Raw genomic sequence first — 57671 nt, 5'->3', positions numbered from 1 at the left:
ATATAATAATTCATTATCTTTTATGATTTTCATATAATTTTATACTATTTTATACATTATTGCACTAGTTTATTAGCATCTCTAACGAATTTGTCAATACTTTTAGCTTTAATAAGTTTGTCTAATGTTTTGTTTATAGCATCTAAAAGATCCTTGTTACCCTTTTTAATAGCTACAGATGCACCTTTATCTGCATTTTCAAATTTTGCTAGTGACATTGCAAATCCTTTAGCATTATTAGCATATGTAATTGCTACAGGTTTTTCAAGTACTAATCCATCTACTTTTTTATTTTGTAATTCTAGTGCTAAATCAGTAACTTTAGATAAAGATTTAATATCTGAACTTGTCATTTGTTTCTTTGCTACTTCCTCTTGAGTTGTACTCTTTTGAACTCCTATTTTTTCACCTTTAAAATCATCCAATGTTTTAAATTTATCTTTGTCCTCTGCTCTAACTAATACAGTTTGTATAGCTTCATAGTATACAGTAGAAAAGTCTACACTCTTTTTTCTCTCCTCTGTTGGATTCATTCCTGCAATAACCATATCCACATTTCCAGATTGTAGGGCTGCTAATAAACCGTCAAACTTCATATCCTTAATTTCCAACTTAACCCCTAGGTCCTTTGCTATTTCTTTTGCTATTGTAATATCAAATCCTACTATTTCATCTTTTCCATTTACAGTTTTATGAAATTCATAAGGTGGATAATCTGCACAAGTACCTATAACTAATTTTCCACTTTCTTTAATTTTATCTACCTTCCCATTTTCAGATTTACTTGCAGTGCTTTTACCACAGGCACTCAGTCCTATAACCATAGTTAATGAAAGTATAATAGCTCCTAATTTACTAATTATTTTTTTACTCAAATTCATTCACTCCTCATAACTTTATTTATGTATAATTATTCAATTTTTCTATTTTTTATAATTACTTTATATTTTTTACTAATAAGAATCATTACAACATATAGGCAGTAAACTACTACCATCTAGCATTAAGCACAGATGTTTATTTTCACTTAAAATTTTATTAATTTCATTTTCATCTTTAATAACTTTAATATTTGCTTTACTAACTAATTCCTCTTTTATATCAGATATAAGAGTAACCTTATATTCCTCTGCAATCTTGCATATTAAATATCCAGCAAATTTAGAAATAGTAAATTTTTTTCTTAAATCCGCCTCTCTTTCTTTATTATTATCAAAATTATTTATAATTTCTTCTACTTCTTCATTTCCCATACCCTCTATACACTGTGTAAAAAGAATTATCTTCCCACCTTTTTTTACTGCTTCCTTTGCATTACTTAATGCTTTAGAAGATTGATATAGATTAATATCCTTAGGAAATCCTCCTGCAGAAACAATTATGCCATCCTTTAATTTTTCAATTTCTAAACCATAATTATTTTTTAGAATATTACAACCTTTTAAAAATGCTTTTTCATAATGTCCCGCCACAGCTGAAGTAATATTACCTTTAGAATCTGTTATTACATTTAGCAAAAATGAAGGTTTTATCATATGGCAGGCTTCCATCATATCTAAATGTATAGGATTATTTTCTAAATTTCCACATGTACAATTAGGGTTTATTCCACTTTTATTACTATTTAAAACTAATGCATGATTTGCCATTATTGTTTCATAAGAACTTATACCAGGAAGAATAGACTTTCTTCCTCCTCCAAAACCGGCCATATCATGAAATGTTATACCACCTGTAATAATTAACTTCGTACATTCTTTTACTAGTTTATTAATAAATACAGGTGTGTTAAAAGATGTCTTACCTACATATACCATATTAGTTTTATCTTTAGAATAATGATCTATAATCTTAAACCTTTTAACCAAACTTTCTCCAAATATTTGTATATACTCTTTTTCAGTTTGTTTTCTATGCGAACCTAATGCACATAAAAAAATTATGTTTTCATCATCTATTCCACTTTTCTTTATTTCTTCAATAAGTATAGGTAAAAATACTTTAGGACGTTGCCATAATCTTGTTATATCAGATACCACAATGCAAACTTTATCTTCTGAAGTAATAATTTCATCTACTCTTTTAGATGAAATGGGATTCAAAAGAGCTTCTTTTATAACTTCATCTTCTTCTTTTTTACCCTCCGATAAAAATTTCTTACTTAAAAGTTGAAGGTCATAGTTATTGTCAAATGATATTTTTTTATAACCATTACCATATTTTATAGTGTGTCCTTTCAAAATTAGCCCCCCCCGTTTTCCAAAAATAGTATGGATGCATATATATTGTTTTGTTTTTCCACTTATTAAGTTTTTTAAATTATATACTGTATATTTATACATGTCAAGCGTAATTTTATTCATTTACTTAAAAGATTATAAATAAAATAGATTTAATTTTAATACAACAAAACAAAACCTCTCAAATAAGTAAATTTATCCACTTATTTGAGAAGCTTTAATATTTTCCTATAAAATTAAAACCTTTTTTCCAATTATATTATTAACAATTTATGCAATTGGTAATTTCATAAGTTCCTGAATATGAAAAGAGATCTTATAAAAATTTATATCTTTATAAGTTCTCTAATTTTTTATACTATTTTACTATTAACCACTGATCACAATTATTGGCCATAGACTGCAATTCATTTAAATATTTAGTTACATGGTATCCATCACAAACTGCATGGTGCATCTGAAGAGAAATAGGTATTAATATCTTACCATCCTGTTCAAAATATTTACCATATGTAGTTATTGGTAAAAGATAAGTTCCATCTGAATAGACATTAAGATTAAATCCCGTAAAGCTAAACCAAGGGACACAAGAAATAGGAAATGTATTTTTAGGTTCATTTTCTTTTGCTGATATACCTTTTACATCACCATATTTTTTCATATCTTTAGTACAATTATTATAAAATGGTCTAAAATCCTCATCATATTCTGTCCAAATATTACTGAAAGTTTCATCATCTTTATGGAATATAGTAAAAGAAGGACTCATACTATCCCAGTAACCAACATTCCCTTTGTCATCAAAATTAGTTCTAAATTCTTCATGGCTATTTACTATTTTTGAATTCATATAAATTAGTGTGGGATATAATTTTATATTATTTCCCTTTACTTTCTTTAGCAAATTTGTTATATCAATATTAGCAGTCATACTATATTGACATCTTAAATTATTCATATAATGATCAAAGTATGGTTTTCTACTCCAATTTTCTTTATCTATTATATTAAACTTTATAAGATCAACTCCTAATCATGTATTTAACTTTGTTAAACTATATAAATATTAATTTCTCAAACTATTGAAATATAATAATTTCACAAAAAATAATTCTCTCCAACAAAATTTACAAAAATCAATGTGAAAATATAGTAAAATTAATTATCATAAATTCCACAGTAATAATCTCTATAAATTTATAAAGAACAAAATCAGTTCATCACTTTAATAGTAACATATTAACAAATTTAAGTCATTATTATTATTTTTATAGCAAAAATCAAGGTATAAAAACGAACCTAATAATGTTAAACTTATCATACAAATTTATTCTTACTATTTAATATATTAACTTATTGTGTTAGTTAAATTAAGATTACAGAATCATATTTTGCACATTAAACCAATCCTAAATTAACTTTCAGTAAGATTAGATTATATTAATATTTTAATATGTCATAATATTTTAAAGGCATATAGGTTAGTCTTATTACCTATATGCCTCAAAATTTTAGATTTTTTAAATGTTTTTACTACTATGTTCTAAATGTTTATATTCTTAGTTATATTTTGTCCGTTTATTTGAAGGTTTAATGAATCATAACCTGCATTAGCCCATTCTTTTATTGTTATAGAGTTATTTCCGCTGCTTATAACTAACGCTTCATTCTGGGCAGTTCCCCATGTATTAGAAATCATTTTCTTTGTGAATTGTAGATCATCAACTGAAGATACTCCACTTTCGTTGTCAAACACTAATATATCTTGTTTTTCAAATCCTTGATAAGTAGCATACATTATATCATTTCCAAAACCTTTACCAAATATAAAGGTATCTATTCCATTTCCTCCATTTAATTCGTCATTGCCTATTCCACCACTTAAAATATCATTTCCATCTTCTCCTTCTATACGGTCATCTCCTTCTTCTCCAAATAAACGATCATCTCCATTAGCACCGGTTAAACTATCCCTGTCAGCACCTCCATATATACTATCATCTCCCTCTTCTCCATAAAGATTATCATCTCCATCTCCACCATATATTTCATCATTTCCACCTACAGCAAAAATGATATCTCCATCACCTAATCCATATATAGAATTGTCTGAATCATCTCCATGAAGCTCATTAGAGCCATCATCACCTTTTATAGCATTAGCTGGTATTCCTCCAGTTAGAGAATTTATAACTCCAGTAATGGCTTCTTTATCCATTTTGGTATTCCTTATACTAATATTTAGATCTTTATTTTGTGATTTGAAGAAATCTTCCAAAACTATTTTATTTAAGGCTGATTGTTTTAAGACTAAAGAATCATTTTCTTTTTCAAAGTTAATATTATTTAAGGACATTATTCCTGTTGTGGTATCAAATAATATAGTATCATCTGAGGAATACTGCTTTATTGTATCTATCCCAAAATCTTTAGTTAACACAAAAGAATCTTGTCCATTTCCACCTTCTAATATATCAGAACCAATTCCTCCAAATAAAGTATCATTCCCTTCATCACCTTTTAATGTGTCATTTCCTGCTCCACCTTTTAAAACATCATTTCCTATTCCACCATTAAGTATGTCTAAACCACTACCACCTTGTAATATGTCATCTCCATCTTCTCCAAATAAATTATCTTCTCCAGCCTCTCCTAGTATGAAGTCTTTTCCACCTTTGCCATGTAAGGTATCATTACCAACTCTACCTTCTAAGTTATTGCTTCCATCATTCCCCATTATAGTGTCAGCTGCGTTTGTGCCAATAATATTTTCCATATTTACTATGCTATTATCAGTACCCTTAAAGCTTAGTTTATTTTGAAGTAAATCTATATTAATGGCTCCATCTTTATCTGAAGCCTGAGAAAAATCTGCTGTATCAAAGCCGTCGCCTCCATCTATTACAGCATTATTTGAGGCTACAATTATCTTATCATTTCCTTCTTCTCCATATAATTTATTTAAGCCACTTAAATCCTCAAGTGTATCATCACCTGAACCACCATGTAATTCATCATCACCAGCTCTACCATTTACATAGTCATTATCTGCTCCACCGTCTATTATATCTACTCCACTATCACCATATACTACATCGTCTCCTTCTTCTCCGTACATAGTATTTTTCCCATAGTTCTCTGATTTGTATGTGGAGTATAATCCTCCAAATATGTTATCATTGCCACTTCCACCATGAATAGTGTCAACGCCTACTCCTCCTATTATATTATCGTTACCACCTTTTCCATTTATATTATCATCACCATTTCCACCTAACAAATACCCATTATGATCATTATCATTTATACTATCATTTCCATCTTCACCAGCTAAGTTAGAATCAGAATCCGCAAAAGCATTTATTACATCATTAAATCTTGTTCCAACTACTCCTTCAAATCCTATTGCATCAAATCCTATTGCATCCTTTAATGTAGAAGTTAAGTTTAATGCTTTGTCAAACTCAGTTAAATTTAATATGTCTTTTCCTTCTCCACCATCAATTTTTATCATTGCTTTATCATAATATATTGTGTCGTCACCTTTTCCACCTTCTACAGTATCAGCTCCGCCATTTCCATAAATAACATCATTTCCATCATCCCCATAAAGGAAGTCCACTCCTTTACTACCAACTAAAAGATCATCGCCACCCCAACCATGTAATGTTGAAGTACCATAAGATATTGAATCTTCTTGCTTTAGTGTAGAATATAACTCATCATTTGATTCAGTTGCATCAACTACATTTTCATTGGTTGTTCCTATAAATCTAAGTCTAGTTCCCTTTAAACCTTTAAAGTTTACTTCATTTCTTTTAGCATCTTCTCCTTGTAGGCTAATAACCCCAGGATAACTATATTGACTATTGGATTGCTCCAAACTTATCCTATTTGTAGCATTATAACCGGGTAAAATTATATTTTCAAAATTACTCAATGTAATATCCACATCACCTGTGAATTTTAGTGTATGAAAATCTCCAGAATATTTGGCTTCATAAACTTTATTGTCAGCTCCTCCAATATCCTTCAATGATACAATATCTACTCCATCTCCTCCATCAGCTATTCCAATAACTGATCTATTGTCAACTCTAACTCTTATTATTTCATCAAAGGATAATATATCGTTTCCTGATCCAAATTCAACTTTGGTTCTCATTACATCATTTAAAGGAGCATAAATCTTACTATCTATTCCTTTATAATAATCTACTGCTTTTATATTTAAATCTATATTTGTTTCTCTTCCAGCTAAATCCGAAAGCTCTTCTTTTCCATAATCTACAACTAATATTCTATTATTTACATAATCTAATCCAAATACACTTAAGTCAATACTGGATCCAAACCCTTCCGCTATAACTGTTCTATTATTTTGTTGATCCAAAACATATTTAGTGTCAGCAAGCTGCTGTGGTTGGGTATCGTCTCCTCCATCTTTGATCTCATAAGTTACATTATATAGTCTACCAGGTGGAAGTTCCTTATCTTCAAATATCTCAGACAAAGCACCATTATCAGTTTTAGCAAGAGTTACCACTTGAACCACATCTACATTATTATCGTTAAGCAGTTTCTGAGAAAAACTTTCTAGAGGATTTTTATAATTTTCAAGTATCATGTCTCTTACTGCCATACTTAAAGCAATTCTTTTTTGTTCATCAGAATCATACTCTATATCACTATACTCATCTAATATTTCATCTCTAATATCGTCTTTATCTATTGAAGTATATATAGCTGAAAACCAGTTCACCACAGGAATAGCATCTAATGTTTTTATATCTGCTAATGCTTCATATATCCTTCTATCTATACTATTAGTTGCATTATCTGCTGCTTTATTGTATTCAGCAGCTGCTGCCGCTGAACTAGCTATTGATCCTAATCCAAATGAATTTGTTACAGCATCAACAGGAGCATAAGGATTGTCTGGATCTAAGTTAGTAAGGTTATAAAGTAAAGATGCCGCAGCTGTAACAAACCCCATAACATTTCCTGCCATTGATGCTCCCCTAGCAAGAGATAATAAACTAGAACTCAGTCCTGATAAACTAAGGCCTATTCCCATAACATGTTGAGGTTTAATATCATCCTTTTCATCAGCCTTTATAAAATCATATATTGATATTCCCAATCCCATAAAATCCAGACCTAAACTTCCATAAGTTAATATACTCTTTAAAACTGGTTTAATATTTGTCATATATGTGCTTGAAGGAAGTGACACACTATCTCCACCAGTTCCTATTGGATTATATCCTAGTAATATAATATCATCATCTATTCCAGCAACTTCAGAACTTGGATTTCCATCAACTATAGGTTTTAAATTACCTGTATCTGGAACATTAGGACCATCTGGATCAATTGGTTTATATGATGTTAATTCTACATTACCATCTAATCCTGCTACTTCAGAATTTGGATTTCCATTAACTATTGATTTTAATTGTTTAGGAAGATCAATTTCTGGATTTTCTAACGGAGATAACTTAGAAACAATTATATCATCAGTTGGTATTTCAGTAGCACCTTCTATTTTTGTAGCATATCTAGTTAAAGTGTTTTTTTCTAAATCATAAGCATAATGTGGATAATACGCTACTATATCATCAACTGTAGTATAATAAGTTTTAAGCCTCTCAAACCAAGTAGCCCCATTAATATTCATATCATATTTTGCTGTTAATATACCATCTACAAACTTACCTATATTGAAAACACAGCATAGTCCATCTTTAATTAATCCTACAGCAAGTCTTCCTATGTCATCATTTTCACCATTTAATGCTGCATCTATAGCTTTATAAATAGTATTAGCAAGAATTATGAATGATGATGGTTGTGATATAAATTTATCCATTATAGATTTTATGCTTCCATGCTCTACAGTATTAGCCCCTGATGATGTATCATCTTTAAGATAAGCTTTAATTGTAACAGCTCCGTTTATAAAATTAGCATAGGCTCCAATTAATCCTACTTGTAGTTTAAAATCCATTTGATTTATTTTTTCTAAAGTTACTGGATCTAAATCCAATTGTGCTTTAGCTTCTTCCACAAATTCTTTTAAAAGATTATTTATATTTTCATCTTTAAATAATTCTTCCGAAGTTTGTTCTAAGTTTGATGCATCAAATTTATCTAATTCATAAAATCCATTTTGTTCCATTAAATTATCCATATATACTCTCCTTATTCATATAAATTTTATCTTTAGATTTTTTACAAATAAATGGTTAATTTCTTTTAATCACTGACTCCTCTCTTAACTTTTGTATGAATTTATTAGTTTTTAATAATATTTTTTGATTTAGTATTTCTTTCTTTAATTTTTCTTTCACTTCGTCAAACTCAATTTTTACATGGGATTTTTTATCTTCTAATTTAACCAAATGATATCCCATATCAGTTTTAAAATACTGACTTACCTCTCCAACACTTAATTTGTCTACTATTTTTCTGAATTCATTTGGAATTCTCTCTAATTCAAAAGTACCTAATAAGCCACCTCTATTTTTAGTTTGACAAATAGAATATTTCTCTACTGCTTCATTAAAATCTAAGCCTTTACTAATTTGATTTTCTATATCTCTTATTTCTTCTTCTTTTTTTACTAAAATATGTTTTAATGTTACTACTGGTTGAGATGTAATTTTTTCTTTATTAGATTCATATATGCTTTTTATCTCATCTTCTGTAACATTAATATCACCAACCACCTTTTGCAGCACTAATTTTCTTATTAATTCTTTTTTAAAAAGTTCTAATGCCTGTAAATACTTTTCATCATTTTCTATATTTATTTTTTTACCATATTCATAAATTAACTCTGAATTTATCATACTTTCTAAAAGTTTTTCTTTATATTCCTTATTATCTACTTTTTTTCTAGCATCATCTGTTAACGATTCAAGTATACTTTGTAAGTCTATTTCTGTTATTGTTTTTTCATTTACTGTAACTAATATCTTATCTTCCATTACCTGTCTCCTTATAGATTTATTCTTAGTTAATTAATTTTTTATTTGTATATAGGATTATATTAATTTTTGAAATCTATAGACTTTAATTAATAAAATCATCACCTCCTTTATGTAATGTTAAGAACTCATATGTATAAAGTATCACCACTTATGTAAAATTATTTTATATAATATAAATACTTTGACAGTCAAAATATTTATGTTTACAATGCTTTCATTATCAAATCATTGGCTAATCTATACCCAATAACCTAACAATATAACAATAATATTAATATAAAGTAAAATGTATTAATATAATGATACATTATTCTTAATTGTGAAAAAATTAGTTTTATTGCTAATATTTTATCACATTTTTTATTAAATTTAAATTATTTTTTTAATTTAATAAAAAACCTAACTAAAATTAGTTAGGTTTTTTGTTAATTTCAAATATTATATTTAATTACTATAAAAATATATCAGTATTATGTTTCGAAAAAATACAAATATATCTTCTACTAATACACATCTAATATATATTTAACATTTATTATCTACAACTCATATCCCAAAAATTCATTTCATGCTTACAAGCTTCAAGAAATATTTCAATTAATTTTTCCTCTTCTTCCTTAGCAATATTTTCACATATTTTATCTAAAAGTTTACATGAATCCACACTAAATTGTTCAAATTCTTTTCCTGCATAAGCTTGTATCCAAGGTTTATAATAATTATTTTCTAATTGTTTTCCACTTTCTTTCTTTAAAGCTTTTCCAATATACTCGTATGTTAATGTGCATGGTAAAGCGGATATAAATATTTCTTTTATATCTCCATCCTTTAGAAAACTCAACATGTAATCTGTATAATTTTTATTTTCAATTTCTGGTTTCATATTATCTACTTTATATACATCCAATCCATAATCCTTAAGATATTGAGTATGCATATTTGTTTCATCTGATGTGACCACACCTATACAAGTATATAAAAATTGTAAATCCTCTATAGTATCAGCCAGTAAAAATGCACCAGCATATACTTTACCATATTCTTTAAGATATAAAGAATCTTGAATTAAATAATTTTTAAACTTATTTCTATCTAGTGTTCCATCTTTTAGTCCTTGTATAAAAGGATGTTTCATATAATCCTCATAATATTTTTTAACTCTTACATCTTCTTTTATTTTTTTTGAAAAACTCATACACTCACCCCATTTTTAATTATAGCTCTTTTCAAATTTTTTAGTGGTAATATTGATAATACAATAATACTTAAAAGTAGCTCTACACCGTATCCTGAAAAATTATATATAATAGAATAGACCCATACATTCATTCCTTTAGGTGCAAATTGCCCAAAGAAAATAATACCTGATAATACATTAAAAGAAACAGATAATAATGAAGCTACTACTGCTCCAAATATTAATTTTGATTTTTTATCAATTCCAAACATAGTTATAAACGCTATAGACATCATTGAACCAAAATAATCTAAAGGTATTTGCATAGGATAATATGGTGGCTGAAGAATTATCTCTATAAAAGACACAACAATAGTACAAATCAATGTTTCTTCAGAACTAAATAAAACTGCAAGTATCATCAATGGAAGAACTGATAATAAACTGCATCCTCCTCCCTGTGGAAAGGGCACTATTTTAATCATATCTAATACAACAGTAATAGCCGCTACAACCCCAATTCTTACAATTACCCTTAAATTGAATTTAAATTTTCTTAATTTTTGTACACTTAAAACTAAAATTGCTAATGTTACAATTATTGCTATGATAGTTGCTAAGTTCACTTTTTTCCCTCCTTTTTTAATAACGTTGTTCTGTTAGATTATGCACATTAATTTCTCTGAAATTATTGGCACATAATGATTTTACTTTCAAAAACATTATCTTTCATATAAAATATAAAAATCAATGTACAAAACTCAACAAAAATAACTTTATAAAATTTTTATTTTAATTTATACAAACAAAAAAAGCCTGTTCCTAAATGGATAACACGCTTAAAAAAGTTACTACGCTGGCATTACCCAGATCAGTTTTAAAGGTTTTCCTCATACTAGATTCCTCTCAGCCTAATTTCATAAGCTCCCCTTTGTATTATTAAATTACAACTAAATTATATGTTTTTTTATAGACATAGTCAACCTATCTAAGTAAATCAGTGAAATGACTATTCTAAGCATATTTATAGATCAAATTATTTTTTTTAATATAACTTTCCCATTTGTTATAATGTAATTCATAATAATCCTCTTATTATTTTGTTAAACCTTTCATTAAACCGCCAATTAAATATTTGTTCAAAAAAATCGCCACTAAAACTGGAGGAATAACAGAGAGCATACCTCCTGCAGACATCAATCCATAATGAATAGAAGTTTTGCCAACCATTGTACTTAAAAAAACTGTAAGTGGCTGAGCTCTTGAAGAAGCAAATACAAGAGGTATAGAATATTGGCTCCATGCACTTAAAAAAGTTATAATAGCTACAGCAATAATACCAGGTAGTGCAATGGGTAAAAGAATAAACATTGCCCGAAAGCGTCCTGCTCCATCAACCCAAGCAGCTTCCTCAATTTCTTTTGGGATAGAAGTAAAAAAACTGTACATTAGCCATACTGCTAAAGGCATAAATGCAGAAATGTAGATAAGTATGATACCTACGCGAGTATCCATTAATCCTAAAGTAGTCATGATGCGATAAAGTGGTATCATTACACTATAAGCTGGTAGAACCATTGTAGTCATTAAAATCCAGAAAATAAAATTGCTGCCCTTAAATTTCCAGCGAGCAAAAACATACCCTGATAATATGGCAATGACGCACACCAATAATGTACAAACCAAACAAACAACTAATGAATTAGCAAAGGCGTCTATAAATTGATTGTTTAGTATTGAATCGGTGCTAGATAGTCCAAACAACTGTTGATAGTTATCAAAAGTAAGTGGTTTTGGAAGCCAGCTAGGAGGTGCTTTTAGTAAATCTGATTTTGCCATCAAACTGGTACGCAAACACCAATATAACGGAACAAGACTATATAAGCAAATGATTACAGTTAAAAAAATCAGGAAAATACGACGATATAATTTTGTCATGATTGGTTCTTACCTCCTAGCTTAATGTAAATAGACATTATGAGTAGGGAAAATAGAGAGATCAACATGGACAAAGCCATGCCACTTCCTAGATTCATTTCCCGAAAGGCAACTAAATAATTTTCAATGAGTAATGAGCGTGTATCCAAGGCGGTACCAGTCATTATATAGGCCTCATCAAATAAATGAAAAGCAGAAATTGTACCTTCTGCTAAAGTAATAACTAATACAGATTTTATAAAAGGAAAAATAATGTAGCGAAATCGCTGCCAGTAATTAGCTCCATCTATAGAAGCTGCTTCTATTCTATCTTCAGGCAGAGTTTGTAGTTTTGCCAAAAAGATTATAACTATTAAGGGTAACATCTTCCATACATGTACTAAAGTTACCAGCCATTTAGACCATGCAGGGTTATTAAGCCAAACTTTATACTCATGAATAAATCCAATTTTAAATAAGAAATCATTCCAAAGTCCACATGTAGGATCAAGAATAAGTCGCCAAATTATACCATTTACTAGGGGAGGTAATGCCCATGGTATGATCAAAACAGCCAAAATTATACCTCTTCCAATAAATTTATCTTTTAATGCCAACGCCAGTACTATACCCAAAATTGTTTCAGCTATCAAAGAAATTATAAGATAAAAAAGACTGTTGCCAAAAGAGTTTATAGCAAACTTATCTTGAAATAGTGTAATATAATTTCCCCAGCCAACAAAAATGCGCTGATCCAAATGACGCAAATTTACTTCATAAAGGCTGTCCACTATAGTAATGCATAAAGGTAATGCTACAAAAATCACTAAAATAAACAGTAGTGGTAGCAAACATACATACGGAGCTTTTGATCTTTTCATCTATTCACCTCTGAGAAAGATATCAATATTTAAAAATATGCTACTAAAAATCCTTAAATATAGTATAATCTTAATAATTATTTTATTTGTATATTCACATGCTTTGGCATTTTAAATTTATGGTGGGCACAATAGTCTTAAACTAACAGTTGTTACTATTATACCCTTATTTGATCTTTGCCCACCAGATCACGCCCATGCCCGGCGCCATTATATAATTTCTATAACTTTTTAATTTTTACTGAATTACTGTATTATTTAGATTTAGCTTTTAACTTAGCAGCAGAGCCAGCTATGCTTTTTAAGCCTTGATCCATAGTAAGTTGGCCTTTAGCAATCTGATTCATATAGGTTGCTACATCACTTTCCCATGCAGCATACCATTTAGGTGCACCTTGTGGGAAAAGTGGTTGTATAGTGCTCATAGCCTCTTTTATAGTATTCCCTTGAGGCATTTTATTGGCTTTTGTCAGAGCAGTTATAGTACTTGCATGATTAGGGAAAATACCATCTTCAGTAAATAAGTTTTCCATAAATTTTTCCTTATTGATCCATTTAATAAACTTCGCAGCAGCTTCTTTATGCTTAGATGCAGTTGGTATACCTACACCCTCTTGTAAACCGTATGTACGACTACCATCTTTAGTACCAGGAACTTGGATTACTTTAACAGTACTTGCTATAGCGCTATCTTTCTTAGTATATTCAGTAATGTTCCCTGCCCAACCTGCTATATCTATGGAACTGTCACCTTTTTTAAAGTGGTCTACAACGTCGGTGCCTTTATAATCTAAAACAGCAGGATTGATTAATCCATCTTTATAAGCATTCATAACCCATGACATAGCTTTATATCCAGCGGAATCTTTCTTAGCAAAAAGAGGATTCCAATTATTATCAAAAAGTTCTCCACCATATGCTTTAGTCAACATAAACCATGGTGTGGTTGTAGCTGATGTAGCTGATAATGGCAGCAGGATTGGATAATTGCATACACCAGCTGCTTTAATTTTCTTTGCTGCTTCATACATACTATCTGCTGTAGTTGGGATATCTTTAATTCCAGCAGAAGTAAAATCAGCTGTATCAACATATGTAAGACGAAAATCGTTATAAATTGGAACTGCCATGTATTTACCCTTATGACTGAAAACATCCTTTGTAGCAATATCTTTCCACATATCATCACTAAAATATTTATTTAGAGGTTCATACCAGCCAGCTTCTCCGTAGGTATTTGTCCAATCCCAACTAAATTCAGTAACATCTGCTGGTGCAACACCAGTAGAGCAACTAGTTACAATTCTGTCCTGCAGAGGTTCCCAGTCAAGAATTTCTAGTTTAACCTTAATACCTGTATCGGCTTCAAAATCAGGAATAGTTTTTTCTAAACCTTTTTGATACCACGGTGGCAATAAAACTGTAATTGCTTCACCTGAATTAGATTTTTTATTGGCATCCTTTTTATTATTTTCACACCCAACAAAACTAATCATAAATATTGTAATCAAAGTAATACTAATAAAAATTTTACATATACCTTTTTTCAATACAAACACTCCTCTTTAGTATATAGTTTTTTAGCTATTTTCGTAAACAGTCTTAATAAAAATCTTAACGTTTTCTTCAGGTGAACCCATTACACAATCACAACCAAAAGACGGCATAAAATTAGGATATAGTTTCATATCAAGTAACAGCTTTTTAGTAGCTTTCTCTACCTCATAAGAACTTCCATTATACATTATTTGCAGTGGATCAATGTTACCAGCAAGGATTATATTCTCAGGTACAATTTTGGCAACAGTAGCCATGTCCATGATCTGATCTAAACTTAGAACTTCAGCACCACAACTTGACATTTCCTTTAAATACACTGAAGTATTACCACAAATATGTAGTACACCCCAAGCTCCCAATTGTTCAGCCGTTGCAAAAATCTTTTGTAACCTATGAGTAATAAATCTTGAAAAACAAACAGGTGAGATAATACTTGCAGTTGGTTCCGATATTTGAATAACCTTGGCACCATTTTTAACTGCTGTTCGCAAAAAATTAATGATGGCTTCTGTAGCAAAGTCTAGTATAGCTTCAACGAAATCAGGTTTACGAATAACACAGCGAGCTAAATTTTCTACCCCTGCCATTTCTGCTGCTAAAGTAAACGGGCCAACCAAAGCAACCATTTCTGGTTTATCTATATTTTCAGCAATTAATCGGATGGCTTCTAAGTAAGATGACATTAAACAATTTTTTTCTGGACAAGGTTGATCTAATAAGAGCAAATCAGACAAATCTTTAATTGGATTATCATTTGATGAAGGAAAATCATAATCTGGACGCAATAAAGGGACACCTAAAGCTTCCGCAAAAACCACTCCGTAATCAAGGGGATAAGAAAAATCAAGGGGAATTTTATCTTCTAATAATAATGCTATTTCTAACTGTTTTTGAGGGTCCTTGTAAACCTCATACATAGTATAATTTGTGTAAGCAATACCTATTGCTCCCATTTGTGGGTAAATCAAACGATGCCTTTTTTTAGACATATATTCAAGTAAATTCATATTTCTCATTAACCTCCATACCATTACAGTAAATATAGTTTATAATACATTACCAATATCTTGATTTTTTTCATTTGATAATACAATTGTACAGAAAAAATTATTATATTTTATTTTAACTAACAAAATCACCTAAATCAAATAATAAAATATGATACAATTGCCCTCTTCTATAATTTTTTAGAATAGTATAAGGTTATTTTTTTGTTTATTTACTGCTAAATCTATCATTAACTAATTTGCACATGAACTAATTTTATTAATATCACAAAAACCTAACTAAGTTTAGCTAGGTTTTAAATCCATTATTATCAAAGCAAAAGAAGCCATTGTTAAACAGTGGCTTCTTTTTTAATATTCTATTATTTGTTCTCTTTTATTACTTCTTTATATGCATTTGTATCCACATATATTTCATCTTTAAATGGATTAAGCTTCTTATTAAATATCTTCTTAATTTGATATGCTGCTACAGCGGCATTTACAACTAAAGAAAGTAAACTTACAATAAAAAATGCTGTTGGATTATGTGTAGTAGGTATTGGTGATATACGATCTGCAAAAGAAGGCACTGTCATAATAAACATAATCCATAAAGCTAGTGTTTGTGCACGATGCTGCAACCATGCTCCTCTTTTTATAAAGAATGTTGGTATAGTACATGATAAAAGTAATGCTAATCCACAATAAATTGAATGATCAGCTATACAATTATATGTGTATGCAAAATTCCATAAATCATAAGCTAGCACATAAACCCAAATCATATCAGGCCAAATCATATCTTTTGTTTTATCCTTAGATACAAAAATTCCAACCCAACCACAGATAATAATAATATTAAGTAACCCCGCAATACCATTCATAATATTCCAAGGTCCTGACATTAACCATAGATTATTTACGTAAGCTCCATTCCATGCACCATAGCCAAAGCACTGAAAATCACGAATTGCAGCTTCAAATATGTTAATTGCCAAAATAAGTGGCGGAAAACATAACGCCCACTTCTTTTTTGACAATGATGGAATGTAGCGAATTGCCATAAACCCAAGACATCCTGCAAGGGCGGAGTAAGTTTTTGCCCAGTTGAACCAATTACCTGTACCATATTCATTATCCGCAGCTGCAGTTGTTGGCCAAACAAAAATAGTTAATACTATAGGAACAATTAAAAAAAGTACAATTCCTCCCCATTTGGTTGAACGTCCAAACTCATTAAAAGCCATTAAAGCAAATAGAATAAAAAGCCAAATAGCCAAGCCATTAAAATTAGTTGCCTCATACAAAATACCCATATTAAATTTTCCTTTCTGAAAAAAATATTTCTGTCTATCTATCATAAATCTCTTCATTATTCATGGAAATTAATTCTCTACCATTCTTGTCTTATGTATATGCTATATAAACCTTGATCAAGATTTTTTAATAAAAAATTTTTTAACCTTTCTAGCTGCAATTTTTCCTTTACGTTTTATAGCTGTCTTAACAACTATAGGTTTCAATTTTTCTAGTGATACGCTTTCATTGTCATACTTTCTAACAAGTGAAATTGCATCAAATTTACACTTAGTTGTACATTGTCCACATCCTACACACATAAATTCATCAACAATTGTGGCACCGCATCCAAGACAACGATTGGTTTCCTTTTTTACTTGCTGCTCTGTGAATGTAGTACGTACATCTTTAAATGCCTCATTTACTTTCTCCTGATTTATATGCCCTGCTTTTTGTCTTGGAGTACGATCATATCCACCAACTTCAATGCTGCTCTTATCTAATTCATGATACTCTCTTCTATCACGACCAATAACTAAACTTTGTCCATTTTGAACAAAACGATGAATTGAAATTGCGCCCTCTTTACCTGAAGCTATAGCATCTATTGCAAACTTTGGACCAGTATATGAATCACCACCAACAAATATATCCTCTTCTCCAGTTTGATAAGTAAATTCATTGGCTTTTATTGTTTTATTAGGATTTAATTCTACTTTGCTATGCTGAAGTATACTACCCCAATCAATTGATTGACCTATTGAGGTTAACACATAATCTGCATTAACGATTTTCACATCTTTTTCATCATAAGTAGGATTGAATCTTTTATTTTCATCAAACACAGAAATACATTTTTTAAGTTCTATGCCAGTAACTTTACCGTTTTCTGTAATAATTTTTTTAGGAGCCCAAGAATTATTAATAACTATATTTTCTGACATAGCCTCATTTATTTCTTCATGAAGAGCTGGCATTTCCTCATGACTTTCTAAACAAAACATGTGAACTTTTGAAACATCCATACGTGTAGCTGTTCTTGCAACATCAATGGCAACATTGCCACCGCCAATTACAACTACATTTCCTTTAATATTCACATCTTTTCCCAAGTTCACATTTCGTAGGAAATCAACACCTGACATGACCCCTTCAGCCTCTTCTCCTTCTATGCCAATTTTTCTACCTACCTGGGCACCAATTGACATATAAAAAGCTTTGTATCCTTGTTTTCTCAACTCACTAAGAGTAACATCTTTTCCAACCTGAATACCTTTTTTAAACTCAACACCTAATTTTTCTAAAATATCAATTTCTGCATTTACTACTTCTTTTTCAAGTCTAAAGGATGGGATTCCTAGTGTTAACATTCCACCAAGAACCTTTTGTTTTTCAAATACTGTTACTTTGTATCCATCAATAGCTAAATAAAAAGCACATGAAAGGCCTGCTGGTCCTCCTCCAACAATAGCAATCTTCTTTCCGTATTGGTGTCTCTTTTTAGGAACATAACGATTTTCTACATTTAAATCCTGTTCTGCAATAAATTTCTTAATTTCGTCTATAGCAATTGGATCATCAATATCTCCTCTAGTACAGGCAGATTCACATTTTCTAGGGCAAATACGACCACATACTGCTGGAAAAGGATTTTCATGTTTTATAAGTTCAAGTGCTTCTTTATATCTTCCTTGAGAAGCTAATTTAATATAACCTTGAACAGCAATATGAGCAGGACATGATGTTTTACAGGGACTTGTACCTGTATCAACAACATTTTTTCTGTTAATCCTATAGTCTACATTCCATTTATCAGGACCCCACTGTGCATTACGTGGTGTTTCTTCTCTTACTATTTCTTTAACAACTGGTTTGGTTGAACAAAGCCTTTGACCTAATTTCAGTGCATTTACTGGGCAATTGACAACGCATTCGCCGCAACCAACACATTTATCTTTGTCCACATGAGAAACATAGTTAGACCGAACCATGTCAGCATTTGTAAACATGGAAGCTCCTCTTAATGAAAGACATGAACAGCCACAACAGTTACAAATAGCATGAGTTTTTCCTGACCCATCTAAGTTTGGTATCTGGTGCATTAAACCATTCTCTTCAGCTCTTTTTATAATTTCAAAAGCCTCTTCACGAGTAATCTCTCTACCTCTTCCTGTACGAATATAATATTCAGCAGCATGGCCTAACTGAATACACATATCCTCCTTTAGATGTCCGCAACCTTCACCCATGACTTCTCTTGCAGTACGACAAGCACAATCAGAAACTGAGAAAATTTCATTTTCATTAAGATATTTTGATATTTCCTCATAAGATGCTCTTCTTGTTTCTCCATCTATAGAAGTTTCTATTGGAATAACACGCATAAGACCAACTCCTGGTGGAAAATTTCCTGTTGATCTAGGTCCATTTTCTATTCCGTACGCACTAAAACATTCTGCAATTTGAGGATATTTATCAACATATTTTTTTTTATTAACCATCATTTCCATAATACCAGGTACCCATGTTTCATACCAAAATTTATCTTCTCCATTAATAGTATTAACAAAGCATACACCTATATCTGCTAATTCTAATAAAAGTTCTCTTGTTCTTTCAACACTTTTTTTACATAAAGATGCAACCTCTTTAGCTGTTACCTTTTCTCGTATTTTCATACAAAGCAAAACTTCTGCCATTTCATCTGTAACAGCAGGCTCAAGAATTCTATAACGTGCATCCTTCTCTGTGAACCAGCTTCTAGAACCAGGCTTATTGCCACTAACTTGATTGGCAAATTGAAGCACTTTCTGTTTCAATTCCATATTCATTACCCCCAAAACTTAATATCATTGGATTTTTATGATCTAATATCAAATTATGCAAGACAAAAAGATTTTATTATATTTTATAAAAATGTAACATTAATTTTATGTTACCTATTTATTTCAATATTATTATCTTTTCTTAACTTGACCATTACACCAAATCTTTTAAAAACGTTTTCTTAGACTTTATTTTTCATAAATCTTGTTTAATTTTAACATTTAATGTATTTAAAATCAATATTTAACACATGTTTTACAATTATATTTTTTCCCATCTATTGTTTATTGAAAATTTATAATATCTTCCTTTTCCATACAGATTATAATTATAAGATTTTAAGATAACATGAGAATTGAATAAGTTACATGATTAAGACTTTAACGAGAATTTACAACTAATATATTTAAAAAAGACTTAAGTGTAACCTTAAAAGTAAATATTATTAATACATTTTTTCAACTTTTATTAAAAATTACATAGCACAGCTATGTAATTTTGCACCTATGGCTAAATTTTTTAAATATATTAATATGTGAAACTTATATAATGAAGAGTCAAGAAAAGATTTATTAATCATATAAAATAAAGTTTCTACTCAAACAATAGACATGCTATATGTTAGAATGTAGAAACTTTATTATAAATTATGTATGATTTTGTTGTGTGTATTTTTATAAAGGCTTATTATTTCCCTTTTTCTTCAATTACGGCAGTTGCTGTATCACCTTTTTTAGCCTTTTCTATAGCAGCATTAGCAAGCTCTGTAAAGTTCTTATAAGATGAAGTTGCTCCAGTTACAGCATCAACTTTTGCTGGATCTTGTTTTTCAACTAATTGCTTTTCTAGCTGATCAGTATATTTTATTGGGTTTGTCTTTGATTTTGCTTACATTTTTTTGTTATAATCTTCATCTTGAGTCTTTAATTTTCCATCCTTGTTTACGTAATCGTAGTTTGAACTTATAATTTTTCCATCTTTTACTTCAATTGATAACTGAGCCTTCCAGCCTTTGCTATCCAATTTACTAAACTCTGATTTATATACCCCGTCTTTTAAAGCATTTTTGTTTCCACATCCACTAAGTAAACCTAATGATAATACCATTGCGGCAGCAATACTAATTACAAGAAAAAACCTAACTAAATTTAGCTAGGTTTTAAATTCATTTTCAAAAGTTAATAACAATCTATAATCATCTAATGTATTAACTTCTTTAACTGATAAATACATATTATCACCCCTTACTTTAAAGGATCTATTTTAATCTTATAGTTAACTATTTACCACTAACCAAGTTCCTCCAAAGCTTCTTTAAAGTAATCTTTACTTCCCCATAATTTTTTATTTCCTACTATAATAACTTTGTTTTTAGATCTTGTTACTGCTACATTTAATATATTTGGTGAATTTGAAGCCCAATTTGCAGCTCCTTCATGATCTTCATCTACTCCTAAACAAATTATAACAATAGGAGTTTCTTTGCCTTGGAAGGTATGAACTGTTCCTATTGAATTTTTTATCCATTCCTCTAATAACTTGCTATCTATAAAATCTAATTCATCTTTAAGCTTTCTTATCCTTTTTTTAAGTCCGCTAACTACTGTAGTAAATGGCGAAATAACATATAAATCTGGAAGTTTATTTCCATCAATGCACTCTTTTATAATTTTATATATAACTTCCCCTTGCTCTTTTATATAATGAGATTTTCCTCCGATGCTAGTTCCTCTACAGTCAATCCATGTGCTGTTTTCAATAGGCAACTTTTTATCTTTTTTTATGGTTCCATATATCATTTTATTATCATAAGCTATTTTATTACTTATGCTAAACATAGGATTTTCACATCTTCTATGAACTCTCAAAGGACATCCTATCCATAATCCTTCACGATTTGTTCCATATTTATTTATTTTATCTGCCATACCTTGTACTGAAAGAGTTTTTGAAGCTATATCCTCTACATTCCATGCCTTCCCTATTACTTCTATTAAAGATAATGGAAGTGTAGATACTGGCTCTACTTGTAATGGATCTCCAACAACCACAACCCTTTTTGAACGCCAAATAGATCCAATTGCAGTTTGAGGAAGAGCTTGTCCCGCTTCATCTATGAGTAGCCATCCGATTTCTTCTTTTCCTAAATGTCTATACATCCTTTGTATGGATGCAAATGGGCTTGATATTACTGGGACTACTAAAAATAAACTGTTCCAAAATTCACTCATATATTTTAAATAATCCCCTTGTATCTCATTTCCTGATAAGTAATTCATAAATAGCCCTAAGTTATTTTTCATTGGCTCTTTTGCATTAAGTATAAATACTTTATCTAGTTGTAATGCTAACAAAAATAGTTTACACCTGTTATTATTTAATTCTTTATTAATCCATAGACAATCTATTTGCTGCTTATCTCTTGATTTTTTACAATACTCCTTAGGATATAAGTCTTCTAACTTCTTTGAGTATTTTTCTTTTACTTTATTTATTTTTTCTAATTTATCCTTATTTTTATTTAGGGTGTGTCTGAAAACTAACTAGTGCAAAAGACTTAAATTTTAGCTATAATAATATAAAAAACTATGAGGTTAAAACAATGACACAAAAACGCTACGAAATATCAGATGAACAATGGAATCAAATAAAAAACTTATTTCCCGTTGCAAAAACAGGAAGACCACCCAAAGATAATAGAATTATGTTCAATGCCATACTATGGATTGCAAGAAGCGGTGCTGCATGGCGTGATTTACCTGAACGCTTTGGGTCATGGAAAACAGTATATAGTCGTTTTTGTAAGTGGCGTGATGACGGTACTTTAGTAGTAATTTTTAAAGAGCTAACCTCAGAAGCAGATTATGAAAATTTAAGTATCGATTCAACATGCATTAAAGCCCACCAACATAGTGCAGGTGCTAAAAAGGGGCTGTAAACAACGAAACGAAACAACATATTGGATTAAGCCACGGAGGACATACGACAAAAATTCATGCAGTTGTGGATACCCTTGGCAATCCGGTATACTTCCAATTGTCATCTGGTAATTTACATGACAGTACACAAGCCATAGATATCCTTTCAAACATTGATATACAAAGTAGTAATATTTTAGCTGATAAAGCATATGGTACAAATGAAATTAGAGAATATATAACGTCACAGGGAGCCTCATATACTATTCCACCAAAATCTAATTCAAAGAATCCTTGGCCTTGTGATTGGTGGATATATAAGGAGCGTCATCTAGTTGAATGCTTTTTTAATAAAGTGAAGCATTTTAGAAGAATTGCTACTAGATATGATAAGCTTTCTTCTTCTTTTCTTGCATTTGTTTATATTTCTGCCATTTTTGTTTTATCTAAATAAGCTCTTGATATATTGTTTTCAGACACGCCCTAATAAATTTCTCAAAAAATTATAACTTTCAATAAAAATAATTGCACCAACTAAAATCAATGCAATTATATTATAATTCTAATTATTTGAAATTTCTATAAAATTATGCAAAATTAATGTTTCTCAACATTGCATTTAAAGAAATTCCTACAGCTAATTCAATTATCCCACATCTTGTATTATTAATTCATCTCATAAGCCCTATCAATATATTCCTTAGCTTTTTCAAAATCCTGAGTATCCTTTATTGTAACTTCTAAATCACCAGTTCCCCAATGACCAATTTCACTTACATCCCTTGTGAAACCATTTTCAAGAGTAATCTCTTGGGGATTCAATCTTAAATATAGCATTATGCTTTTCATCCTAACTTCTACACATACAATATTCTTTATCTTTTTAAATGCACTATACAATTTAAGCTTATTCTCCGTTACATCATCACCAAGTGCTAACATATAATTCCTAATGGAAGCATACAATTCTCTTAGTTTTTCACTTGTAGTTTCTAGTTGATCATCAAATGTCTTATCCGTACTTTGTTTTGATACTTTTTCTTCATTTACATTATTAATTGGTGTGGCTACATTTGAGTTAATTAAATCAAACATTAACAATTCTTCTCCAAATTTTTTATATCTGATAAGATCTATATTTCTATTAATTTGCTTTACAGCATATTCATCATATTTCGTAAAATCTCCTGCTATGCAAATAAGACGTGGCATGCTCCAATCTAATTTATCAGAGTATTCTTTTCCTAATGTTTTCATAACTAGAAGTTCAAAATCTGCTTTATGGTCTAACAGCCAATCTAAATAAAATAATCCCTGATTTATTACATTTTCATTGCTAGCTCTTTTATATTCAAAAATTACAGGACAATTATTTTCATCAATGCCTAAACTATCCATACGACCACCATTAGATGTTACATATTCACTTTTAAGAAAAGTAACTCCAAAAAATATAGGCATATTTTTTTCAACCAATGTCTGTAATTCTCGTTCTAGCGATGCCCATGTAGCTGGTAGTTCTTCTACTCCATTATGTATTTTAAACAGCTTAATATCTGACATATTATCCCTTCCATCTATAAAACTTTTTTAATCTCCTTAATTATATCATAACCATCTACTACCACAAGAAGCATAATCCATTTTGCTGTAGCCAAACAAATACGCAAATTAAATATCTTAACGCAAAATCCTCTATTCTGCGTATTTGTACAACCCCCTAGCCCAAAAATTCCCTCAAACCGTAGTCTGAGGGAACATAAAACACACTTCAATATTTAGTTAAAATCCTTCAAAGCCTTTGATATTAGCCTATCTGCGTACTATCTTCACCACAGTCTCCACATGCCCTGTATGCGGGAACATATTCCTCTTACAAAACAAATCTCTCCGTTTATTAGAATACCAACCTACATTTTTACTACCTTAGAAATATACTCTACTTCATCATTAATTACTGTATATGGAAAATACTCTTTAAAGCTTTCCAAATCATTAAGGGTTACTATTTGTACACCTTTTTCAAGTGTTGTTAATGTTAAGTATTTGGATAATGATTCCAAACTTTGGCCTTGTTCTAATTCTAATACCAAACTACCCTCTTTATCAAATTTCTTAGCTACTAGATAACACATTTTTCAACACCTTCTTCTTTTATAGTGATTACTATTATTATAATTGTATCTATTAGTACTATCAAAACTTTTTTTAATGTTGTTATCGCTAAAAGTGCACACCCCCACCTAATGAAAAATCTATAGATGCGTGCATATATTTCAATTGGATGTCATAAAGTTCTATTCTTACACTGCATTTTAATTGAAAAAACACAAAAAGTAGCTGAAATAAGTGACTTTCTATTGTATCAATATTATAGTTTATGTATGGTAGGGCGAGGGATTTTATACCTTAGTAAAAATATCTCCTGTTTCCTAACCCTGTATTAAGAAACATATATAATTTTTCCTACTAATTTAATTCCATTAATTTCTAAAAACACCATCATTGCCAGCATTCCTATTCTTTTGTTTCCATCTAAGAAAGGATGTTTCTTAATAATACTAAATCCTAATCTTGCTGCTTTAGCTTGAATAGATGGATATAGTTCTTCACCTGCAAATGACTGAAATGGAGAATTTAAAGCTGAATCTAATAATCCCTCATCTCTTATTCCATCTAATCCACCTGTCTTTTTAACCGCCATAGAATGCAAATACATCATTTGTTCCTTACTTAGGTGTTTCATTTAGCCAACTCCTCAAATGCTTTTAGATGTTTACTTAAAATATTATTTGCAGCTTCTTCTACTGTAGCATCATCTGCAATAGTATCTTGCTCTAATTTACTGTAATCTATTAAAACATATCTTGGTGCATTATTCTTCAATATAATTGCCGCACCATTTTCATCTACCATTCTTGCAACTCTAGAAAAATTTTGATTAGCCTCTGATATAGATACTAAATTATTAATATTTACTTGCATAAAAACACCTCCTCTATAGTTATATTATACACAATTCTAGGATAGATTAAACCTAATTTTTTTTAATATTATATTAAACTCCATAACTTAATTATGTCCAATTCTCACTCATGTTGTTGTTATCTATATGGAATTCATAACATTACATAGGTTCAAATCTATGGATGATCTATAATTCTATGACTTTAATCAATAAATAATGCATTTTTCCGTTCTAATACATTGTCTATGAACTGTTCTTCCTCATAAACACTTCTTCTAAACTCTCCTGCTGCAAAGGTTAAAAAATCTGATTCTCCTCCTATAATATTAAGATAATTTATTAATTTTTTAGCATCTTTCCTATTTGCTTTTCTAATTATTATTTTTTTATCTTTAACATTCATTTCTTTCATTAAATATAACTCCCCCATATCTTATTTAATTTTCAATAATAATATTTAAATAAAAAAGATTTTACTCCTAGCTTATAAGCTCTGTAAAAAATGATTTCTTAAACTAGTATCTAATATAACCTATCTAGCACCTCAAATCCTTGATTCTCTGCTATTTGATAAAGTGGTGCAATGCATTGCTTTAATTTTTTATAAAAATCCTCTTTAGGCTTGTACTTTAAATATTCTTGAAAACTCTCTATTTTTAACACATCTATATAGCTTTCTAAATCTTTATTTCTTCCCTTTTCTGAAATATATGTGACTACCTTATATTGAGCATCACAAAAATTATCAATATATCTATTATAATTAAGTAACTTATCACTTTTACAACTATTTATATTTTTAAATGTTGGTACAAGATTCCACATTTCATCATGGAGTACAAAACTCCAAGGAATAAAATGATCTATACTAAGACCTCCATGAATTGCATAGTTTTCTTCTATAAAATCTTTTCCTGTATAAATATCTTTAACTTTTTTTGAACTAATAACTTCTTTCCAAATATTTGTTGGAATAGCTAATTTCCTGCTTTTTGGCGGATCAAGCTTAAATGCTATAGCTGGCACATTTGGGTTTCTTTTTTGCAGAAAACATACAAGTTTATAATATATCCAAGATTTTATTATTTTATAATTTTGTATAAGATATTCAGCCCAAAGTTCACTTACTAAAATTTTATTTTTATCTTCTTTTATTATTTTATAAAAACAATTATTATTTTCTAAAGATAGTTCTTGAATTATTTTGTTCTTTTCTTGTTTATTCTTACCCTTAGTTTCTTCCGTAAAAAATGGTGATATTAATCTATAAGGAACCATATGAGTTAAATCTTTCATGATTTTTTTTAATTCTTTATCTTTTGTTTCACACAAAAAGTCTAATAACTTTTTTTCATCACAATTAGAGTCAAATCCATATTTTAATGCAACATAATTTATAGGCTTTTTTAAATTATCAGAAGCTCCAAAATTCAATCTATATTGAATTATAGGATACCAAGCTCCTACTATCATTCTTGCTACTATTTTATGAAATTCTATTTCTGTATTTCCTAATGTTACTTCATCTAATATTCCTAGAAGCCAGTACATTTTATAACTGGCTGACATTTTATCATCATCCATTAATCTAGAAAAAGTTCTTGAATCTACTTTATTACTTTGTGGTATATATTCTATTTGTTTAGTTAATAAATCACCGATTGAATTATTTACAATATTATTCATATGTTTTTTTGAATCACTTCTTTAGTAATTCTTTCTCCCATCTTTTCATGCTTATGATTTATATATATTTAAAATAACCTATTTTATATGCTACAAAAATAATTTTTTCTTTTGTCTTTAATTCCACAATTAACCTATATATCTATATTATCAATATATTTTACAGAATTCTACATAAAATTAATTATTCCTTCCTATTATTAAATTCTTATACATATACTATTAAATTATATAATTCTAAACTATATTTATGATTTAATAAAACCACATTTTTTATATACAAGAAAAGGTAATCTATCACTTGTAACATATATACAAAAAAGATTCTGTTATGTTACAAGATGTAGTTTACCTTTTGAAGATTTTAACCCGTACTCTTAATTATTTAATTGTTTTTTAATTTTTGTTAACAATTTCAAATATAGTTCATATAAAGCATATTGTTTTATAAAAAAATACTTAAAAATAATTATATTAAATAAGTGATAATTTACTTAGAAGGCTTTAATGGTATTCCAGTATTTTGTGTTATATCATCAGAAATAATAGCTACTCCTTCTACCTTTGTACCTGGTTGCACTTTAGGTTGAGTGGATGGATTGCTTGGATATTTTGTACCATTATATTTAAGCAATGCAAAAAAGCTTTCTACACCACCACCATAAACATTCATTATAATATCTTTATATCCGTTTGTTTTATTATTGCTTATGATAATAGGATTATTTACAAGAGTAAATTTTGTTAATAACTTATATTCTCCATTTTCATCCTTAAATATGGCAGCACTGCAACCTCCAGTACCACATACTATCGGTCCTACAAGATATGCAAATACTTCTTTAGTTCCATCTCCATTAAGATCTATTTTATTATAGTAATATCTTATATTGTCTTCATATTGTTCTAAACCAAATTCTTTTATTAATGCCCTTTCAAGTTTTACATCTCTTTCTTTTTCCGAACAAATATATTTTAAAGATGAGAAGTCTATTCCATTTTGATTAGAAATTGGGTTATACTGGCATATTTGTGATTTTAGCTTCATTAATTCTTCTCTAGATGGATATGGATCTTTAAATGATAGTGCTTTATTAATAGCTTCCAATGCTTCTTTATTGTTACCTGCCTTTAGATTAGCATCTGCTAAGTAATACCAATATACTGGTGAATCCATTTGTTTTAAAAGTATCTTATAATAATCTGCTACTTTTTTAAAATAATCTGGATACATATCTGCTACACGCCAAGTTCCAAAATAATATTTTAGTACAATAATATAATTTTCTCCTTGCCAATTATAGGCACCTACTAATTCTAATATACCGTCTCCGTCTAGATCTACCATTCCTACTGCTGGTGTTTTATATGATTTATCTAATATGATAATTTCTGCCATAGGTGGTAAAAACATTTTTATTATACCCATTAGATATGCACTATTCCACATACTATAACTCCTTTTTTCATTTTTGTTCTAGAATTAGTATATGTATGTATTTTTCAATATGTGTTTTCTATACACTACAGATTTTATCCACTAATTTATAGATTATATTATTAAAATTAGTTGAATTATTGGTTTGCAAAATAAAAAAGCCAGTAAATCTTAATTATATTTATTTTACTGACTTTTGTTTTTTATTTAATTAAGCTTTTATTATTTGATACTTATTTTACACAATGCATATATTGTTCTGCTTCATCCCATTTAACTTTTGTATATCTGATAAAACTCTTCCCATACAATCTAATGACACTTCTATTTTAAAAGAATAATAAGGTTCTAATAAAATATTTTTAGTTTTTTCTAATGCCTGTCTTAAAGCTCTAAAGGTAGCTTCTCTAAAATCCCCTCCACTGGTATGTTTATTATGAGTTCTTCCAGTTAAAAGAGTTATTTTTAGATCTGTTATGGGAGACCCTGTTAATATTTCATGATGGTCTCTTTCAAAAATATGAGTTTTTACTAGATTTTGATTTCCTATAGTTAAATCATCTGTATGGCAACAGGTTTCAAAGATAATACCACTATTTCTCTTACCTGGTTCCAATTTAAGATGAACTTCACAATAATGACGTAAAGGTTCAAAATGACCGTATCCTATAGATTCTTCTAAAATAGTTTCCTTATACAATATCTCACAGGGCCCAAAATCTATTGCTATACCAAATCTTTCTTCTACCAGTTTTTTTAAAACTTCTAATTGTATAATACCCATTATGTACAATCTTTATAATTAAATATTCCTTGCTGTGAGAATACTGTTATTCCTCTTTGTTTTTCAATTTCATGATTATCTAAAAAGGAATCCTTATGATCTACTCTTCTTCTTTTTCTTATGCTTTTTGTGTGATATAATACTTGTTCTGGAAACGTAGTTTTACCTGCATCTACATGGGCTAATATTCCTATTGTCTTATTCATAATTTATCTCATTCTATTTTTAATAATATATGTAATAAATTTTAATAATCACTTTAAATAACTTTTTATTTAAAATACTCTTGCCTTAAATATTCTACTAAAGGCTTCATTATTATAGTAGATTTTTATTAAAGTTCATATAATACTAATATACTACCATATTGGGAAATTTCCTATATATAAATTTAGACCTTATAGTAATATTTTTTTATAAAAATATTTTTACCATTGGTATAACATATTACAAAGTGGTCATTTTAGTATAAAAAAAGAAGCCCTTATAAATAATGGCTTCTTTTTTTAATATCTAATTATTAATATTTTTATGAATTTATTTTAGAATAACAATTTATTATTAATGATTTTACAACAGATAATTCCCCTATACTATAAATACTTTTGTATAAAAATATCTATACATTCAGTAAAATTTTAATTTAAACTTACACCATCATCTGAAACAGTTTTTTCTTCTATAACTAAGCTGTTTAATTTTCCATCTAATGACCAAAGAATTATACCACATACAATGGCAATGGCTGCAATTGTGAAGTACACAGGTGCAAATTTAAATTTTAATGTAAATTCATATATCCATCCGTAAGCTTTTGCTGCAACAAAACTTGAAAATACCCAAACGCTCATCATAATTGTTAACAATTTAGCAGGAGAAAATTTACTTACAAACGAATTTCCTAGTGGTGAGAACACCATTTCTCCAAGAGATAATACTACACCAAATACAACAAGCCATCCAAGTGATATAAGTTGTCCTCCTCTTGTAACATCTGCCATTGCAAATATTATATAAGATAAGCCAAGAAGTAACATACCTAAAGCAGTTTTCTTAAACATGCTCATATCTCCTTGAGGTCTCTTATCTAATCTTGTCCAAACTTTACCAAGGATTGGTCCTAATGTTATACAGCATATAGCATTTAAAGAGTCAAACCAAGCTGTAGGAACCTTAAAGCTACCTATCATCCAATTGGCAGCTGCATTGTCTCCACCCCAATAAAAATATACAGGCATGTATGCTAAGAACCAGAATATCCAAAATACTATAGAAAATAAAGATATTAAAACAATAGCTGCAACTCTTTTCTTTTCTATTCCTGTAATAGGCTTCTTTTCTTCTTGTTGTTTTTCTGCTTTTACTTCTTTATGTTCATCAACCTTAAATGGCTTTTTACCAGCTTCTCCTAAGAATCTCCATCCAAAGATAAACCAAGCAGCATCAAGGAACATCATTATTGCACAGATTAAAAAACAGAAAGAGTATCCCATGCTTCCTGCAAGCACCCCTAGAATTGTTGTTCCTATGAAAGAACCAATATTAACAAAAGAATACTGAATAGAAAATGCATTATCTAAATCTTTTTGATTATCAAAAAGTCTACCTGTAATAGCACTGTTTTGTGATTTAAATAGTCCTGTACCAATGGAAACCAATGTAATCATTACATTGATCATTCCAGCACTATTAGCCTTCCAGCCTACTAAATAACCTAATCCCATTAAAACCATTCCAATTGGAATAAGGTATCTAGCACCTACTTTACGGTCAGATATATATGAACCAGCTATTGGTGCAAGATAAGTAAATGCAACTAAATTTGCAGACATTTTTGCAGCATCTGCGGCTGTAAGTCCAAGTCCTCCAGCAGCTATTTTTGTAGCTACAAATACTGTGATTAGCCATTTTGCTGAGTAAAATGCAAATCTTTCAAATGAGAAAGCAATTGAGCATATATAAAACCCAAATGGCATTTTCTTTTTTTGTTCCATTTTTATTCCCCCTTTATAAAAATTAATATTGCATTTGTATTTGAAAAACCATGTGACATCTTATCTTTCATGTACAATTCACAGGGCCTTAAATACCTTATGGTAATATTCATTAGAAATAGGCATTGTAATGGCAGTAGTTATTATTAAAATATTCATTTAATAATGTTACTAATTATTAAAGCATAACCCCAATTCCACTCCATTTTTACCATATTTCTAAAAAATATATTATATAATCCATCTATAACATATAATAACACAAATTTTCTGCTAATAAAAGAAAATTTTCAATAATTTCACATAAATGCAAAATCAATATTTAAATTATTCTTATTTTCTATTTTTTAATATATATACCATCATGCTTAGGCTATATTAAAACACCTTATAGTCTAGAGTTTTTAAAGCACAAAAAGAAGCCATTGAAAACAATGACTTCTTTCTTATATTACATTATTAATTCATTATAAACTTAAATAGATATAATAATTTACTATTAATTTTAAACAGCATCTTCTAATGTATCTTCCTCTTTTACAACTAAACTGCTCAAATTTTTGTCTAATAACCAAAGAATAATTCCTGCTCCAATAGCAATAGCTGCAATTACAAAGTATACAGTGGCGAATTTGAATTTTAATGTGAATTCATATACCCATCCATAGGATTTTCCTGCAAAGAAAACTGCAAGTATCCAAACACTCATCATAGCTGTCAATAATCTAGCTGGAGCAAATTTAGCTATAAATGAATTTCCAAGTGGTGAGAATACCATTTCTCCTAAAGATAATACAATACCAAATGCAATGATCCAAACAAGTGATGCAAGATTCCCACCTCTTGTAACATCTGCCATTGCAAATATAACATAAGATAAGCCTAATAATATCATACCTAAAGCAGTCTTCTTAAACATACTCATATCACCTTGAGGTCTATTAGCTAATTTTGTCCATAATTTACCAAGTACTGGTCCTAATGCTATACAGCAGAATGCATTTAATGAATCAAACCAAGCTGTTGGAACTGTAAAACCACCAATAACCCAGTTAGCCGCTGCATTGTCTCCACCCCAGTAGAAATATACTGGCATATATGCTAAGTACCACAATACCCAAAAGATTACAGAAAAGCAAGATACCAAAACAATAGCTGCAATTCTTTTCTTTTCTATTGTTGTAAGAGGTTTCTTTTCCTCTTTAGTTGCTTTAATTTCTTTTGTACCTTTTACTTCTTTGTGTTCGTCAATTTTAAATGGTCTTTTACCTGTTTCCCCTAGGAATCTCCATCCAAAGACAAACCAAGCTGCATCAATAAACATCATGATTCCACAAACTAGGAAACAAAAAGCATAACCTTTTATTCCTACAAGTGCTCCTATAATTGTTGTACCTACAAAAGATCCAATATTAACAAAGGAGTATTGAGTAGAAAATGCACTATCTAATTGGCTTGGGTCATCAAAAAGTCTACCTGTAATAGCATTTGTCTGAGGTTTAAATAAGCCTGTACCTATAGAAACCAATACGATCATTAAGTTAACCATACCGGCACTTGAAGCCTGCCATCCTACTAAATAACCTGCTCCCATTAAAATCATTCCAATAGGAATAAGATATCTAGCACCTACAAATCGGTCAGATATAGTTGAGCCAATCAATGGTGCAAGATAAGTAAATGCAACTAAATTTGCAGACATTTTTGCTGCATCTGCAGCTGTAAGTCCAAGACCCCCATCTGCTATTTTAGCAACTACAAATACTGCTATTAACCATTTTGCTGAGTAAAATGCAAATCTTTCTAAGGTGAAAGCAAATGAGCATATATAGAACCCAAATGGCCTTCTAGTTGTGTTTTCCATTTTTTATTCCCCCTATAAAAGAAATTAGTATTACGTGTGTATTTGAAAAATCATCTTCCATGTTCTTTTTAAGATGAAAGAAAATGATTTTAAATACCATATGGTATTGTTTTCTGCTTATTTTGTAAGCAAAGAAAATTTTAAGTTAATAAAATCTTAAATTATATTAAATATAAAATATATATATAGTTTTTTAGTATTACTATATATTTTTTCATTATATCGATATTTATAATTTAAGTAAATTTATGCTGTTAAGCCCTATATTTTCTAGCTTAAAGCATCATCTTATTATGATATTTATTATTATTTTATTACACTTATATTAAAAAAATATCATTTTTCATCATTATATCATATAATAATACAAAAATCTCTATTATTTTTAAATAAAATTGAAAATTTTTAAAAGTCAAAAAAATTCTTTTGAATGCCAATATGTACATTGACATTTTAGGACAAGCATATTATGATATTAGTGTTTAATGACTATTATAGGAGGGATTAGCTATGGACATAAACAAATTAAACAGAGTACTAGAATCAATGAAAGAACATGATATTCCACAAATGATTATCTCTGATCCAACAGCCATTTTTTATTTAACAGGAAAATGGATTCTTCCAGGAGAAAGATTGTTAGCATTATACTTAAACGTTAATGGAAATCACAAAATCATTATTAATGAATTGTTCCCTCAAGAAGAAGATCTTGGTGTAGAAATCGTATGGTATAACGATATTGAAGATGGAGTTGAAATTTTATCCAAATTTGTAGAAAAAAATAAAGTTATAGGTATTGATAAAGTATGGCCATCTAAATTCTTATTAAGACTACAAGAACTTGGGGCAGGAAGCAAATTTGTAAACGGTTCCTTGATTGTTGATTATGTAAGAATGGTTAAAGATGAAGAAGAAATAGCTATTTTAAAAGAATCTTCAAGATTAAATGATCTTGTAATGGATGAATTGATTCCATGGGTAGCAAAAGGTTTAACTGAAAAAGAATTAAATACTAAAGTTCGAGAAATCTATAAAAAACATGGTATTAATGAAGTATCTTTTGATCCAATCACTGCATATGCTAAAGGGGCAGCAGATCCACACCATGTAACTGATGATTCAAAAGGGAAACATGGAGATTGCGTTGTACTTGATATAGGTGGATTCTATAAAAACTATGCATCTGATATGACAAGAACTGTATTTATCGGTGAGGTTTCTGAAAGACAAAAAGAAATATATAACATAGTTTTAGAGGCAAATTTAAGAGGTATTGCTGCTGCAAAACCTGGAAACAGAATGTGTGATGTAGATTTAGCTGCAAGAAACTATATTGAAGAAAAAGGATATGGAAAATATTTCACACATAGAACTGGACATTCTTGTGGTCTAGAAGATCATGAATTTGGTGATGTTTCTTCTGTAAATGAAGATATAATCAAACCAGGACAATGTTTCTCTGTTGAACCTGGAATATATCTTCCTGAAGAAGGAATAGGTATTCGTATAGAAGATCTTGTTATTACAACTGAAGATGGTTGCGAAGTATTAAACAAATATACAAAGGACATAATTGTTGTTTCTGAATCTAAATAATAATAAAATTGGTTATGAATTTCCATGAAAGTCATAACCAATTAATCTATTTATAAAACAAAGATAAGGAGATTGATTATGAAAATTACTGAAGGTTATATGCCATATCTAGAATATAAAACTTATTATCGTATAGTTGGTGAATGTACAGGAAATAAAAAACCATTAGTGTTATTACATGGTGGACCAGGATCTACACATAACTACTTTGAAGTGCTTGACAAAATTGCAGAAGATGGACGTGCAGTTATTATGTATGATCAATTAGGATGTGGACTATCTCAAACACCTTCTCGTCCTGATTTATGGAATGCAGATACATGGATTGAAGAATTAATTCAATTACGTAAACATTTAAACTTAAATGAAATTCACCTATTAGGTCAATCTTGGGGAGGAATGCAAGCAATTGAATATGCTTGTAAGTACAAACCTGAAGGAATAAAAAGCTATATTTTATCAAGTACCTTACCATCTGCTACATTATGGGAAAAGGAACAACGTAGAAGAGTTTCATATCTTCCTAAAGAAATGCAAGATGCTATTGCAAAGGCAGAAGAAACTGGAGATTATTCTTCAGAAGAATATAAAAAAGCAGAAGCAGAATTCATGCTTCGTCACTGCGCAGGAGAAGTTACTAAGGATTCTCCTGAATGCTTAAGACGTTCAAAAGTGGCTGGAACAGAAGCTTATGTAACTGCATGGGGTCAAAATGAATTTAGCCCATCTGGTACATTAAAAAACTTTGATTTTATGAAAGAAATTGAAGATATTAAAGAACCTTGTTTAATTATAAGTGGTTTACTTGATCTTTGCTCACCGCTTGTTGCAAAAACAATGTATGATAAAATCCCTAATTCAGAATGGGAATTATTCGAATTTAGCCGCCATATGCCATTTGTAGAAGAAAATGAAAAGTATATAGAAGTGCTTAATAAATGGTTAAATAAAAACGACTGATATATAGAATAACAACCATAAACCTTACTTTTTTATAAACTTTTATGGATTTTATTCAAAGGGCTGTGGCATTAAAGAATTTAATCACAATGTATTGTTTTACAGTTTAAATTTAACACAATATATTGTAGAATTTATTCTTAGTGCCACAGCTCCTATTATTTTCAATCAAGCTAAATTAATAACTAACACATAAAATTTCTTATACCTAAATATTAAATTAAGCACAATACTATAATTTTACTTTTAACACCAAATAAAAAGACTGGTTATTAATAACCTTTATTTATCTAAAAAATCAAATTTCCCGCCTTATAGCCTTCAGGCAATTCTTCTTCACTTAAAAATTTAAAATTGTCATCACGTAGTATTGGTAAAAATGATTCATATGGAATCCTAGGAAATTCACAGCCATAATTACTTGCTCCAAACCACTTACCTTCTTTACTACTCAAATTCAAATCCCTAGCAAATTTTGTATGGTTTGAGCAATCATGAACTACTAGATCCCAATTTTCTTCATCAGCTATTTTCATGAATTTTAAAGTTAATTCTCTGCTCCAAATTGGAGATATGTAGCCATGTCTGGAAATATACATATTTTCCCCATAATAATTATCTATGTTATTTTCATTTAAATGCAGTTCTGCACAATTTATAAAATCAAGGTTTGTCCCTAAGATTGCTTGCTTTTTCTTAAAAAAGGCTTCAAAAAACTCTGGAGTCATTGGAGTTTCAATACCTACATTTTTAATATATTTTTGCTATTTTAATATTTTCAATAACTTTGTCTGAACAATTAGATGCCCCCAAATTGAAACGTATCTCATCAAGACCAGATTCACCTAATGCTTTCAATGTCTCTGACCTAGCTAAAGTACCATTTGTATATAGATGTTGATAAACTTAGCATCACTAAATTTCTTTATAACTGAATAATATTTTTCAATTTCCATAAATGGCTCTAAATAAACGTAGGAAACCCCAGTAGGTTTCTTATGGATAGAAAGAAGTAAGTCAATATCCTTTTCATAAAATTTTGTACCTCCGATTTCCCACATACCTTCGCCAATAGGAAACATATCATCTAATTCTCCATAATTATAACAAAACTTACACTCTGCATTACATTTATTCGTTTTTCTAATTGCACTCAAACCAGTTCCCAACAGACAAGAACGACATCCTTTTGGGAATTTCCTTTCATTTCCTACAAAAAGAGTTCTATTTTCTAAGGTTTTTAAATTTTTAATTTCTGACATCAACATATCATTTCTATGATCAATTGCTGCCTCAATTTGTGCAAAGGTAGCATAAATGATTTCTTGTTGTTTTGGCATAACTTCTTCTTCTTCTGGCAACATGGCAAAAAATTCAAACCATATCAACGCATCTTTCTTCGAAATTTTCATAATGTATCCTCCTCTAATTACAATCTTAATCTTCTTGTTGTATTTTTTTACATATTCTTTTTCTAAAGACGAACTCACTCCACATGTTACCTTTTGGGATATATTGCCCAGAACATTTTGCTCTATTTATATGTTTCCACACAGGAAAGCCCTGGAATATGTGTACATACACCCAAGGGCCCCAAATCATTGATATTACTAACAACCTAAAACTTGATATTGTTAATAAATTTGAATCTATTATGTATAATAAAATAGTTTGCCATCACCTATAAAAAATCAATAGCAAATACATGATTTTTATACTTTTAAATTATGTGCATCCTTGATATTACTTGCTTAGTTTCACTACAGTTTCCACATGTGTCTGAACAAACTTTTCCGGCATTTTTGTCCACGTATAATTCTACCACATCTTCACCTTTTAGTGAATCACTCATATTAGAATTAAATATGAAAGTTATTATACCCTGAAATTCTTTCATTTTAATATACTAATTTAGAAATCAATAATACTAAAAAAGATAATTCCTACTTAATATAGAAATCATCTTTTAATTTAATAATGCATTATACAATTTTATTTATTATTTAATAGTATCTTTAACTATGTTTATTTATATACAGGTGTGCAGTAGTGTTTATATTTTGGATTTTTTGCTACTGTTAATCCAAAAAAGCATTCTTTTCTATGGTTTCTGGATTTTTTCTTACAAACTCCATTATCTCATCTAAGTCATTTTCCTCTTCTATAACCTTAAGGTAAATATTTCTTTGCTGCCATTCCCTAAAGTTTTTTAGTTCTTGTTTTAATTTGTTATAAAATACTTCTTTACCTTCTGTGGTTAATTTTTTTAATTCTCTATAATACAGAAAATTTCCATGCAACAAAAGTTCCTTTGCTAATTTTTGCTGTTCTTCCTTCATTGAAAGTTCTTTATAAGCTGTATATCTTATTTCTTTCCATTTAGTTACTAATCCACCTATATCACCGTTAGAATCATCTGCATATTGAAATGCTTCAATAGCCTCATTAAGAAGTAATAATGCAATATCTATGGCTAATATTATGTTATCTGTGTCAGTAGCCTTTTCTAATAGAATTTCCATCTCCTCTACAAAATAATAAGGTTTTCTTTGGAAAGATCACTTAACACTTCTCTTATATCCGGTAGAATTACTACTTCTTTTATTACACTTTTTTCATTATCCTTACTATTTAAAATCTCAAATAATTTGAAATAAGCTGCAACTTCATGCTTATATATAGGTCCAAAATCATAAGGGCAATCACAGCTAGAATATAGTATTTCTCCCTTTTCATCTATCTTTACTGTAACCTGATAGTCTTCACTTCCTTGAACTTCAAAAACGTATTCATTATCTCCATGATTATATATGTCCATTATATTTCCATCAATATAGTAAAAATATCCTCTATCTAAAATTATGTTATTTATATGCCTTTGAAAATCATTTATATTCATGTACATCTCTTTAAAATTCATCTTTAAAATGTAACTAATTTTAATTATATCCTTTTATTTATCAAAGGAACATATGGGGTTTCATCTGATTTTTCCCCATAATATCCACATACACCATCTCTAGGAGAATTCCAGTAATCTATCTTATCAATCATTTCACTATCTTCTCTATTACTCTTATTGTAACATTCTTCACATAAGAATTCATCATATTCACCGTCATAATATGATGCCTTATTATCACAGTTACAACATTTTATTTCAGGTTCGTTGTTTCTAGCCATTATTTCTATTTGTTTTTCTGTTTTTAAACTAGACAGCTCCCCCTCAACTTTTATAGTTAAATAAGTAGTGGAACCAAAATCATATTCATAATTTATTTTATCATTTACTGTAACCACATCTTTAAGCTTTACATTCATGTCTTTTGCTTCTGATCCAAAAATAGAATCTATTTCACTTTCATATGTATTATTATTTATTTTAAAACTACTTAAATGTCCACAACATTCTACCCATACATCTCTTAAAAATTTATCTAAATCCTTTAATGTAGCAGTTTTATTTATAGCTATATATAACCAGTATATACTTGGATTATATTTAGAAGCTATATTCAATATAAATTTATCCTTTTTAACTTTAGAAGATTTTATATTTTCCCCCATATATTCTCTCATATCTGAACAACTTTTTATATGTCTTAAAACACCTGATTTACTAAATTCTTTATTACAAAAATAACATTTTCCTTTCAAACAAAACATCCTTTCTATATTTATTTTCTGTATATTATTTTAGCCTTAATTAAATAATAATACTCCTTATATGTGATATATTTTAATCTATTATTCTATTTTTATTTTATACATAATTATATTACCATAGAATAACCTTGTATAAGTAACATTATTATTTTGATCTAAGATCTCAAATTTAGCATACTGCTCATTTGATTTAAATAAAAACGCCGCTAAATTATCTTTAGCGACGTTTTCTTATTTTAAATATTATTTTGCAGCTTCTTTAGAAGATGGAAGTATTACTTCAACTTCAGAATGTGGACGTGGGATAACATGTACTGATACTAATTCTCCAACACGTTGTGCAGCAGCAGCTCCAGCATCTGTAGCAGCTTTAACAGCTCCAACATCACCTCTAACCATAACAGTTACAAGTCCGCCTCCAACATATTCTTTACCTATTAAATATACATTTGCAGCCTTAACCATAGCATCTGCTGCCTCTATTGATCCTACTAATCCTTTAGTTTCTATCATTCCTAATGCATCATATTTCATTTTAAAATCCTCCTAAATATTTTTATTTATATTTAAATTTTTATTTATAAACATTTATTTTTTATTAATTTTTATTTTACTATTGTTATTTTTGATTTTGAGTTAATACCCATTGCGTTAGCTTCTTCAATATCAAGATGACATTCAAGGCATGAAGCATCATTAGCTCTAATAGCTACATTATTATATACTCCACCTCTTAAATTATCAAATTTTATTGATACTATTTCTCCATCATGTACTCCTAAATTTTTAGCATCTTCAGGTGTCATGTGAATATGTCTTTGTGCAACTATTAAACCTTCTTCTAGTTGAAGTGAACCTTTTGGTCCAACAACTGTAATTGAAGATGTTTGACTCAAATCACCAGATAATTTTACATGTGGTACTGCTCCAAGTTTTATGCAGTCTCCTATTAATACTTCTACTTGAGTCTTGCTTCTTACAGGTCCTAAGATTCTAACTTTTTCAATTGCACCTTTTGCTCCACAAATTGTTACAACTTCTTTGCAAGCATATTGTCCAGGTTGAGATAAGTCTTTAATCTTAGTTAACTTATAATCTTTACCAAAAAGGATTTCTAAATCCTGTTGTGAAAGATGTATATGTCTATTAGAAATTCCTACTGGAACCTCAGATGAATTTTTATCACATGTTTTTTTTGAATCACTGCTTTTAACAGCTTCTAATAAAAGCTTTAATACTTCTTCGCAATTATCCATTAGTTTGCCCCCTTCATAGCGGCAACTATTTGGTTAACTAAATCTAAAAGTTCTTCATTTTTTGTGCTTTCACTAGAGCATTCAGTTGAACTATTAGTATTGCTAGAACAATCACTAGCAGTAGCTTTATTTAAAACTTCTGCTGCTGCAGCAATTTGAGCTGGGCTCATATTCATAAATTGATTTTGAGCTCCTCCATGACAATTTTCAGCAGTTTTTATACAATTGAAAGTTGGATCATTAGATGCTAATGTTGCGCAGTCTTTTATACCATAAGCAACTCTTTTGATGTTAATTAGGTGTTCTGGAGTAACATTTTCAGATACTGAACTTCCACCCCATGTACCACAACCTAGAGTAAATGAAGGATTAAGACCTGTGCTTGCACCTGTTCCACCTTGAGTTCCACCAGTGTTAACAAGGATACGAGAAGCTGGTTTTCTAGCAAACTTAAGAACCATCTCTCTATCTTCGGTATGAAGACTCATTGTGTGACCAATTCCATTTTGAAGTAATGCAATACTTAATTCACATGCTTCATTCCAATTTTTTACTGTATAGAATGCAAGAACTGTTGTAAGTTTTTCATATGACAATGGATTGCCTTCTCCTACTCCATTTTGCTTTCCTATAAGTACTTTTGTTCCTGCTGGAACTGTGAATCCTGCAGCACTTGCAATAACTTGTGGATTTCTTCCAACAAATTTAGCATTCATAGCGTGTCCATTTTTGAATAACAACTTGCAAACTTTATCAGTTTCTTCTGTTGTCATAAAATATCCACCTTGTTTTTTCAACTCTTCAACAACTAAATCATGGTTGCATTCTTCACAAATTATTGATTGTTCTGAAGCGCAAATTGTACCATTATCAAATGTTTTACTTGCAATAATATTTCTAACGGCTTTAGAAACATTTGCAGTTCTTTCAATATATGCTGGAGAGTTTCCTGCACCAACACCAATAGCTGGTTTTCCTGAGCTATAAGCAGCTTTAACCATTCCTGGACCACCTGTAGCTATGATTATAGCAACCTCTTTGCTCTTCATTAATTCATTTGTAGCTCCAATTGTTGGTATAGTTACAGAGCTTATAATATTTTCTGGTGCACCAGCTTCAATAGCTGCATCTCTCATTAATTCAACTGCTTTAATTGTACATTTTGCAGCAGCTGGATGTGGTGCAAAAACTATAGCATTACGAGATTTAATTGAAATCATAGATTTAAATATTGCAGTAGAGGTTGGATTTGTTGAAGGTACTATACCCATAACTAGACCAACTGGTTCAGCAAGTTCTATAAGTTTCTTTTCTGTATCTTCTTTAATTATACCTATAGTTTTCATATCTTTTATTGAATCATATAATACTGTAGCTGCTAAATGGTTTTTGAAAGTTTTATCTTCAGCTATACCAAAACCTGTTTCTTCAACTGCCATTTGTGCTAAACAAGCAGCATGTTCTTCTGCAACTCTAACCATATTACGTAAAATTTTATCAATTTGCTCTTCAGTGTAGTCAGCAATTTTATCGGCTGCTACTTTTCCAAGTCTAGCAAGATCTCTTGCTTGTTGTATTGAACGCAAATCCTTATCAAAGTTTTCCATTATCCCTTACTTCCTTTCATAGACCTTAAAATAACTAATTCTTCTCGTAATATAACTTAAATTTAGTAATCAATACATTCTTTCCTGCTTTTGAAATTGTTCTACCTGTAATTACAAAATCTTTATATTCACGAGCTAAATTTCTAAGCTTAACAACTTTTAACTTAGCTAATATCAAAAGGGTTTTCTCTATACCATTTTTACTTACTAAATTGTCTACATCATCTTTGTGCAGATTATCTAGATTTAACTTATGTAGTTTATCTAAATCCATATCCAAATCATCTTCATTATCTTTAATATTTTCTTCAGCTTTTGCTATATTATTTTCAATCTTTCTTTCAGCTTCCTCTAATATTTCTTTAGGTTCTTCTACTACTATTTGTTTTGCTTCTTCTACTATTTCTTCAGTTTCCTCTAAATCTTCATTAGATGATGAAACTTCTAAATGTTCTGGTAGAGTATTAGGTCCAATTATGCTGTTAAGTTCCTCGTGAGGACGTGGAATTACATGCTCTGAAACTAAAAATTCTTCATCAAGCTTTTTAACAGCTGCTACTCCAGCTTCTATAGATGCTTTTACTGCGCCTACATCACCTGTAACTGAAATTGTAACAAGCCCTCCACCTACATAAGTTTTTTCAATAATACTTACATCTGCAGATTTCACCATTGTATCAGCTGCTTCAACAGCTGCAAGTAATCCTTTTGTTTCTATTAAACCAAGCGCTTGCATAGACTAATCCTCCTAATCTTCTATAAAAGATCCGCCCAATTTGCTGGATATGTTGTATAAAATACCCTAGCTTTATCTGGTGAACCCCAAACCACCTTAGAACCTGATGGTACAAATAGTACATCTCCAGCATGAGCTGTATATGTTTTTCCATCAATTTCAATTGTTAATGTTCCTTCAATAACATAATCAATCTCTTCGTAAGTTAATTCCCAATCAAATTTTGAGTTTTCGATTATTAAAAATCCAGCGCTCATTTTTGATTCGTCCTTATTTATTAGTTCCTGAAAATATACTTTTGCATCTGGATTACCAGTATCAAATACTTCCATTTTTACTGAATTTCCTCTAACAACTTTAAGTCCATTAGGAGCACACTCCGCTTCAAATGGAAGATTCTTTTGCTTTAAACAACTAAGCATTTCTTCTAAAAGACCTTTGTCCATCATTGATTTGAAGAAATTAAGCATCATTTCACTATCAATACCATCTATGCTTGGAGTTTTTTCAACCTTTAAAGGTTCTACTTTAGCTACTGGAACTGCTATAGCTTCTGTAGTAAATATTATTCCATTGTTTTTTGCTATATCTTTTGCTGATGGTGTAATTATTTCACTGCCATCTACATGAAATGTTTTTTCTCCATTTAATATCAATGCTTCAACATCTTTTGCACAGATTAATTTTTTCATATCTTCACATCCTTTCAAATAATATTTGGTATCTATAAAAATCCTAAAATATTATGATTATTTTAAGAAAGATTGTGTTTTAACCAAAATTGCAATCTTCATCAATTATTCCAATAACAACTGCATCTACAGGAATATTATCGTCCCCTAACATTCTGCGAGCAGATGATCCAGTACTAACAATAACTCTATCGCCAATTCCTGCACTTATAATATCAACAACAATAAATCTGCGTCCTTCATCTACTCCACCAATTTCCTCAGCAAGCATGAATTTAAGTCCGCTAAGTGATTCTGCTTTTCTAGTGGCCCATACATTATCAATAAGTCTTGCTGCTATCATATTGTTTTACCCTCTTTCATTTTCAGTTTAATCTCATTTAATGCGGCTTCAACTGATGATGTGTCTCCAAAAATCCCTAGTAAAACCATGTGTTGAGGACATGTACCTCTAATATCTTCCACAGTAACTCCCACAGCCTTTTCTGCAATATCTGCAGCATAAATCATATCTATAAGTTTACCTTGAATAAGTCCTATGGCATCAACACTATTTAAATCAGTTTTACAATTTGTTCCCATGCGCCTTTTAAGAATATCTTTAGTGCACTCTGAAGGTGATTTTATAATTCTAAAATCCACTTTTAAACACTCCCCTTATTCTTCTATAATATCTTGTGTACAACTTAGCGCTATTCCAAGTGGTGTAACAAACATAGGATTATTTGGTTTATGAGTATAAACTTTTGTTTGTTTTTGGATAATTTCTTCAATTCCTGTTAAGCAACAAGTACCACCTACTAGAGAAATTTCATCAACATCATAATTTTTAATATTATTATTAATAATTGATGATACTTTTTCCACTACTGGTTTTAGTACTGGTAAAATTTCTTTGTGATTTTTGTTATCTCTTTTAAATTTATCTGCCTTATCAAAAGGCATTCCATATGCACCTGAAATAACTAATGAAAAATGAGTACCACCTGTAGGTTCATCAACAACATAAACAACTTTTCCGTTTTTTAAAACAGATATTCCAGTTGTTCCACCACCAATGTCTACAACAGCTCCATTTTCAATTTTAAGTAGAGCATTTGCAGCAGTAGGTTCATCTAAAAGACATGTTAATTCAAATCCTGCCGCTTGTACTACGTTTTTAATTGCTCCAGAATCTAAATCATCTGTTCCAGGTGGGATTGCAGCAGCTGCATAAACAAGTTCTGTATTAAGTTTTTCCTCAATTTCTTCTTTCAGTTCTCTAACAATTCTTACTGCTCCAATATAATCAACAACCATACCGTCACGAACTACATCTGCATATCTGTATGCCCCAGCGACTGGTTCATAATTTTCATCTAATACAGCTACCACTACACAAGCAGTTCCTAAATCTACTCCGGTGTAATAAACAGAAGATCCGTTAACAATTGGTTTTTCTATAACTTCTTCAAACTTTTGAACCATTTTATCACAATATTCAAAAGTTAAATTTCCCTCTGACATTCTTTTCCTCCTACTGCTAAACAAATTAATTGAGACAATGAATTAATTATTGCGTTAACATTGCTCATAATTTTGTTTTTCAAACTCTCATCATCACTGTTATACAGTTCAATTATTTCAAACTGTAATTCTCTTAGCTCACAACGAAGTGTGTGCATTTTTAAAATCGCATTACTTTTTTTCAGCTGCATATGAAATTCTGTTATTTCAAAACAATCATCAAGTTCAGTTGTGAAATTTAATGAGTTCATTTTGGTACATTCTTTTAAGTAAATTTGCTCAAGGATTCCTTTACCATCCACAACATTTCTGATATTTGATATTTTTCTGCCCAAACTTATAATATTTTGTGCTAAAATAATGTCTTCCTTTAATATTTCACTACTAGTAACAAGAAATAGTGCCTCCATAGATTTTAATTTACAAGCCAGCTTTCTATTTGAATTCAAATTTGAATTACTATTTAAATTGCTGCTTGTTGCTTCTTTTACTGTTTCTGCCTGGATATTTTTAGAAACATTCTTTTTTGCTTTGGAAGCATCATTATTCATTTTTATTTTTTTATCAGATAAATACTGAGCTGCTCCAGGGGTAAGGCGTTGTCCATCTTGTAACTGGTAGGTATCAAAAGGTTCTTTTCTGTATAGATCTCTTAAATACTCTTCGGTAATAAATTTCATCATTGACCTTTACTCCTCACCTTTTTTTCAAATAAATACTTCTTTAAAGCATCAATTCCTGTTCCCATTTCAAAGCTAATATGAAAATATGGTTCTGATACTGCTATGCTCTTTAATTGTTTTAAGGATTTTTCTTCATTTTCAGGTACCAAATCACATTTTGTTATAACTCCAATAACCGGGCATCTAAAAGATTTTGCAAATCCATGGGAGTATATTTCAGTGCAATTAGATTGGTCAACCAATATAAGCACATGTGATGCATCCTGAGCTGCTGCAATTATATGTTTGTACATCCATGCATTTTCTATATATGAGCCTGGAACATCAATGGTATTTTTGCCATAAATCATATCTGGTGTTCGCCTTAATGGACCATCATAATTGTTTAACGCATTAACTAATGTAGTTTTGCCACATCTTGAAGGACCAATCACCATTATGCGCTTTTTTTTCATGTTCTTGTAATGGGAGCTTTGGTAAATCCAAGCATATCCTCTAGCGTATCATTGACTGCAGTAAGTGCTGTTTCAACACTTTGAACATCACCACTTATTACAACAGATCCTGTAAAACGATCAAGAAATCCAATCTCAACGTCTGCAACTTTTGTGGCAATGTCTGCCGCAATAATAGCAGTTTCGTATGGCGAAAGAGTTAAAATACCTATTGCTCCTTTTTCATCTATTCCAAGACGTTCATATATATCAGGCATTGGCGATGCAATAACATGAGCTATAGTAATCTGTTTTCCTGGAACTGATTCTTGTATAACACGCTGTATATTTTTATCAAAAAAATCTCCCATAAACCTTACCTTCTATCTTATTATCTATTTGAAAATTATTTAATGGCGGATTACTTTTACAGGTAAATCGTATTTTTTAATCCAACCTTCTATTCTATCTAAATCATCACTTTTCAAACTTGGGTCACCTTCTATAGGATATTCAATTCCTAATTGGTTATATTTATTTACACCCATTTTATGATATGGAAGTAAATCTATTCCCTTAAAGTTTTTGTAATCTTTGTATGGTGTTAAGAACTCCATAACTCTTTCTATTTCATCTTGAGATTCATTTATTCCTTTAAGTAAAGGCATACGAATCTTTACATTGTATTTACCACGAAGTAACTCTTGAAGATTTTCTAAAATCTGTTCATTTCTCACACCGGTTAATTGAAAGTGTCTGTCAGAATCAATATGCTTAATATCAAATAGGAATAAGTCTGTGAACTCTGCAACCTTAAGGATTATTTCCATTTTTGTATAACCACAAGTTTCAATTGCAGTATTTATTCCTGCTTGCTTACATGCCATTAATAAACTGCAAGCTGCTTCAGGCTGCATCAAAACTTCTCCACCGCCTAATGTAACTCCACCACCAGACATTTCGTAGAAAGTTCTATCTTCTTCTACTATCTCTAAAAGTTCAGAAATAGTTTTTGTTTCTCCAACTATTGATATAGCAGATTTAAGACAAGCTTCCTTGCACTTACCGCATCCAATACAATCAATTTCCCTATTAACTTCATGTTTTAAAGTTTCATTAGATATACTGTGTATTCCTACAGGACAAACAGGTACACAAGCCCCACAATTAATGCACAAATTACTTTTAAACATAACTCTAGGTTTTTTAATCATTCCTTCAGGATTTGCACACCATTTGCAGCGTAGTGGACATCCTTGAAAAAATACTAAAGTTCTTACTCCATCTCCGTCATACATGTTGTATTTTTGTATGTTAAAAATCCTGGCCTTTCGTTCAATTATACCTAAATTTCCATTACTCATATTATTTATTCTCCAATTTCATTTGCCTTAGTTTTTAATATATATCTTAAGTATGGCTGCAACCTACAAAAATTCATGTAGATTGCAGTCTTTATATAAATTATTTTAAAGGGACTTAAGTTATATATTTTCTATGAAATTTTTATTAAAAATGTGTAAGCATAGTTCTACTTATGATTTCATCTTGAACATCTTTACATAACTCAACAAAGAATGCACTGTATCCAGCAACACGAACTATTAAGTCACGGTATTGCTCTGGGTGTTTTTGAGCTTCTATTAAAGTCTTGTTATCTAAGTAGTTAAATTGTACTTCTCCAAGTTGAAGGGCACAAGCACTACGTAATAATGTAATGATTCCTTGTTCACCTTCTGGTGTATCAAGAAGACCAGATATTAACTTAAAGTTGTGAACCATACCTATATTCATGTTTTCACAAGCCATTTTTGAAACAGATTTTATTATAGCAGTTGGTCCTTTATAGTCAGATCCTTGTGATGGACTTATACCATCTGATAAAGGTAACCATGCTTTACGTCCGTTTGCTGTAGCTCCAGTTAATTGTCCAAATGGAGTGTTGTTTGAGATTGATAGAGTACCATGGCTAAGTACTGAATATAATGTTTTATATTTACGATGTTCATGTTCTGTAAAGTTGATTAAATCAGCAGCAATATAATCTGCATAATCATCATCGTTACCATACTTAGGTGCATCTAAACAATCTTTTCTTAATTGCTCATATCCAACAAAATCAGCTTTTAAAGCTTCATTGATTTGTTCTAATGTATATTTTTTGTCTTCAAATACTAATTTCTTTATAGCTGCCATAGAATCTGTATAAGTAGCTAGACCACTCCATACAACTCCAGGTCCGAAGTTATACATAGCTCCACCAGCTTCTACACCTTTACCATTTTCCATACAACCTTCATACATCATAGACATAAGTGGTTTTGGTGCAAGTTCTCTGTGAACACGTTGAGAAATTACTGTAGCAACGCTTGTCCATTTAGTGATGTATTTGATTTGTTCTTTAACAGCTTCTTCAAATTGTTCATAAGTTTTGTATTGACTTAATCCTCCCATATCTGGGCATACTTGCTTACCATACCATAATGGTACACCATGGTTAAGAGTAAGCTCTATACATATAGGCCATTGTGTATAGCCTGTAGAAGTCCATTGGTATAATCTTCCTGATTTTTGAGGTTCAACACAACCCATTAAGCAATAATCTCTTGCGTCTTCTATAGAAACACCTTTTGCAAGCATGATCTTTATATGAACATCATCAAAATGGCATGCTGGGAATCCCATACCTGCACGAATAACGTCAACTATCTTTTTAAGATATTTTTGTGGTGATGCTTTGTGTATACGACAAGCTAAAGATGGTTGGTATATTTTAACGTGACGAACTGCATCCATTAATAAGTATGTCAATTCATTTGTAGCATCACGACCGTCTCTAGTAACCCCGCCTAGGCACATGTTTACAAATGGTTGATAACCTGCAAAGAATTTAGAACCACCTTCGCTTGTTATCCACATCATTTCAGACATTTTTATAAGCATACAACCTGATAATTCAAATGCTTCAAAATCAGTCATACGTCCTGATTCAATATCAGCTTTGTAGAATGGGTACATGTATTGGTCAACACGTCCTATAGACATACCTGTTTGATTTTCTTCAACTACAAGTAATGATTCTATAGTCCAAACTGATTGAATTGCTTCCCAATAAGTACTTGGTTTATGCGCTGGAACTCTAGCGTTTATTTCAGAAATCTTTTGAAGTTCAGCTTTACGCTTAGGGTTAGTTTCTTTTGATGCTAATTCCGCAGCATAATCTGACATACGTTTAGCATATATCATAACACCTTCAGCAGTGTCAATTAATGATTTGTAGAAATATATTTTATCTATATCTCCTGGATTTTCATAGTTAAGTGAAGCTAATTTTTCTTCTGATTCTCTCTTTATATCAAGCATACCTTTTTGCATTAATATAACATCATATCCAGGGTTAGAGTCTCCTCCACCATTTACTGCATGGTATGAACAATCAGAAACAAAAGATTCTCCTGAAAGTTCCCATACTCCAGCTTCACGATACTGATCTTCGCAGTATTCATCAACTGATTTACCTTTCCAGAATGGGAATAACTCTTCACGCATAATTTTCTTATCTTCTTCTGATATATAGAATGGATCTTGTGGACGATTTCCTATTGTATCAATTTCATCAACCATCCATCTCCATGCTATATCAGGAGAAAATGCACCTGCACGAGGTTGTCCATTTGGAGCTCCAACTATAAGTTCGTTATCTTGAATTACAAGTGGTGCAGTTTCGCAACAATGTTTAAAACATTTACCACGTAAAACTGATTTAGGAGTACCGGGATTTTCTTTTGCTATTTTAGTAATAGCTCTTGCTCTATGAGTTGTTATTGTTGGAACATGTTTTAGGTAAGTTTCCTTTAACTTAACTAAACGTTCTGTTATTCCATCTGGAATTTCACCATTATTGTCACCTGCAACAGTGCAAGTAGCTGATTCTTCTTTTGTTATTTCATTAGAAACACTAGAAAACATCTTCATTAAACTAGCACGTTCTTCATCAGACATATTTTTAGTAGCTTCCATAAATTTATTTGAAAATTCACGAATATCCAATTTTTTCCCCCACATTCTCTAATGTATTTCATATGTTAAATATGATTTTTTTATTTTAAGTCCGCTAGGACTTTCTTTAAAACACTTTCTAATAACTTATAGTTATCTATTTCTTTTCCATTTGATTTGTCATTTGAAACTCTACAATCAGAATCATCTTTAGATTTTACTATTTCAATAATTTCATCTACACTTCTGACTCCATATCCAACTTTACGAATATATATCAAATTCTCAGGTGAAACATTATCTGAAGTCATTCCTTGACCTGCAGACCCGCTACCTAAAGTCATTGAAGGAAACAAATTTGTAGTTGCTCCCATACTTCCAAAAGTTCCTGGAGTATTAACAAGTATTCTTCCAACTGGTTTCTTTAATGCAAATTGCTTGATAACTTCTTCGTCCTTGGAATGTATGATAAGGGTATGTCCTAATCGTTCACTAAGTAACAATTCTATACACTTTTCACAAGCATGCATCCAATCCTCTTCTATATAAAATGCTAAAACAGGACAAAGTTTTTCTCTTGAATAAGGGTTATCTTTAGAAACATATTTTTGCTCTGAAATAAGAACTTTTATATCCTCTGGAATACTAAAGCCAGCTCTTTTAGCTAAAGATTGTGCTGATGCACCAATAATCTCTAAATCAAGACTTCCATCTTTATTAAAAAATATTGCTCCCAACTTTATAGCTTCTTCTTTTGTCATAAAGTATCCACCATTTTTTATAAGCTCTTGTTTTGCTTCAGCAGCTATACAGCTATCAACAACAACTGATTGTTCTGCTGCAGATACAACTCCATAATCAAAGCTCTTGCTATAAATAATATCTTTAGCCGCCTTAGGTATATCAGCTGTACGCTCTATGAAGGCTGGGCCATTTCCATTACCACCATAAATTACTGGTTTCCCAGATTTGTAAGCTGAATCAAGCATTTCTGCAACCCCTGTATTCATTATAAGAGAAGTATCCTTATGATTCATAAGTTCTAATGAACCGCTTTTGGTTACTATGTGTAGATATGCAAGAGCCCCTTCTGGAAGTCCTACACCTTCTGCAGCTTTAATCAAAATATCAAGTGTTTTGCAAATGGCTTCTTTAGCTTTTGGATGAGGTGAAAACACAATTGCATTTCCTGATTTAATTGCAATTAATGCCTTATATATAGTTATAGATACTGGACTAGTGGATGGACAGAATGCTATAACAACACCCATTGGTACTCCAACATCCATTGTCTTTTTATCTTTATCTTCATTAATAATACCTACACACTTCATACCTTTAAGTCTATTTTTTAAATATTTGCATACAAATTGATTTTTAATGTATTTATCTTGCCATTTTCCATATTCTGTTTCTTCATTAGATATCTTTGCAAGTTCCTTCAGATGTTTTTCAACTTCCTCAGTCATACGTGCAACTATCTCATCAAGTTTTTCTTGTGGGAATGCTGCTAATTGCTTTTGGGCCTCACGAGCATTTTCAACAAGAATTCTGGCTTCCTGCATGGAGAGTAAATCATTATCTATAATATTCATTTTTCTCTCTCCTTTTTCTTAGAAAAAATTTTATTTTCCTATTCTGTTATAGGAGGTTCAATAGCATATCTTTTTATTATTTTTTCAAGATCTTGATGTGGTCTTGGTATAACTATTGAACTATAAAGGTTTCCACCTTCCATTGCATTAACTGCTGCAACACCAGCATCTACTGCTGTTTTACAAGCACCAACATCACCACGAACTAATACAGATATATAACCTGATGCAACATTTTCATATCCTATTAGTTCAACGTCTGCTGATTTGCACATAGCGTCTGCTGCTTCTAAAGCAAAAACTAGACCAAAAGTTTCAATTAATCCTATAGCTTCATATCTTGACATATGTACCAATTCCTTTCTTTTTATGAGTCGATATCGTGTACTGACACAATATCTCCAACTTCTCTAATAGGACGTGGCATAACATTGTGTGCTGTTAATTTACCAATAGCAGCTGCTGCTTCAGCACCTGCTTCTACAGCAGATCTTACTGCACCAACATCACCTTTTACCATAATTGTTACAAGTGTTGAACCAATGTTTTCATATGAAATCAATTCAACATTAGCTGCTTTAAGCATTTTATCTGCAGCCTCAAGTGCAGGAACTAATCCAATTGTTTCTACAAGACCTAAGGCCTCATCTCCATAATATCTCACTTTTAATTCCTCCTCCCTTATTTTAGCTCAGTATATTTTTTTATTTAATTACATAATTTTTTATCATTATGTATATGTTTGCATACATTTTTCATTTGCTATTATATGCCCATTATACGCCTTACCCTTTGGGGTAAAGTCAATATATTTATTACAATAAAGTTCATTAAATAATTTCATTGTAAACTATGTCATTTAGATTAAAACTAAGCTCCAACATTTGTTTAGAATAATGATTTTATATAAATATACCACATTTATTTTTGTATAAATGTTACCCCATGGGTAATGTTAAAAATTAATCAATATATTTATTTATTGTAGCAGCTCCTTCTTCATGTGCATGATAGTAAACTACTAACTCTTTATTTTTATCTAGTTCAAATCTTGTTTCTTCAATAAGACCATTTGCTTCTGCTGTCATTAATGCGTTAATTACAGCATGTTTTCTTAAGGCTTTGAAATTTCCATATTTCCCTTTTAATGCTTCTATAACATCATCTGCACAAGCTTCATCAACTGTAGTAAAATATTTTAAAATCGCATAGTTAAGTGGCTTCATCTATTCTACCTCCGCGTTCTTTTTTCTGAATAAATCTAGTGGATTCATAGATATTGTAAGAATACCAAACATCATTATTACAGCTCCGATCCAAGCAACAGAAGGTAAAGACCATCCATCCATTCCACCATACACACCTAATAATAATAAGCAGAATAATGGACCAAAGAATGAGTATGTACCGTTACAAGCAGTACCAAGTCCAGCTCCGCACATACTGTTTCCAGCATACCATGTCATAAATGTAATAAATGATAAGAAACCACTTACAGCGAACCAAGCCATTGCAGGAGTACTTGTGAATGCTTGTATAGCAAGGTTAGTAGAAATGTGAACTCCACCAGCCATAATTCCGAAAATTGGAACTAATATAAATAAGTTTGCTATACCTGATGTTACTTGACGAATGCAAATTCCAATTTCAGGATCAATCATTGCTGAACCATATCCAGCTACACAACCTTCAAATCCCCATCCAATAGCAGCAATAAGGGCTATTAAAATACCAACAAAAGTACTTGTTGAAGCTTTACCAGATAATCCTGTACTACCAATTAAGAAACTAGCAAATACACACACTGCAATACCAAAAGCCATACGTTTGTTTACTTCTTGTTTGTATAAAATTCTACCTAATATAGCAGCTATAGCAGGACAAAGAGCTGATATTGGAACAACTATTGAACCAGCCATTTGAAGAGCTATAACATAAGCAGTACCAGCTATAGGGCCTCCTATAAGGGCTGCTAATATCATAATACGTCCTGGTTTTGACTTAATGCATCTTAGAAAATCTCCAAATTTACCTTTAACTATTGAATACAAAATTGCCCAAACAGCACTACAAGTATCGTTTATGGCATTACCTAAAGCTGCAAGCACATATGCTACAACAAATGCTGATAATCCAGCTGTATTAGCACCATACCAGTCGCCCCAAACTCCTTTAGTCATACCCATAGTTAGGAATGCCGTATATAATCCATAGGCAAGTCCTGAAAATAAACCTAGGGATATACCCTTTTTCAAGAAACTACTTGATAATTTCTTTTTAGCAGCAATTGCGTCTAAGTTTACTGCTTTTGAAACTTCACTCATAAATTAATTCTCCTTTCGCTTGTGCGATTAATATTTTTTAAATTTATATTATTAAATAAAAATTTATAATATATATGGTTCAGTCTGTATGTATTATATGGTGTAAGAGATATGTTTAATATATTTTGAGATTGTTATAATTTGGACATTCTATTTTGTAAGTTGTTGAACACCTTTTCACTTTGTATCTTGTAGGCATTTTATTCTCAACTAGATTATATTCCCTTACCTATGGGGAAGAGTCAATAAAATATTTTATTAGAATATTCAAACTTCAATTTATAGTCCTACAATAAAAAATACACTTTTATCTTAATAAACTGTTTATTAAGATAAAAGTGCATCATTATAGTGCATTAACCATATTTTCATTTTAACTACCATTACTATGATTTTAGTTTTTTGAAATAAATGTATTTTATTTTCATATAAAAATATTGATTTTTTTAACAAATGGAGTATTATCCACCATCCCTACTCTTACCCTATGGTTAACGTTTTCCTCTTTATCATAATTATATTATTTTTCCCTACTAACCTTAACTAGAATTTCTGTTACAAAATTATCAGAGTTTTTAGTTGTCCAATAATCCGTTACATATCTTTCATAGGATTCATTGGCACACATATAATTATGCTTTCGTGTCCAATCTCTTATTTTTTTATATGTTTCATTAATTGTTTCATGATTCCCTATGTGATAACAAGAAGCTGCCATCCATCCTCCAAACTCAGTAGACTCCCCCTCTTTGCATTTTAATATGGTCTCCTGCATTATCCTCATTTTATTGCATTTACCACTGATTTTGTCTTCAAAACATGGGAAACATATCATTACAGGGCCCGTTATGGCATTATTTATGCTCTCTATATAATTAGTGAACTCTATATTAATTATAGAATCCATATAATCATATTCAAAATCTTGGTCCAAAAAAACTAAATTTCTATTGTCTATATATTTTATAGCCACATCGCAAGCATTATGTTCAATTACCATCTGAGCTTCAACTATAAGGTCGTCCCAATCCTTCACAGATCTTATTTTTAAATTTATCTCTTTCTCAAGTTCTTTTAATTCATCAATTTTTTTTCTAAAACTTTTATGAACAAAATCGTAGGTGGTCCCCTTTAAAAAACACCTCATTTCTTCAAGTTTAAATCCACTTTGTTTATAATATTTTATTACCGGCACAGATAATAAAGTTCTTTTACTATAGTACCTATACCCACTTTCATCAGAGACTTTATCAGGAGATAATATGTCCTTTTCATCATAAAACCGCAAAGCTTTCTTGGTTATTTTACATATTTCTCCCACTTTACCTATTGAATATAGTTCATCTTGCACATCAGTCTCCCCCTTTTTTATATATTTTAAATTATATTTTAAAATCACTCAAATTTCATCTATTTTTATAATTTAAATTACACTTAAATTATATTTTATTAAACAAACTTTTTCAACTTTTCTGAAAAATCGCACAAAAAAACCACCCATGTAATGAGTGGTTTACAAGCAATATTTTATATAATTATCCAAAAACTTTATCTAAAATTTTTGATAGTTCTTCCCTTGAAGTCTCTCTAGGATTTGCTGTTGTACATACATCCTTAAGAGCTGCATTAATAATTTCTTCTCTTGATGCTTCAGCTAGAGCCATATCAGCTCCTTGCTCTTTTAATGTTGTTGGAATCATCAATTTATTTTGAAGCTCTACAATACTTCTAATTAAATTATTAACACCAATATTTACATTGGGTGCATGTAATTTTAATAATTTGGCAAGTCTTTGATATTTCTTAGCTGCTAGGCTGTATTCGGCACAAAACCCCTGTTTATTTAAATCAGCATTATATTCAACTACATAAGGAAGTATCATTGCATTACTTCTTCCATGAGAAATATGTAATTTTCCTCCTATAGCATGAGCTAAACTATGAGTAATTCCAAGGCCAGCTGCATTAAAAGCCATACCAGCAAGACATGATGCATTGTGAAGTTTTTCTCTTGCCACTACATCATTTCCATCAACATAAGCATGTGGTAAAAATCTAAAAGCTAAAGTAAAAGCTTTTTCTGCAAGAGCATCTGAAAAATCAGTAGCATCTTTTGCAACATAAGCCTCCATAGCATGTGTTATTACATCCATTCCTGTATCAGCAGTTATAGCTTTTGGTACAGATTTTACTAATTCAGGGTCAAGAATAGCAACTGTTGGAAGAAGAGATTCATCTGTAAGTGCATACTTTAATCCTTCTTGTCTGTTTGTAATTACCGCATATTGAGTTACTTCAGAACCTGTACCGCTTGTAGTAGGTATAGCATAAAACTCTTCTATAGTAGAAGTTCCTCCAGTAATTTTTTTAGCATAATCTTTTATAGCTTTAGCTCCATCAATTGATGAGCCTCCACCAAGAGCTACAATAATTTCAGCATTACAACTTTGTAACTTTTGAATACCAGCTGCAATAACTTCTACAGATGGATCAGGTACAATATCACTATATATAGCTACTTCACAGTCAACAAGTTTTTGTTGCACTTTGGAAGCCATACCTGAAGTTTTCATAAATTTATCACATACAATTAGTACTCTTTTGTTATTAATTTCTTTCAGTCTATCTAAAGACCCTTCTCCAAAATACACATTTGTGTTAATACTAAATTCTTTCATATACATTTTCTCCTATTAAAAAATATCAAGATATGAATGAATTAGTTGTTCTTTAACTTTAAAATAAAATTTAACCCACAATTATAACAATCTAAATATAACAATCAAAACAAGATTCAAATAAACTTATTTTATTGTATTATACCAATATTATATTAATAACACAATACTATCTTATAGTTTTATGTCGAATTATAAATAATAGTTTCACTTTTACTTTTATATACTTATTTGTTTATATTTTCTTGACAAACATTAATGTACTATTATATAACTTTAGTTATGCAAAATAAAAATCTAAATTGGTAAAACTACCAAAAAATAAATATGGCATACTTTCTCTCACTGTGTTATATAAAAGTTACCATACAAATATAAACACAGGAGGTAAAAAGTATGC

At 30.3% G+C, this 57671-nt stretch carries 53 protein-coding genes and 3 pseudogenes; 4 read left to right on the top strand and 52 right to left on the bottom strand.

The genetic code is table 11. The features are described from left to right. Positions 1-56: 56 nt before the first annotated feature. The 13 genes from NGI68_RS15705 to NGI68_RS15645 all read right to left on the bottom strand — a co-directional run bounded on the left by NGI68_RS15705 (position 57) and on the right by NGI68_RS15645 (position 19883). Positions 57-875 (bottom strand): ABC transporter substrate-binding protein, encoded by an 819-nt coding sequence (locus tag NGI68_RS15705; protein WP_251862384.1) that lies wholly within the window; start codon positions 873-875, stop codon positions 57-59. Positions 876-953: 78 nt separating this feature from the next. Further along, entirely contained in the window at positions 954-2240 is a 1287-nt protein-coding gene (locus tag NGI68_RS15700; protein WP_251862383.1) for a lactate racemase domain-containing protein, read from the bottom strand. A gap of 358 nt (positions 2241-2598) precedes the next feature. Continuing rightward, positions 2599-3258: a type A chloramphenicol O-acetyltransferase gene (gene catA, locus NGI68_RS15695; RefSeq protein ID WP_251862398.1), complete on the bottom strand. Its 660-nt coding sequence runs from the start codon at positions 3256-3258 to the stop codon at positions 2599-2601. Between the two features lie 525 nt (positions 3259-3783). Next, on the bottom strand, positions 3784-8433 hold the full coding sequence (locus tag NGI68_RS15690) for a calcium-binding protein (RefSeq protein WP_251862382.1): 4650 nt from the start codon (positions 8431-8433) through the stop codon (positions 3784-3786). A gap of 55 nt (positions 8434-8488) precedes the next feature. Then, positions 8489-9232, bottom strand: a complete 744-nt coding sequence (locus tag NGI68_RS15685; protein ID WP_251862381.1) for a peptidylprolyl isomerase — start codon at positions 9230-9232, stop codon at positions 8489-8491. A gap of 538 nt (positions 9233-9770) precedes the next feature. Continuing rightward, a complete protein-coding gene (gene tenA / locus NGI68_RS15680; RefSeq protein WP_251862380.1) occupies positions 9771-10430 on the bottom strand; it encodes a thiaminase II in 660 nt (219 codons plus the stop codon). Next, complete coding sequence (locus NGI68_RS15675; protein WP_251862379.1) at positions 10427-11038, bottom strand: energy-coupled thiamine transporter ThiT; 612 nt, start codon at positions 11036-11038, stop codon at positions 10427-10429. The genes tenA and NGI68_RS15675 overlap by 4 nt, the downstream gene beginning before the upstream one ends. Before the next feature lie 469 nt (positions 11039-11507). Next, complete coding sequence (locus NGI68_RS15670) at positions 11508-12350, bottom strand: carbohydrate ABC transporter permease (RefSeq protein ID WP_251862378.1); 843 nt, start codon at positions 12348-12350, stop codon at positions 11508-11510. Further along, a complete protein-coding gene (locus NGI68_RS15665) occupies positions 12347-13210 on the bottom strand; it encodes a carbohydrate ABC transporter permease (RefSeq protein WP_251862377.1) in 864 nt (287 codons plus the stop codon). The genes NGI68_RS15670 and NGI68_RS15665 overlap by 4 nt, the downstream gene beginning before the upstream one ends. 254 nt (positions 13211-13464) lie before the next feature. Next, the gene (locus NGI68_RS15660) at positions 13465-14760 is read right to left on the bottom strand and encodes an extracellular solute-binding protein (protein WP_251862376.1); all 1296 of its coding nucleotides are present in this window, start codon (positions 14758-14760) and stop codon (positions 13465-13467) included. A gap of 30 nt (positions 14761-14790) precedes the next feature. After that, entirely contained in the window at positions 14791-15777 is a 987-nt protein-coding gene (locus NGI68_RS15655; protein WP_251862375.1) for a uroporphyrinogen decarboxylase family protein, read from the bottom strand. Positions 15778-16139: 362 nt separating this feature from the next. Next, on the bottom strand, positions 16140-17075 hold the full coding sequence (locus NGI68_RS15650) for a DUF5692 family protein (protein WP_251862397.1): 936 nt from the start codon (positions 17073-17075) through the stop codon (positions 16140-16142). A 117-nt stretch (positions 17076-17192) separates the two neighbouring features. Further along, positions 17193-19883: an FAD-dependent oxidoreductase gene (locus tag NGI68_RS15645; RefSeq protein WP_251862374.1), complete on the bottom strand. Its 2691-nt coding sequence runs from the start codon at positions 19881-19883 to the stop codon at positions 17193-17195. A 650-nt stretch (positions 19884-20533) separates the two neighbouring features. Between NGI68_RS15645 and NGI68_RS16995 the strand changes: the two genes are divergently transcribed. Beyond that, positions 20534-20665, top strand: coding sequence for a hypothetical protein (locus NGI68_RS16995; RefSeq protein ID WP_286010127.1), 132 nt, complete (start codon positions 20534-20536; stop codon positions 20663-20665). 5 nt (positions 20666-20670) lie between these two features. Here NGI68_RS16995 and NGI68_RS17165 read toward each other — a convergent pair. The 3 genes and pseudogenes from NGI68_RS17165 to NGI68_RS15635 all read right to left on the bottom strand — a co-directional run. After that, positions 20671-20751: pseudogene (locus NGI68_RS17165) on the bottom strand (hypothetical protein); the annotation flags it as partial. Between the two features lie 21 nt (positions 20752-20772). Beyond that, the gene (locus NGI68_RS15640) at positions 20773-20991 is read right to left on the bottom strand and encodes a hypothetical protein (RefSeq protein ID WP_251862373.1); all 219 of its coding nucleotides are present in this window, start codon (positions 20989-20991) and stop codon (positions 20773-20775) included. A gap of 182 nt (positions 20992-21173) precedes the next feature. Further along, positions 21174-22238: a DEAD/DEAH box helicase gene (locus NGI68_RS15635; protein WP_251862372.1), complete on the bottom strand. Its 1065-nt coding sequence runs from the start codon at positions 22236-22238 to the stop codon at positions 21174-21176. 248 nt (positions 22239-22486) lie between these two features. On the opposite strand from NGI68_RS15635, the gene NGI68_RS15630 reads away from it, so the two are divergent. After that, positions 22487-23256 (top strand): IS5 family transposase gene (locus NGI68_RS15630; RefSeq protein ID WP_251862371.1). Its coding sequence is split into 2 segments (ribosomal slippage): positions 22487-22814 and positions 22814-23256, totalling 771 coding nucleotides; the frame shifts between segments, so codons are not numbered across the junction. A gap of 212 nt (positions 23257-23468) precedes the next feature. On the opposite strand, the gene NGI68_RS15625 is transcribed toward NGI68_RS15630, so the two are convergent. From NGI68_RS15625 to NGI68_RS15575, 11 genes and pseudogenes are all read right to left on the bottom strand, one after another. Further along, positions 23469-24365 (bottom strand): DUF5655 domain-containing protein, encoded by an 897-nt coding sequence (locus tag NGI68_RS15625; protein ID WP_251862370.1) that lies wholly within the window; start codon positions 24363-24365, stop codon positions 23469-23471. 347 nt (positions 24366-24712) lie between these two features. Further along, on the bottom strand, positions 24713-24937 hold the full coding sequence (locus tag NGI68_RS15620) for a DUF6718 family protein (protein WP_251862369.1): 225 nt from the start codon (positions 24935-24937) through the stop codon (positions 24713-24715). A 308-nt stretch (positions 24938-25245) separates the two neighbouring features. After that, positions 25246-25548 carry a type II toxin-antitoxin system death-on-curing family toxin gene (locus NGI68_RS15615; RefSeq protein WP_251862368.1) on the bottom strand — a complete coding sequence of 101 codons (303 nt, stop codon included), beginning with the start codon at positions 25546-25548 and terminating at the stop codon, positions 25246-25248. Then, positions 25545-25787, bottom strand: a complete 243-nt coding sequence (locus NGI68_RS15610; protein WP_251862367.1) for a type II toxin-antitoxin system Phd/YefM family antitoxin — start codon at positions 25785-25787, stop codon at positions 25545-25547. The genes NGI68_RS15615 and NGI68_RS15610 overlap by 4 nt, the downstream gene beginning before the upstream one ends. A gap of 185 nt (positions 25788-25972) precedes the next feature. Further along, entirely contained in the window at positions 25973-26182 is a 210-nt protein-coding gene (locus NGI68_RS15605) for a hypothetical protein (protein WP_251862366.1), read from the bottom strand. Positions 26183-26292: 110 nt separating this feature from the next. Next, positions 26293-27456, bottom strand: a complete 1164-nt coding sequence (locus NGI68_RS15600; protein WP_251862365.1) for an HNH endonuclease domain-containing protein — start codon at positions 27454-27456, stop codon at positions 26293-26295. Positions 27457-27946: 490 nt separating this feature from the next. Then, complete coding sequence (locus NGI68_RS15595) at positions 27947-28906, bottom strand: tetratricopeptide repeat protein (protein ID WP_251862364.1); 960 nt, start codon at positions 28904-28906, stop codon at positions 27947-27949. Between the two features lie 256 nt (positions 28907-29162). Beyond that, positions 29163-29690 (bottom strand): annotated as a pseudogene (locus tag NGI68_RS15590) (elongation factor G); the annotation flags it as partial. After that, positions 29678-29884: a GTP-binding protein gene (locus NGI68_RS17160; RefSeq protein ID WP_353505413.1), complete on the bottom strand. Its 207-nt coding sequence runs from the start codon at positions 29882-29884 to the stop codon at positions 29678-29680. The gene NGI68_RS17160 and the pseudogene NGI68_RS15590, both read right to left, overlap by 13 nt. A 432-nt stretch (positions 29885-30316) precedes the next feature. Beyond that, positions 30317-31672, bottom strand: a complete 1356-nt coding sequence (locus tag NGI68_RS15580) for a peptide MFS transporter (RefSeq protein WP_251862363.1) — start codon at positions 31670-31672, stop codon at positions 30317-30319. Positions 31673-32177: 505 nt separating this feature from the next. Further along, positions 32178-33536, bottom strand: coding sequence for a peptide MFS transporter (locus NGI68_RS15575; RefSeq protein ID WP_251862362.1), 1359 nt, complete (start codon positions 33534-33536; stop codon positions 32178-32180). A gap of 510 nt (positions 33537-34046) precedes the next feature. Between NGI68_RS15575 and NGI68_RS15570 the strand changes: the two genes are divergently transcribed. Both NGI68_RS15570 and pepI read left to right on the top strand, forming a co-directional pair. Further along, positions 34047-35135: a M24 family metallopeptidase gene (locus NGI68_RS15570; RefSeq protein WP_251862361.1), complete on the top strand. Its 1089-nt coding sequence runs from the start codon at positions 34047-34049 to the stop codon at positions 35133-35135. Between the two features lie 78 nt (positions 35136-35213). Beyond that, positions 35214-36095 (top strand): proline iminopeptidase, encoded by an 882-nt coding sequence (gene pepI / locus NGI68_RS15565; RefSeq protein ID WP_251862360.1) that lies wholly within the window; start codon positions 35214-35216, stop codon positions 36093-36095. A gap of 290 nt (positions 36096-36385) precedes the next feature. Here pepI and NGI68_RS15560 read toward each other — a convergent pair. The 25 genes and pseudogenes from NGI68_RS15560 to NGI68_RS15445 all read right to left on the bottom strand — a co-directional run bounded on the left by NGI68_RS15560 (position 36386) and on the right by NGI68_RS15445 (position 57271). Beyond that, positions 36386-37507 (bottom strand): annotated as a pseudogene (locus tag NGI68_RS15560) (radical SAM protein). 308 nt (positions 37508-37815) lie between these two features. Then, a complete protein-coding gene (locus NGI68_RS16990) occupies positions 37816-37947 on the bottom strand; it encodes a hypothetical protein (RefSeq protein ID WP_286010126.1) in 132 nt (43 codons plus the stop codon). A gap of 226 nt (positions 37948-38173) precedes the next feature. Beyond that, positions 38174-38617 carry a hypothetical protein gene (locus tag NGI68_RS15555; protein ID WP_251862359.1) on the bottom strand — a complete coding sequence of 148 codons (444 nt, stop codon included), beginning with the start codon at positions 38615-38617 and terminating at the stop codon, positions 38174-38176. 5 nt (positions 38618-38622) lie between these two features. Then, the gene (locus tag NGI68_RS15550) at positions 38623-39015 is read right to left on the bottom strand and encodes an SWIM zinc finger family protein (RefSeq protein WP_251862358.1); all 393 of its coding nucleotides are present in this window, start codon (positions 39013-39015) and stop codon (positions 38623-38625) included. A 23-nt stretch (positions 39016-39038) separates the two neighbouring features. Then, entirely contained in the window at positions 39039-39752 is a 714-nt protein-coding gene (locus NGI68_RS15545) for an IS1096 element passenger TnpR family protein (RefSeq protein WP_251862357.1), read from the bottom strand. Positions 39753-40004: 252 nt separating this feature from the next. Next, positions 40005-40295, bottom strand: coding sequence for an ethanolamine utilization microcompartment protein EutM (gene eutM / locus NGI68_RS15540; protein ID WP_035134878.1), 291 nt, complete (start codon positions 40293-40295; stop codon positions 40005-40007). A gap of 71 nt (positions 40296-40366) precedes the next feature. Next, positions 40367-41017: a phosphate propanoyltransferase gene (locus tag NGI68_RS15535; protein ID WP_251862356.1), complete on the bottom strand. Its 651-nt coding sequence runs from the start codon at positions 41015-41017 to the stop codon at positions 40367-40369. Next, complete coding sequence (locus NGI68_RS15530; protein ID WP_251862355.1) at positions 41017-42624, bottom strand: acetaldehyde dehydrogenase (acetylating); 1608 nt, start codon at positions 42622-42624, stop codon at positions 41017-41019. Before NGI68_RS15530 ends, NGI68_RS15535 begins: the two co-directional genes overlap by 1 nt. 34 nt (positions 42625-42658) lie before the next feature. After that, positions 42659-43360: a BMC domain-containing protein gene (locus NGI68_RS15525; RefSeq protein WP_251862354.1), complete on the bottom strand. Its 702-nt coding sequence runs from the start codon at positions 43358-43360 to the stop codon at positions 42659-42661. Between the two features lie 20 nt (positions 43361-43380). Then, on the bottom strand, positions 43381-44052 hold the full coding sequence (locus tag NGI68_RS15520) for a EutQ-related cupin domain-containing protein (RefSeq protein WP_251862353.1): 672 nt from the start codon (positions 44050-44052) through the stop codon (positions 43381-43383). 79 nt (positions 44053-44131) lie between these two features. Beyond that, the gene (locus tag NGI68_RS15515; RefSeq protein WP_003358221.1) at positions 44132-44395 is read right to left on the bottom strand and encodes a EutN/CcmL family microcompartment protein; all 264 of its coding nucleotides are present in this window, start codon (positions 44393-44395) and stop codon (positions 44132-44134) included. After that, positions 44392-44694 (bottom strand): BMC domain-containing protein, encoded by a 303-nt coding sequence (locus NGI68_RS15510; protein WP_251862352.1) that lies wholly within the window; start codon positions 44692-44694, stop codon positions 44392-44394. The genes NGI68_RS15515 and NGI68_RS15510 overlap by 4 nt, the downstream gene beginning before the upstream one ends. A 15-nt stretch (positions 44695-44709) precedes the next feature. Next, on the bottom strand, positions 44710-45558 hold the full coding sequence (gene eutJ / locus NGI68_RS15505; RefSeq protein WP_251862351.1) for an ethanolamine utilization protein EutJ: 849 nt from the start codon (positions 45556-45558) through the stop codon (positions 44710-44712). Next, a complete protein-coding gene (locus NGI68_RS15500) occupies positions 45540-46241 on the bottom strand; it encodes a cobalamin adenosyltransferase (protein ID WP_251862350.1) in 702 nt (233 codons plus the stop codon). Before NGI68_RS15500 ends, eutJ begins: the two co-directional genes overlap by 19 nt. Further along, entirely contained in the window at positions 46238-46696 is a 459-nt protein-coding gene (locus tag NGI68_RS15495; RefSeq protein WP_251862349.1) for a EutP/PduV family microcompartment system protein, read from the bottom strand. The genes NGI68_RS15500 and NGI68_RS15495 overlap by 4 nt, the downstream gene beginning before the upstream one ends. Beyond that, on the bottom strand, positions 46693-47046 hold the full coding sequence (locus NGI68_RS15490; protein WP_251862348.1) for a BMC domain-containing protein: 354 nt from the start codon (positions 47044-47046) through the stop codon (positions 46693-46695). Before NGI68_RS15490 ends, NGI68_RS15495 begins: the two co-directional genes overlap by 4 nt. A 39-nt stretch (positions 47047-47085) precedes the next feature. Further along, a complete protein-coding gene (gene cutD / locus NGI68_RS15485; RefSeq protein WP_251862347.1) occupies positions 47086-48039 on the bottom strand; it encodes a choline TMA-lyase-activating enzyme in 954 nt (317 codons plus the stop codon). Positions 48040-48184: 145 nt separating this feature from the next. Then, a complete protein-coding gene (gene cutC, locus NGI68_RS15480) occupies positions 48185-50725 on the bottom strand; it encodes a choline trimethylamine-lyase (RefSeq protein ID WP_251862346.1) in 2541 nt (846 codons plus the stop codon). 50 nt (positions 50726-50775) lie between these two features. After that, positions 50776-52269 (bottom strand): aldehyde dehydrogenase family protein, encoded by a 1494-nt coding sequence (locus tag NGI68_RS15475; protein WP_251862345.1) that lies wholly within the window; start codon positions 52267-52269, stop codon positions 50776-50778. Between the two features lie 38 nt (positions 52270-52307). Continuing rightward, the gene (locus NGI68_RS15470) at positions 52308-52616 is read right to left on the bottom strand and encodes a BMC domain-containing protein (RefSeq protein WP_251862344.1); all 309 of its coding nucleotides are present in this window, start codon (positions 52614-52616) and stop codon (positions 52308-52310) included. Positions 52617-52636: 20 nt separating this feature from the next. Next, the gene (locus tag NGI68_RS15465) at positions 52637-52933 is read right to left on the bottom strand and encodes a BMC domain-containing protein (protein WP_251862343.1); all 297 of its coding nucleotides are present in this window, start codon (positions 52931-52933) and stop codon (positions 52637-52639) included. 298 nt (positions 52934-53231) lie between these two features. Continuing rightward, positions 53232-53495 (bottom strand): hypothetical protein, encoded by a 264-nt coding sequence (locus NGI68_RS15460; RefSeq protein ID WP_251862342.1) that lies wholly within the window; start codon positions 53493-53495, stop codon positions 53232-53234. Further along, positions 53496-54593, bottom strand: a complete 1098-nt coding sequence (locus NGI68_RS15455) for a DMT family transporter (RefSeq protein WP_251862341.1) — start codon at positions 54591-54593, stop codon at positions 53496-53498. A 520-nt stretch (positions 54594-55113) separates the two neighbouring features. Then, positions 55114-55944: a MerR family transcriptional regulator gene (locus tag NGI68_RS15450; RefSeq protein ID WP_251862340.1), complete on the bottom strand. Its 831-nt coding sequence runs from the start codon at positions 55942-55944 to the stop codon at positions 55114-55116. A gap of 184 nt (positions 55945-56128) precedes the next feature. Further along, positions 56129-57271: a 1-propanol dehydrogenase PduQ gene (locus tag NGI68_RS15445; RefSeq protein WP_251862339.1), complete on the bottom strand. Its 1143-nt coding sequence runs from the start codon at positions 57269-57271 to the stop codon at positions 56129-56131. Between the last annotated feature and the right edge of the window lie 400 nt (positions 57272-57671).

It is taken from the genome of Clostridium sp. Marseille-Q2269 (assembly GCF_943736985.1).
In the GTDB taxonomy this organism is placed as follows: Bacteria; Bacillota; Clostridia; order Clostridiales; family Clostridiaceae; genus Clostridium_F.
This window is presented reverse-complemented; position numbering and strand designations above follow the sequence as displayed.

Coding starts and splice junctions, on each gene's coding strand:
- NGI68_RS15690 (WP_251862382.1), bottom strand. CDS start 8,433: ATGGATAATTTAATGGAACAAAATGGATTTTATGAATTAGATAAATTT.
- NGI68_RS15685 (WP_251862381.1), bottom strand. CDS start 9,232: ATGGAAGATAAGATATTAGTTACAGTAAATGAAAAAACAATAACAGAA.
- tenA (WP_251862380.1), bottom strand. CDS start 10,430: ATGAGTTTTTCAAAAAAAATAAAAGAAGATGTAAGAGTTAAAAAATAT.
- NGI68_RS15670 (WP_251862378.1), bottom strand. CDS start 12,350: ATGACAAAATTATATCGTCGTATTTTCCTGATTTTTTTAACTGTAATC.
- NGI68_RS15665 (WP_251862377.1), bottom strand. CDS start 13,210: ATGAAAAGATCAAAAGCTCCGTATGTATGTTTGCTACCACTACTGTTT.
- NGI68_RS15655 (WP_251862375.1), bottom strand. CDS start 15,777: ATGAATTTACTTGAATATATGTCTAAAAAAAGGCATCGTTTGATTTAC.
- NGI68_RS15650 (WP_251862397.1), bottom strand. CDS start 17,075: ATGGGTATTTTGTATGAGGCAACTAATTTTAATGGCTTGGCTATTTGG.
- NGI68_RS15645 (WP_251862374.1), bottom strand. CDS start 19,883: ATGGAATTGAAACAGAAAGTGCTTCAATTTGCCAATCAAGTTAGTGGC.
- NGI68_RS16995 (WP_286010127.1), top strand. CDS start 20,534: ATGTATGATTTTGTTGTGTGTATTTTTATAAAGGCTTATTATTTCCCT.
- NGI68_RS15640 (WP_251862373.1), bottom strand. CDS start 20,991: ATGGTATTATCATTAGGTTTACTTAGTGGATGTGGAAACAAAAATGCT.
- NGI68_RS15625 (WP_251862370.1), bottom strand. CDS start 24,365: ATGTCAGATATTAAGCTGTTTAAAATACATAATGGAGTAGAAGAACTA.
- NGI68_RS15620 (WP_251862369.1), bottom strand. CDS start 24,937: ATGTGTTATCTAGTAGCTAAGAAATTTGATAAAGAGGGTAGTTTGGTA.
- NGI68_RS15615 (WP_251862368.1), bottom strand. CDS start 25,548: ATGAAACACCTAAGTAAGGAACAAATGATGTATTTGCATTCTATGGCG.
- NGI68_RS15610 (WP_251862367.1), bottom strand. CDS start 25,787: ATGCAAGTAAATATTAATAATTTAGTATCTATATCAGAGGCTAATCAA.
- NGI68_RS15605 (WP_251862366.1), bottom strand. CDS start 26,182: ATGAAAGAAATGAATGTTAAAGATAAAAAAATAATAATTAGAAAAGCA.
- NGI68_RS15600 (WP_251862365.1), bottom strand. CDS start 27,456: ATGAATAATATTGTAAATAATTCAATCGGTGATTTATTAACTAAACAA.
- NGI68_RS15595 (WP_251862364.1), bottom strand. CDS start 28,906: ATGTGGAATAGTGCATATCTAATGGGTATAATAAAAATGTTTTTACCA.
- NGI68_RS17160 (WP_353505413.1), bottom strand. CDS start 29,884: ATGAATAAGACAATAGGAATATTAGCCCATGTAGATGCAGGTAAAACT.
- NGI68_RS15580 (WP_251862363.1), bottom strand. CDS start 31,672: ATGGAACAAAAAAAGAAAATGCCATTTGGGTTTTATATATGCTCAATT.
- NGI68_RS15575 (WP_251862362.1), bottom strand. CDS start 33,536: ATGGAAAACACAACTAGAAGGCCATTTGGGTTCTATATATGCTCATTT.
- NGI68_RS15570 (WP_251862361.1), top strand. CDS start 34,047: ATGGACATAAACAAATTAAACAGAGTACTAGAATCAATGAAAGAACAT.
- pepI (WP_251862360.1), top strand. CDS start 35,214: ATGAAAATTACTGAAGGTTATATGCCATATCTAGAATATAAAACTTAT.
- NGI68_RS16990 (WP_286010126.1), bottom strand. CDS start 37,947: ATGAGTGATTCACTAAAAGGTGAAGATGTGGTAGAATTATACGTGGAC.
- NGI68_RS15555 (WP_251862359.1), bottom strand. CDS start 38,617: ATGGAAATTCTATTAGAAAAGGCTACTGACACAGATAACATAATATTA.
- NGI68_RS15550 (WP_251862358.1), bottom strand. CDS start 39,015: ATGAATTTTAAAGAGATGTACATGAATATAAATGATTTTCAAAGGCAT.
- eutM (WP_035134878.1), bottom strand. CDS start 40,295: ATGAAATATGATGCATTAGGAATGATAGAAACTAAAGGATTAGTAGGA.
- NGI68_RS15535 (WP_251862356.1), bottom strand. CDS start 41,017: ATGGATAATTGCGAAGAAGTATTAAAGCTTTTATTAGAAGCTGTTAAA.
- NGI68_RS15530 (WP_251862355.1), bottom strand. CDS start 42,624: ATGGAAAACTTTGATAAGGATTTGCGTTCAATACAACAAGCAAGAGAT.
- NGI68_RS15525 (WP_251862354.1), bottom strand. CDS start 43,360: ATGCAAGCGCTTGGTTTAATAGAAACAAAAGGATTACTTGCAGCTGTT.
- NGI68_RS15520 (WP_251862353.1), bottom strand. CDS start 44,052: ATGAAAAAATTAATCTGTGCAAAAGATGTTGAAGCATTGATATTAAAT.
- NGI68_RS15515 (WP_003358221.1), bottom strand. CDS start 44,395: ATGATAGCAGCAAGACTTATTGATAATGTATGGGCCACTAGAAAAGCA.
- eutJ (WP_251862351.1), bottom strand. CDS start 45,558: ATGTCAGAGGGAAATTTAACTTTTGAATATTGTGATAAAATGGTTCAA.
- NGI68_RS15500 (WP_251862350.1), bottom strand. CDS start 46,241: ATGATGAAATTTATTACCGAAGAGTATTTAAGAGATCTATACAGAAAA.
- NGI68_RS15495 (WP_251862349.1), bottom strand. CDS start 46,696: ATGAAAAAAAAGCGCATAATGGTGATTGGTCCTTCAAGATGTGGCAAA.
- NGI68_RS15490 (WP_251862348.1), bottom strand. CDS start 47,046: ATGGGAGATTTTTTTGATAAAAATATACAGCGTGTTATACAAGAATCA.
- cutD (WP_251862347.1), bottom strand. CDS start 48,039: ATGAGTAATGGAAATTTAGGTATAATTGAACGAAAGGCCAGGATTTTT.
- NGI68_RS15475 (WP_251862345.1), bottom strand. CDS start 52,269: ATGAATATTATAGATAATGATTTACTCTCCATGCAGGAAGCCAGAATT.
- NGI68_RS15470 (WP_251862344.1), bottom strand. CDS start 52,616: ATGTCAAGATATGAAGCTATAGGATTAATTGAAACTTTTGGTCTAGTT.
- NGI68_RS15460 (WP_251862342.1), bottom strand. CDS start 53,495: ATGAAGCCACTTAACTATGCGATTTTAAAATATTTTACTACAGTTGAT.
- NGI68_RS15455 (WP_251862341.1), bottom strand. CDS start 54,593: ATGAGTGAAGTTTCAAAAGCAGTAAACTTAGACGCAATTGCTGCTAAA.
- NGI68_RS15445 (WP_251862339.1), bottom strand. CDS start 57,271: ATGAAAGAATTTAGTATTAACACAAATGTGTATTTTGGAGAAGGGTCT.